This window comes from Gracilimonas tropica DSM 19535 (assembly GCF_000375425.1).
In the GTDB taxonomy this organism is placed as follows: domain Bacteria; phylum Bacteroidota; class Rhodothermia; order Balneolales; family Balneolaceae; genus Gracilimonas; species Gracilimonas tropica.
The window spans coordinates 576,713-634,383 of the sequence record NZ_AQXG01000002.1 but is presented as its reverse complement, the minus strand read 5'-3'; the positions used below and the strand labels follow the sequence as shown (position 1 = coordinate 634,383).

The following is a 57,671-nucleotide window of genomic DNA, read 5'->3' as shown; positions in this document are numbered from 1 at the left end:
CCATTGAAGCTGGTTTTGATGCACTCATGGAGAAAAACCCTGATCTGGAACGCGTATTCTTAATTCCATTGTATCCACAGTACGCGATGTCGACTACGGAAACCGTGATCGAGAAAGCCAAAGAAGTGTGGCGCGGAAAATATCCAAGTCTGGATGTACAATTCAAAGATGCATTTTATGATGATCCGCTTTACATCAAGGCGTTGGGGGAAAGTATGCGTTCTACTTTAGAAGAGCATGATGATATCGACCATTTGCTGTTCTCATACCATGGCGTGCCTGAGCGACACATCAAAAAGCGGGATATCACCGGCGATCATTGCCTGAAGTGTGAAGATTGCTGTAACGTGAATTCCCCGGCGCATACATTCTGCTATCGCCACCAGGATATCAAGACCACTCAAAATGTGGCGGAATATCTGGATCTGGATAACAAAGATTTCAACTATAGCGTGGCTTTTCAATCCAAATTGGGTATCGATCCCTGGCTGACTCCGGCCACCGATGCAGAGCTCGTACGCCTGGCTGAAGAAGGCGTGAAAAAAGTAGCGGTGGCTTGTCCGGCTTTTATCTCTGATTGTATAGAGACGCTGGAAGAGATCGGAATACGAGGAAAGGAAGATTTTGTGGAAGCCGGTGGCGAAGACCTGATTCTCATTCCTTGCGTCAACGACCATGATCTATGGATCGATGCCCTCGAGCACTGGTGCGCAGATATGCTGAAGCCGGAAGAAGCTGTTGCGTAAGTTCAATCAATAAAACTCAGTGTTGCTCAGTGAACTCTGTGGTAAAAGTTAGGGATTAAAGTGATGAAGGAAATATTGATTCTGGGTGGAGGAATTTCTGGATTGGCTACCGCCTGGAATCTCCATAAAGCCGGAATTCCCTTTAAGCTCATTGAAAAGCAATCTATGGTTGGGGGGGTGATATCCTCTGAAATTAGAGAAGAAAGCGTACTCGATTTTGGACCCAATTCTCTGCGCGACCGGGATGGTTCTATACGACAGTTGGCCAAAGAAGTCGGATTGGAAGATGAGATCGTGCAGATCTCTGAAGCGTTCAAAACACGCTACATTGTTCGCGACCGACAGCTTCAGGCGCTCACACCATCTCCTAAAACGCTATTTACAACTAAAGTAATTTCAGCAAAAGGAAAGCTGCGAGCGTTAGCCGAACCCTTCATCACCAAAGGAACATTCAATGATGAAAGCGTGGGTGCTTTTCTGGAACGGAGAATTGGAAAAGAAGCGGTTGAATATTTAGTAGACCCGGTTTTTTCGGGAATTTATGCCGGAGATATTTACCAAATCAGCAAAAAAGAAATTCTCCCAAAACTGGTCGAAAATGAGCAGCAATTTGGTTCTATCATGATGGGCGCACTTCGGTCTAAGAAAGAAGAATCCGAGATAAAACCGATGGTGCTGACCTTCAAAAAAGGCATTCAGCAGCTGACCAACGCCATAGCTGAAAAAATCTCTGACTACATTTTAAATGAGGAAGTGATTGGAGTTAAAAGATCCGGGAATATATTTGAAATACGAACTTCAGAGGGAGTCCACCGGGCTGAAAAGGTGATTTCATGTCTCCCTGCTTACAGTTTAGCCTCGGTGCTGGATGGATTTGTCCCCACACTTTCCAAAACTCTTCGAAGAATCGAGTATGCCCCGATGCTTTCTACACAGGTTATGTTCAAATCGGAGGATATCAGGTTACCCCGATCCGGATTTGGGTTTCTCATCCCAAGGAAAGAGAATATTCGTTTGCTGGGAGCTATCTGGAAATCCAGCATCTTTCCGGAACTTAGCAAGGATAGATATTTCCACTGTACGCTAATGACCGGTGGCGCTCACGATCGCGATATTTTATCCGATGATATTCAAAAGGTTGAGGAGCAGATCATGGCTGAATTTTCTGAGCTGATGGAAACTTCAGCGGAACCGGAATTTGTGAAATCCCGATTATGGAAGAAAGCCATTCCGCAATTTCATGTAGGGTATGAAACGGTTCACCAAAAAATGAAAGAAGCCGAGAAAGAATATCAGGGCTTATATATTGGAGGTAATTTTCGCTGGGGCGTTTCGGTGCCTGATTGTGTGAAAAGCGCGAAGAAAGTTGTTCAGGAAATACAAAACTAATTTTCTACGGGGATAATTTTGATGGTCATCGGTAAATGATCGGCTGCCTGATTCATAGAATCAGGTGAGAAATAATAATTTACTTTCACTGAGCCGTTTACCACTTCCTTTATCATATTGGTATTAGGAAGAATGTGATCAATCCTCCAAAAAGCAGAATCTGCAGGATGAGAAAAGATCTCAGTTTCAGCAAGTGGATCAATAAATTCTATGTCAGTTCCTTCACCAAGAAAAAGCTCCATTTCGGGACTTTCGGGCGTGCCGTTGAAGTCGCCTACGGCTAAAATATTAGCATCCGGGTTTTGTTTAAGAAGTTGATCGTAATGATAGCGAAGCAAATTCATTTGTCCCATTCGCCAGCTCTCATTGCGCTCTCCACGACCGGCTTTCAGGTGGACCCCGGTTAGGAAAAAGTGGTACTCCGGATTCACCAAAATCTCTGCAGTCCACATTCGGTTATTAATGAATGTTTGGGATTCAGGATTTCCCGCCTCATCCAATTGTCCCGGGATGGGAGTATTAGATGTAGCATAGCTGTGAAAAAGCCCAAGCGGAACGCGACTCATCATCACTACATTCATATACCAGTCGCTGCTTTCATGCCCGGAAAAAATTTGATAACCAAGTTCCGGAAAATACTCTTCTGCGAATTGCTGCGCATAGCTATCACTTTCAAACTCCTGAAGAACAACAACATCCGCATTCGCTCGCTTTATGACATCAGACACCAGTTCTCTTCTTTCATCCATGTTTTGAGGTGGATTATTTTCTCGGTCATTGTCGATATATGGATTGTCGAATTCATCTACGAAGTGCTCAACATTCCAGGAAAGTATAGTCAGGGTGTCAAACTTTGTATAGGTATACCAATTTGGTTGAGCAAATACATCAGAGTATGTTGCAGATGGATTTGATTGATCAGCAAGTTCAGTGGAAGAGGAACATCCTCCAAAAACTAAAAGAGACAGGAGAGAAAGTGAAAAAGTGAATTTCATGGTCAAATCTGGTTTTTTATCAAGTTACATTCAGAAAAATTAACAAACCGTTAAGCCCGGTTTATAGTGCTATCCATCATTTAATTTTGCTTTCCCGCCTTCAAAACCGATATTCGGGCACACTTTCATTAAATGAACCGAATGAGTAAAGAATCTTCAAGGGGCAATGGTTTATTCGCCTGGGCCATGTACGACTGGGCCAACTCTGCCTATTTTGTGATGATCCAAACCTTTGTGTTTGCCGCCTATTTTGCCCAATCTATCGCCGAAAATGAAACTACAGGCACGGCTCTCTGGGGAAACATGATCGGACTGGCAGGATTTATTTTGGCGATATCAGCTCCTTTTTTGGGCTCTATCGCAGATGAAGGGGGACGAAGAAAACCCTGGATCGGTTTTTTTACCATTATGTGTGTGTTTGGATGCAGCATGCTTTGGTTTGCCGAGCCGAGTACTGATTTCATTTGGTTTGCTTTGATTATGGCGTTCATAGCTACCCTTGGAGCTGAGCTCTCCTTTATTTTCTACAATGCGATGCTACCTGATCTTACAACTAGCCTGACGATAGGAAAATGGTCGGGCTGGGGCTGGGCAATGGGATACGCCGGGGGCCTCTTTTGCCTGATCATCGGTTATTTTGGCTTTGTTGAATATGGTGCCGAATGGTTTGGATTGAATGAGGAATCGTTACAAAACGTAAGGATCACTTTTCTTTTTACCGGGATTTGGTATGCTTTGTTCAGCCTTCCCTTGTTTTTAAAAACACCGGATGTGCCTTCTAAAAATAAGAAAATAGCCGAAGCGGTATCTGATGGTTTGAGAGAGTTAAAAAATGGGATCAGGCTTCTCAAAAAAGAACCAAATATCTGGAAGTTTCTGCTTGCCAGGATCTTTTATAATGATGGACTTGCTACCATTTTTGCCATGGGAGGTGTTTATGCAGCCGGAACGTTTGGATTTGATACAGGGCAGATCTTTATGTTTGGAATCGCGCTCAATATCACTGCAGGTATTGGTGCTTTTGGTTTTTCATGGGTGGATGATATCAGTGGGAGTAAAAAGACGATCATATGGTCGTTGACCGGTTTGGTCATCCCCGTTTTTGCAGTCCTCTTTGTGGAGTCTGAAACCTGGTTTTGGGTGTGGGGATTGCTGCTTGGAATCTTCGTGGGGCCGGTGCAAGCATCCAGCCGAACCTTTATGGGTAGAATATCCCCTCAAAACAAGCGAAATCAAATGTTTGGGTTGTTTGCATTATCCGGGAAACTTACCACTTTTGCCGGCCCATTGATGGTAGGATGGATCACCCTTCTAATGGACAGTCAGAGGTGGGGGATGGCATCCATTTTGTTACTGTTGATCGTTGGGCTTGGGCTGATGTTCAGCGTAGACGAAATACAGGGAACTTCGAAGGAAAAAGTGCCTTTAACACAGTGACAAAGAAAACCATACATTTAATTACTTATTTATTAAATTAACGCAGATTTTAATACTGTTTAGTAAATACAGTTCTCATTTAAAAGCGGGTGTTGAATTTAGTAGATGCCCTTAATCAAAACTAAATTTAGGAGTACAACATATGAGTAGAATGGACGATATCAACAACGTAGTAGAAGAATTACAAGTTGACATGCAGAAGTTTTATGAGAAAGGTAATAAAGCTGCCGGTACACGTGCCCGCAAGCATCTCATGACCCTGAAAAATCTTGCACACGAAATTCGTCAGGAAATTCAGGCCAAGAAGAACGCTATGTAATTTCCGCTTCTACAACGGATTTTAAAAAAGCCACCTTTGTGTGGCTTTTTTTATTTTTGAGTGTTTCCATTTTTAACGAATATTGAAATATGATCTCAGAACCGGCTAACAGAATTCACAATAATGCCATCAAAGCCTGGACCGTCAATGCATTACTTTACGGGATAGCTTGGTTTTTGCCTTCCGGTTTTTTTCTGGCGATCTCGATTGGACAAAACGCAGGTTCTGCACTCGCATGGTATCAGGGAGTAGATTGGATCTTGTTCTCCGTCCTTTTCCTTGCCGGTTTGTTTTTCTATCTGACCATAGCAATCGTGTTTCCAAAATTGAGGTGGAAGCGCTGGAAGTATGATATCTCCGAAAAGGAGATCGATATGTTGCGGGGCATATTCATCAAAAAAAGGACGCTGGTGCCCATCAACCGCGTTCAGCATGTAGATACCCGCCAAGGCCCGGTGTACAGGAAATTTGGGTTGTCCTCGGTGACGATTTCAACAGCTGCTACCACGCATGAAATTCCTGCCCTGGATGATGAAACCGCGGATAAAGTAAGAGATACGATCTCAAATCTGGTAAGAAAGGTAAAAGGGGATGTCTGAATTTAAGCGCCAACATCCGATCGCAGCGGTAAGCAAAGTTATTGACCTTATCCGGCAGAATTTCATAACCATTCTGATCCTGATATTTATCGGAACCTCGAATACTGAAGGCTATTTCCTTTATTTTCTTGGAGGGGGTTTTGCGGTAGCTCTTATCGGGGGGCTTTTTGGATGGTGGGTATTTCGTTACCGTGTTCATCAGGATGAGTTGCAGATCGAGAAAGGGGTGTTCGTAAAGAACAAGATATATATGTCCAAAGATCGCATTCAGGTGATTGACATTACCGAAGGGTTGCTGCAACGTATGTTTGGTTTGGTACAGCTGGAGGTTAAAACGGCAGGGGGAGGTACAGAATCGGCAACCATTAGTGCTATAACGAGGGAAGAAGCTGAAAATCTGCGTACTGAATTACGTAAGAAACATACGGGGGATCAAGACCATCCGGATCAAAATGGCGATCAACCGAACAGACAGGCCGGGGATAAAGAGGAAGAAATTTTAGCAAGTTGGAAACTATCCAAGAGAGACCTTGTGGCTGCAGCTTTTACGTCAGGTAACTTTGGATTGATTGCTTCTATTTTAGGGGCTATATCCGGGCAGTTAGATGAATTCATAAATGAGGAAAGCATAGAGTACATGTATGAAATGCTTCCGGGATACAGCAATGTAACAATGATCGTAGCAGTGGTTCTGGGAATTATCCTTATATCGTGGACCCTTTCCTTTTTGGGGGTCATCTTCAATTATTCTGATTTTAAATTAGAGAAGACTACCAAAGAACTCATCATTTCAACAGGCCTGATAGAAAGGAAACACATTACGGTTCCTTTTGACCGGATACAGGCGGTTCGATTTGTGGAAGGTATTTTTCGACAACCACTGGGGTATGGAATGATGTATCTTGAAAGTGCCGGATTTGATCAAAGCCAGAAGGGTAGATCTATTGTGATAGCCCCCTATATTTCCAAACATGATGTAACTGCTTTCTTAAAGGATTACATCGATATTGACCATGATCCTGAAGAAAAGATAAAGCCCCCTGCAAAAGCCCTGTTCCGGTATATCAGGCGGCCCAATTACTTATTATTGATAGCAATCCCGGTTTTATGGTTTTTGCTGGATTATGGCTGGTTAGCAGTTGTACTGATTCCGATGATGGGCTATCTGGGCTGGAAGAGATATAAGGATGCATTTATTTCGTTCGATCAAGAACTTCTGGAATTGCGTTACCGGGTAGTTTCAAGAACCACCGCTTTTATAAAAAGGAAACGCATTCAGCATATCAAGTTGACGCAAAATCCATTTCAGGTACGAAAAGAACTGTTAAACCTGCATGCTATGGTCGCTTCAGGTGCCGGAGGGTTAAACCTGGAAGTTGCTGACCTGGATGAGCACGATTGTTACAGGGTTTTCAATTGGATCACTTCCGGTGAGGTCACTAAACCTTTAAACGATGGGAGAACCAAAGAGAAAATAGAAGAGGCTTAGCTTAGGCTTTGCTTCGAATGGTTAGCTGTGGTCATCTGCCAAAGAAAAGCGGATGGTGAATCGGGTCCAAATATCATCCTGTTCCATTTCAATAGTGCCGTTTATTCTTTTAACAAGCAAATCAATGAGGGTCATTCCAAGAGAATCGTGTTGGGAGAAATCAAGGTTTTCATCCATTTTATTCCCATCACTTTTAATTTCCATTTGTATCTGATTGTTAACTTCACTGGCAGAAATGATCAGCCTGCCTGTTTCTTTACCTTTGAAAGAATGTTTGAAGGCATTATTGATGAGCTCGTTGAGCATTAAACCAATAGGTATCGCTTCGTTGATAGAAACAGAGACCGGAATGATGTCGTGTTGGATATCTATGGACTGTTTGTCTGAAGTGTAGGTGTTTTCAATTTCTTCTACCAGTTCCGATATATAGATATCCAGGGAGGTGTCTGCCAGGTTCTTGGATTTGTAAAGTTTCTCATGAACTTTAGCAATGGATTTGATCCGCAGCTGGCTTTCACTAAGCATTTCTTTTACCTCGTCAGCAACCCCATCTTTTTGAAGTTCCAGTAAACTGGAGATGATGGAAAGGTTGTTTTTTACTCGGTGATGGATCTCTTTGAGTAAAACTTCTTTTTCCTGAAGGGACTTACGGATCTTTTCCTCTTGTTCTTTTCGGTAAGAGATGTCTCTTACGGTTCCCACAATAGCTTCCGGTTCTCCATTTCCGTTTCTAACCATGGTGCGGGTATTACTCACCCACTTCCAATTGCCGTCACTGTCTTTTAGCCGATATTCAAGGGTTGACAGAAACTCACGGTCTTCAACCGATTCGTAGCGATCCACCACTTTCTGGATTCTCTCCTTATCCTCAGGGTGCATTTTGCTCATAATGAATTTTATCCCGCCTTCAGAGAATTCATTGGTGTCATATCCTAACATGGTTTCCAGGGCAGGACTTACATACTCATATTTTTGGGAATTAACATTCATCTTGAAAAGCACATCCCGCGAATTATCGAGGACGTTGCGGAACTTTTCTTCGGTTTCCTGAAGTGTTGCGGTCCAAATATTTGTGCTGTTATAGAAGCGGGTGGTAAGCCATACACCAATAGTTATGATGAACAATCCAAGTACAATTGTAGTCCATTTCACGACTTGATTTACTGATCGAGCCATACTGTCCATAGAATCTGAGAATCGAAGTTCCAAGTCAGTAAGTTCGTGATCGAGCCGGATCAATTCATCCAGCCATACTTCCTTTTGCTGCTGAGAAATGTCACCTTTTTGAATTTCCCGGTGGATGGTCTCACCGAAAGAGATCAGTTCATCGATCTTATCATCGCCGGTTTCCCATACTTCTATAGCTTGCTTTACAGGCCCGAAATTTTGAAAAAGGTTGAATATCCGGATCATGTGAGGGATGTCGTCCGGATGATTTAGTCCTTGCCGGTACGCTTCAAAGGCCACATCATAATCGTAATCCTGCTTTTTAAGCTCTTCTCTTCCCATACGATCCCCCATAATGACCCGAAAAACCCGTTTAAAATTATTAAAATCCTCCTCTTCTTCGGTAGAAATATAGTGACTTAAGTGTATAACGGATTCTTTCTGAGCTTTTGTCCAGTGGCCTTCACCCCCAACATATCCTCTTAGTCCGGAAGCAAAGCTAACGGCAAGAGTTACGGAAATAATGAGCAGTACAGCGCAAATAAAAGCAAAAATAAAAAGCGTTAGGATCTTGCGATCGACATCTACTCCATGCTGCTCAATTGAATTTTTCATAGATGATCTTTTGATAAGCGGGTCGCTTTCTAATTCAGGTATACCTCTTTATCACTAATTATTAAATTAGTAAAAATTTGTAATCATCGCATAAGCTTTTTGTATTTAATGCGATGGGGTTGGTCATCTGAAATTCCGAGACGTTCTTTTTTGTTTTCCTCATATTCCTGGAAGTTGCCCTCAAACCAGTAAACCTGGCTATTTCCTTCAAAGGCTAAAATATGGGTGGCAATACGGTCGAGGAACCAGCGATCGTGGGAGATAACAACGGCACAACCGGCAAAGTTGAGAAGCGCCTCTTCAAGTGCACGTAAAGTATTTACGTCAAGGTCGTTTGTAGGTTCATCTAAAAGTAATACATTGGCACCTTCCTTCAGCATTTTAGCTAAATGAACCCGGTTGCGTTCACCACCTGAGAGTTCAGTCACTTTCTTTTGCTGATCACTTCCGCTGAAGTTAAAACGGGCCACATAAGCGCGTGAGTTCACTTCACGATTGCCAAGCTTAACGATATCATGGCCGCCCGAAATCTCTTCCCAAATAGTTTTATCAGGATCCAGCGGTCGTTTCTGATCTATGTATCCAAGTTTTACGGTGTCTCCAAGGGAAAAAGTTCCTTTATCGGGTTGTTCCTCACCGGTAATCATCTTGAATAGAGTGGTTTTACCAGCTCCGTTAGGACCAATGATCCCCACAATTCCGCCGGGAGGCAGTTGGAAATTCATATCTTCGATCAGCAAACGATCTTCAAATCCTTTAGATACGTGATCGGCTACGATCACCTTGTCTCCCAAACGGGGCCCGGCAGGAATAAAGATCTCCATATCGTCTCTTCTTTTTTCGTGCTCCTCGGAAAGCATTTCTTCGTATTTATTGATCCGGGCTTTACTTTTTGCACGCCTGCCTTTAGGATTTTGGCGAATCCATTCAAGTTCCTGCTTCAAAGTTTTCTGTCGCTTGGATTCTTCTTTCTCTTCTTGAGCAAGTCGTTTCGATTTTTGATCCAGCCACGCACTATAGTTGCCTTCAAAAGGAATTCCTTCGCCTCGATCTAATTCCAGGATCCACCCGGCTACGTTATCCAGAAAGTACCGATCATGAGTTACAGCAATTACGGTCCCTTCATATCGTGCTAGGTGCTGTTCAAGCCAAAGCACCGATTCGGCATCGAGGTGGTTAGTAGGCTCATCCAGTAATAGTACGTCCGGTTTTTTGAGCAAAAGCCGGCATAGTGCAACCCGTCGGGCTTCTCCTCCTGAAAGTACATTTACAGGAGTATCACCGGGAGGGCAACGGAGAGCATCCATGGCTTGTTCCAGCTTACTGTCAATATCCCATGCATCGATCCGGTCGATCTTTTCCTGCAGCTTCGATTGTTTTTCAATGAGTTTATCAAAGTCAGCATCAGGATCGCTAAATGCAGCATTTACTGCTTCATATTCTTTGATCAGATCCATAGTCTCCTGAACACCTTCCTCTACGATCTCCTTCACGGTTTTAGAAGAATCAAGTTGAGGTTCCTGAGACAAGTATCCAAAGCTGATCCCTTTTTGTACACTAATATCGCCCTGGTAGTTTTGGTCTTCTCCGGCAATGATCTTAAGCAGGGTAGATTTTCCGGCACCATTCAACCCAAGCACCCCGATCTTGGCTCCATAGAAAAAGGACAGGTAGATATCTTTTAATACAGTTTTGTTGGGTTTATAGGTTTTGGAAACCCCAACCATGGAAAAAATAATTTTATTGTCGCTCACTGTAATTTGATTTTATTTAAAAATGAGATCAGTCAATAAAGTTACGAAATGGAAGCTGATATACAGAAAAGATTTTACGGAAATAAAAAAGGCATAAGTCTGAACACCCTATGCCTTTTTGTGATACCGTGATTTTGGAGAATTAGCCTAAAGCTACATCCAGAACCATCATAACTACAAATCCACCCATAACTCCCAGTGTAGCCAAGTCGGTATTTCCATGTTGTTGGCTTTCCGGAATTAGTTCTTCAACCACAACATAGATCATTGCACCAGCTGCAAAGGCAAGTGCATATGGTAAAATGGGAGTGATGTAAATAACGGCTGCAGCTCCAACAACAGCAGAAACCGGTTCCACAATTGCAGAAAGCTGTCCATAATTAAAGCTTTTTAGTCGGCTTACGCCATCTCGCCGCAAAGGCATGGAAATAGCAACTCCTTCCGGAAAGTTTTGAATCCCGATACCGATTGCCAAAGCAATAGCACCAACTACAGTAGCTCCGCCGGCAATGTCGGTTCCCAGGCTGGCAGCACCAAAAAGCACGCCTATGGCCAACCCTTCCGGAATGTTATGCAAGGTTATAGCTAAAACAAGCAGTGTTGCTCGTTTCCATTTTGTTTCCATTCCTTCTGCTTCATCTCTTGGCAAGCCAATATGTAAGTGGGGCAGGTAGGCGTCGCAGATCCTGAGGAATAAACCTCCGAGGAGGAACCCAATAGCAGCTGGTATCCATCCGATCATATCTTGTGCTTCAGCCAATTCTATTCCCGGAATGATCAAGGACCAGACACTGGCTGCTATCATGACACCTGCTGCAAAGCCCATCATGCCATCAAGCAGTTTGTAGTTGATCTGTTTGGTAAAGAAAACCAATGCAGCACCGGCTGCGGTCACTCCCCATGTAAATAAGCCTCCAAGCAGCGATTGCATTATGGGGCTAAGTTCAAAAAACCAATTAGGTATTAAATCCATTTTTCTTTTTAAGATAAGAAAGTTTATTAAAACTTATAAATAAATTAGTCAAAGCTAAAAATAATTTATCCATACTCAGAACTTCAAAATCCTTGGACTGATTAATCAAGTTTGAGGCTATGAAATGCTGATTATTAATATGTAAATAAGGGAATTTAAAATAGACCTGATTTTGCATACCTTAACGGGCTATTAGGTTAATCAGATATGGAAAATCAATCCAACGCTTTTAAGGAAAAAATTACGGAAGGCTTAGTCCGAATATTTTTAAATATTGGATCGATCACCTGCGAGTCAGAAAATGATGCTCCTGATTTTGTAGATCCTATTGCGGATAGGCCCAGGCTCAAAATCCTTCCGGAATCCAATCTTTCACATCTTACCAATGTTTTTAATAAAACATACCCGGTAGAGTTAGACCGCCGCAAATCCGATGAAGAACAATTGGTTTGGAAGATGAAAGAAGAGGGGGTTTGGTTTGATATTGAAATGGATAAGGTGAAAGAGGTGTGGCTTTCGGAATTTGATTTCTATCTGGAAAGTGAGAAACCGAGATATCTGACCTATTATGTCAGGGATGTGGAACATAAAGTGCAATGGCTGCAAGTGTCTCAAAATGGAAGCGGCATCTCATCACTGAGTGAGTTTAAAAAACAATTTAAGCCTCCCAAGATAACCGGAAAGCAAAAATTTGACGGCATTGAGGTACTCAAATGCGCAGATATGCTGGGAAGAGCTATCCAAAAAATAGATTTACCGTATAAATCCGCAATGGTGAAGTTTAATACTGAAAAGGGAAGGCTTGAGCCTTTGATCATAGGGATTGCGGAAAAGTTAGGCTACACTGTGGAACCTCTTGAAAAAGAAGTAATACTTCGGGAAGAGGAAAATGGAAAAAACGTCAGCCACCTCATCTCAATGAAATAAAAAAGCCGAAATCTTTGACTTCGGCTTTATAAATATTAAAGATTGAATGAATCAATTTTCCATTTTCCAAAAGATAATTCCACCGGCTTGTTTTGACGTTTCGATCACTTCAACCCGTTTCAGTGTTTCCAGGTTTATGACATCTACGGAGCCGGGTTCGCCTCCAATCCCTTCCATGGAAATAAAAGCGAATTTGTCATCGGGAGAAATACTGACGCCATGACTTACTTTCCGGCTGTTGGGGATTTTAGCCAATTCTTTTCCGGCTTCAAGATCCCAAACACCCGTTGCCCCTTCTCCTTTGTAGGAAGCCACCAGTAATTTTCCGTCATGCGATATTTCCAGGTTATAGGGAGCTTTGCCTGTTTTCCAGCGGTTAGTGATTTTCCAGTTGTTTGTGTTGATCTCGATGAGCTCATCGGAGCCGTTGCCTGCCACATAAACCAAAGGTTTTGAAGGATGAGGATCGGCCCAGGTTGGTTTCACAATGGGACTGTGCTTCATATTTTGATGATTCATTTCAGAATGATCCATCTCCGGTTTCCTGTCGTTCATTTTGGAAAGGTTGAGCCGTTTTGCAACCTCCAGGTTTTCCGTATCAATGACTACCAATTCGTCCGTCATCATGGAAACATGATATTGCCATCTGCCGTCATCACTGATGCGTGATCCATGCGGCATGATGCCGGTCTCAACATCCTGAAGGCGCATCATGGTATTCGGTTCAACCACAGAAACCGTGCTTGGCTCCATGTCTCCATGAAGGTTGAAGTTGACCACATACAAAAGTCCGGTACTTTTGGAGATATCCATAGTGGCGGGAAACATCCCCAGTTCGACCTTGTCCACGAATTCGTTGGTGCCGGTTTCGTATTTCCAGAGGGAACCATAGGGGTAGCCATGAGCAATACTCACAAACCAGTATTTGCCATCGGGAGAAACCGTTAAGCCGTGCGGCCCTTCATTTTCTTGCGGCCAGGTTCCCACTTCAATGGTTTCAGCGATCTCACCTTGCTCGCTTTGTCCATTAAAATGGATTAAATGGACATCATCATCCGATTCGGCGGCTACGTAGAGGTAATAGTCCTGGGCCTTAAGGTGAGAAGTATTAAGCCCAATTAAAAAGACAAAAATGGTTAGCAAGGGTTTCAAAAACTTCATAAGAGTGACTTGATGAAAAAATTATGATTGTAGATGTGGGTAAAATAATTCAACATCTTTGGGGTATAATTCAAAGATTCGTTTTCGCTCTGCATCATCTAAATTGATTTCTTTTTTAGGTGATTTATTGCGATGAATTAAATCTGATTCTTTGATGGGAAGATCAATTTCATTGGCAACTTTCAGAAAATCTTCTTCAAAATTTTCGAACCGGCCAACAAAATCAATGTTCTCCAAATCAACCAACTTGTGTTGAGGAACTAAGTGGATATCTGCCTTGCCGAAATCTTTATCCTCAACCCAGTCCAAAAAAGTCTTAAAATCCTGCATTTCCTGATATTTCTGTTTGGAGAAACCAAAATAATTTCTTTTTAAAACCATTCCCTTCCAAATTGAGATAAAACGGTCGAGTGGATTTCTGACAAAAGTAAATTTAAAAAAATCGTCATACCGCTCCGGTTGATAGGAAACGGGAGAACTGTAGAGATAACCCTTTTCGGGGCTCGCATCTTTCAGCAAATGGTGAATAGTGCGGCTGGCTACCTTGTAGGTTCTGAACCAAATTGCCTTGTAGTGATAACAGTAAGAAATCGGGTAGCGTTTTTGCTTGAATGGCGTTACAAGATATTTATTAAAGTAAAAATGCTTGAGATTATTTTTTGTAAGAGGTCTCATTTTGGATGAAATAGGTAACCATCAAAAAAATTGGTAGAACAGCAAAAATTACTGTTCTACCAATTGAATATTGAATATTAATTCGTTCCTTGTTGTGCCGGTTCCAACAGCTTCACCGACCACAATCCTGAATTCCAGTCGGAAATGAAGATGTAATCTTTATATGGTTGAGGTCCCCAGGTAAAAGGGGCATTTGGGACGATGGCATCGCCGTGAGTGGGCTCGAACTTTGCAATCTCCCGGCCTTGGTCATATAAATTCCCCATAAGCTCGCCTGAGATATCTACGATGCGAAGTCCGCCGTTATAGTAGGCTACATAAAGAGTATCTCCAACAACCCAAAAGTTGTGTGTTCCTGCTTCGGGAACCTGGTATCGGGCAACTTCTTTGGGATTATCCCAGCCATCAAATTTAACAAAGTGTATCCATCCGGCAGCTGCGGCAGGGTTATTTCGGGAAGGGAGTCCATTTGGGAAAGCTTCATCCCCTGCAATTACATAAAAATCGCCGGTAGATTCACTTTTGAATGGAAAGGCTGCATGATTCCAGCCGCTGGGGTAGGTGTAGCTTCCCAATTTAACAGGATTTTCGGGGGAACCTCCGGCATCTGCCAGCTCGCTGTTCTTACTGCCAATGTCTACGGCCACGACTCCATCTCTCCAGTTGGAGGAATAAGCAATACCGTCTTCGATCCAGACATCATGTATGGAGTGTCCCGGCGTATCGAGTTCAAAACGATTAACGGTGTAAGGATTTGCAGGATCTTCAATATTGATGATATCATAACGTGTGCCATTATTGACAGCATAAACATGATTTTCATAGATAAAGGCATTGTGAACACCACCGGTTAAACCGTCATTATATTCGGTGATGACCTCAACATTGTAAGGATCAGATACATCAAGGATCACAATTCCATTCTTACGGTTGGAAGCACCTTCGCGGGTTAAAACACCGATGGTTCCATCTTCAGAGATCTTCACATCATTTACCGTTCGGGCATCCACGCGAACCGTATCAATAGGAGTTAAATTTGCCGGGTCGGTGACATCCCAGAAATAGGCATCCCCGCTGGCTCCCCACGTTCCGGTGATGGCATAATCGCGGCCATCTGTTCCTTCCCAAACCCAAAGGTCAGAAGTGTGGACATCCAATACCTTTCCGTGTCCTACTACTTCAAGTTCCCGGGCTACATTCCGCTCGCGTACCTGAATCACCTGATCGGTTACAGCATCACCGGCACGGGCAGTCAGGATGAAGGTTCCCGGAACATTGGCTACAAATTTACCTTGCTGATTGATCTGACCTTCAGCTCCTTGTCCTAAATTGTCTTCGGGCTGAGCTACAAAAGAATAAGTGATAGGCACCTCAATTGAACGTCCGTTGCTTCCTTTTGCATTTGCATTTAAGGTGATCACATCGCCGGTTCGTACCGAGGTTTCTGTATTAGCGATCACAATTTCTGAAGCAGGATTTTTCTTGACAGTTACCGAAAGCTCCGTCGATTTTCCTTCTGAAGAAGCGGTTATCGTGGCTTTTCCGGGCTTCAAAGCTAAGAGTTTCCCATGACTTATCATGGCAACCGAGGGGTTGCTGCTCTTGAACGTTAAGCTTGGATTTTCCCGGATAAGATCCATTTCATCGATCACATCCACATTAAGATCATAAGTTGTCTTTGAGTAAAAGTTATCGGGAATGTTCTTGAACTCTAAACTGGCAATTGGTGGAAATGGAACCTGAACTTCAAATCGTTTCATGACTCGTTGATCTCTGGGACCCGACCGAAGTGCGAGCACAGAATACGTTCCGGGTTTATTGGCTTTGACGAATCCTTCGCGGCTAACTTCAAGATCGTAGCCATTTCTGGAATAGAAAAGAATGGTATCGGGCAGGACTTTTTCCCCATCCATTAAGGTGGCTTTAAGTTGAATTTCTTCACCGACCTTGACCGTGACCGGATCCGGTTCGATGCTAATAGTTAATGTACTTGTATTTTGTGCAAAGAGGTTGCCTGTGGCAAGTACAAAGACCACAGCCATTAATTTGACAGCTTTTCCCATGATGGTATTTTTGATTAGCGGATATAGGATTTTGTAAAGACCTGTAATAAATCAAAAAAATCTGAGAAACTGAATTATTTGTAGCCCTCATAACTCTCTTTTTGAGTTGATTTTTCCTTATTTTACAGATACAGTTTTCAAAGGATATCTTTCCGAAATGGACAGCCGGTATTCTGTGTTCCAATCCAAAAAGAAAAACCCTCATTTTCAGTCTTAAATGAACATTAATTTCGATCAAGAAGTATTTGCTCATCGCCACAACGGACCCAATTCTGAATCAATTAAAAAAATGCTGGAGGTTATCAAGGCCGACTCACTCGATAAACTGATCGATGAGACCATCCCGGAAGGTATCCGCCTTGAAAAACCGCTGGAACTTCCGGATTCACTAAGTGAAGCCGACTTTTTAGCTGAATTCAAAAAGCTGGCTTCCAGGAATAAGATCTTCAAATCCTTTATTGGAATGGGGTATTATGATACGCTGATGCCCAATGTCATCAAGCGGAATATCCTGGAAAATCCGGGTTGGTACACAGCATACACGCCATACCAGGCTGAAATCGCCCAGGGACGGCTTGAAGCGCTGATCAACTTTCAAACCGTTGTTTCTGATCTTACCGGCATGGAACTTGCGAATGCCTCTTTACTGGATGAGGGAACAGCTGCAGCTGAAGCAATGAGCATGTTGTACGGACAGCGAAAAGGCAAAAAGCGTAAAGAAGCGGATGTATTTTTTGTATCTGAATGGTGTCATCCGCAAACCATTGAAGTGCTGCAAACCCGGGCCGAACCCATTGGAGTAGAGATCCGGGTTGGAGATCATAAAGATCTGGATGTAACCGATCCCAACTTATTTGGAATGTTACTGCAATACCCTGCAACCGACGGAACGGTGGAAGACTATACCGATCTTATAGCAGCCGCTCATGAAAATGATGTGTTTGCTGTAGTGGCGGCAGATCTTTTAGCATTGACACTTTTGAAAGCACCTGGCGAAATGGGAGCCGATGTTGTGGTAGGATCATCACAACGATTCGGAGTGCCGATGGGGTATGGAGGACCGCATGCCGCTTTCTTTGCTACCCAAGAAAAATTCCAGCGTAAAATTCCCGGCCGCATCATTGGGGTAACGCAAGATGCTGAAGGCAAACCGGCGTACCGAATGGCGCTTCAAACACGTGAGCAGCATATTCGACGTGAGAAAGCGACTTCCAATATTTGTACAGCCCAGGTTTTATTGGCGGTGATCGCAGGAATGTATGCGGTTTATCATGGTCCGGAAGGATTAAAGAAAATTGCTTCTAAAGTACATGGCTTGACCAAGCTGACAAAAGCCGGTTTGGAAAAAATGGGTGTAGAAGTTGAGACCGATATATTCTTTGATACCATCACGGTGAAAGCTGATGCATCCAAAGTTCGGAAAGTGGCTGAGCAGCACGAAGTAAATTTCAGATATGCAGATGATAAAACTATTGGAATTTCTTTTGATGAAGCCAAAAACCTGGAAGATGCCGGGCTCATTCTGAATATTTTTGCGGAAGCACTTGGGAGTGAAAAAGAGTTTGATATTTCTGCCGAAGCAGAAAGTATACAGGTTGAATTCCCTGATAACCTGGCAAGAATGTCTGAGTACATGGATCACGAAGTATTTCATCTGTATCACTCAGAACATGAGATGCTTCGCTATATGAAGCGATTGGAGAACAAGGATCTTTCATTGGTGCACTCTATGATATCGCTGGGATCTTGTACTATGAAATTGAATGCCACAGCGGAGATGATTCCGGTAACGTGGCCTGAATTTGGGCAAATCCATCCCTTTGTTCCCCGAGAACAAGCTGAAGGGTACACCCAATTGTTTGATGAACTCAGCGATCAGCTTTGTGAGATCACCGGTTTTGCGGGAATGTCGCTGCAGCCGAATTCCGGAGCTCAAGGAGAATATGCCGGATTGATGACGATTCGTGCCTACCACAAAGCCAATGGTGATGATCACCGAAATGTAGCATTGATCCCATCCTCGGCTCACGGAACCAATCCCGCCAGTGCGGTCATGGCCGGTATGGATGTAGTGGTTGTGGATACCGATTCCCACGGAAATATTTCCAGTGATGATTTAGCCGCCAAAGCTGAAAAATACAGCGATCGCCTGGCTGCCTTGATGATCACCTATCCATCAACCCACGGTGTGTTTGAGCACAAAGTGAAGGCATTCTGCGAGATCATCCACAAGCATGGCGGACAAGTGTACATGGATGGTGCCAATATGAATGCTCAGGTTGGTCTTACAAGTCCCGGTGAAATTGGGGCGGATGTTTGTCACCTGAACCTTCATAAAACTTTCTGTATTCCTCATGGTGGCGGAGGTCCCGGAATGGGGCCTATCGGAGTTGCGGAACATTTAGTACCGTTTTTACCCTCTCATTCGGTTGTAAAAATGGGTGGTGAAAAAGGGGTGACTGCGATCTCGGCAGCGCCATGGGGAAGTGCAAGCATTCTCACCATCTCTTACGCTTACATTCGCATGATGGGAGGCAATGGGCTGACCGATGCGACGAAATATGCGATTCTGAATGCGAATTATCTCAAAGACCGGCTGAAAGATCATTATGAAATTCTGTACACCGGAAAAACCGGTCGTTCTGCACATGAGTTTATTGTGGATCTTCGTCCGTTTAAGCAATCTGCCGGCATTGAATCGGTTGATGTGGCCAAGCGACTGATGGATTATGGCTTCCATGCGCCTACTATGAGTTTCCCTGTGCCGGGTACATTAATGATCGAGCCAACGGAAAGTGAGTCCATCGAAGAACTCGATCGTTTTTGTGAGGCTATGATCTCTATCCGAAAAGAAATTCAGGAAATCGAAGACGGAAAAGCTGATAAAGAAGACAACGTGCTCAAAAACGCTCCTCACACCCAGCGTGTAATGGTAGCAGATGAGTGGACTCGCAGCTATTCCCGAGAAAAAGGCGCGTTTCCGCTGGAAGATCTTAAATTCAACAAATTCTGGCCGTCCGTTTCTCGTGTGGATGATGCTTATGGCGACCGAAATCTTGTTTGCTCCTGCATTCCCATGGAAGCGTATGAAGAAGGGATTGAAGCCGTTTAGAACATCGAACAAAGAGCATCGAATATCCAATGTAGAACGTTATTCCCTCGATGTTGGATATTCCTTGTTCGATGTTACCTCGCTCTGCGTTGGAGTGAAAAGGTTGAATGCGATTTTGAAACTCTAAAAAAATTGTACAAAATCCCGGTAAGAACGTTAAATGTTCGAAGTTCCTTGTTGGATGTTCATTCCTTCCATTCCGTCGGATCAAACCACCAGTATCCTTCGCGGGCATAATTTTTTCGGGTAAGGAAGTCGCGGAGTTCTGCATCCTGCAGATGCTCGTTGCGGGCAAGGGCTTTTCGGAATTCAGCCCACAATTCAGGATGGTCACCTAAAGACGGGCCATTGAACATAAGTTGGTAGAAGTCATTTTCAAGAGAATTTCGGGAGCGGCCGGGCTTCCATGTTTGAGCTTCAAAGATGGCATTATTCAAGATGCGCAGGGCTTCAGACTTCATAAGCGTGAGATTTGAGATCAGAAAATGATGTCGGAATATGAAGAACTCGATTGAAAATGGAAAATCGTTTATTCGGGCTATTCAATAATATGCAAAACGGATATCTACCTGTTGCTTAGGGAACTGCTTATGGAAATATCACTCTCCAATGTGCGGTGAACGGGACATTTTTTGGAAATATCCAACAGCTTATCTAACTGTTCTTGAGAAAGATCTCCTTTAATGATCAATTCCTTTTCGATATGATCGATCTTGCTTTTAGGGTCTTCGCACTCAGCGCAATCTTTGGCGTGACGTTTGTTATGGCGAAGCTCCAGGTACATATCCTCAATTACCCAGCCTTTTCTACGAGCATACATTTTAACGGTCATCAGGGTACAGGAACCGAGTCCCATTAACAGATAATCGTAAGGGTCGGGGCCGGAATCTTGTCCGCCTTGAACGCTTTCCGGTTCATCAGCAATCAATTCATGTTTACCGGCAGTTAAGGTTGTTTTGAAAACTTCATTTTCGGGCAGGTGTACGTGGACGATCTTTTGCTCACTCATGGAAATTCAAGATTTAAGATTTAAGATGGGGGATTTATAACTGTATAATAATTTTTCATTTTGAATCTTTCATTTTTAATTCTGGCAATAAGATTAGGCAGAATACTGATAATGAAATAGTAACAGTTCAGATATGCTTACATAACATCAGAAGGAGATCTTTAGCCAAAAATCATCTAAGGCTATGAAGCGACCTCTCGATACCGTTGTTTTATCTGATATCCATCTTGGAACGGTTGGATGCCATGCGGTTGAACTGGTACAATATCTCAATTCCATTGATCCAAAGCGAGTCATCCTGAATGGGGATTTCATCGACATGTGGAATTTTAAAAAATATTACTGGCCCGAAGCGCACATGCATGTCATCCGAACACTCATCACCATGATGACCAACGGCACCGATATTTACTACCTGACAGGCAATCATGACGAGACCTTACGGAAAATTTCCAGCCTGCAGCTCGGGCCGCTTTTCATCCGCGATAAACTGGTATTGGAGATGAACGGAGAAAAGGTATGGTTCTTTCACGGAGATATTTTCGACATCACCATGAAGCACAGCAAGTGGGTGGCCAAATTGGGAGGAAAAGGCTACGAACTTTTGATTTTGCTGAACCGTTGGATGAATGCCATCTCCGAAAAAATGGGATATGGAAAATTTTCCCTTTCCAAAAAGATCAAAGACAGCGTAAAGCAGGCCGTAAATTTCATTGATGATTTTGAGGTGACAGCCATGGAACTGGCCATCGAAGAGGGGTACGATTATGTGGTTTGCGGGCACATCCATCAACCCAAAATACGCGGATTTGAAAACGAAAAAGGCTCGGTAATATATCTTAACTCCGGCGACTGGGTAGAAAATCTAACCTGCCTGGAATATGACGGTCAAGAGTGGAATTTGTACCGCTACAGTGAGGATATGGTACTTCAGGAAAATCCCCGGATCAATACCCTCATGAAGAGCCACACCTTCGATCAAAAAGTAATGATCGGATGAAAATACTGTATGGCATACAGGGCACAGGTCATGGCCATATCAGCCGTGCGCGAGTGGTGTTGCCAAAGCTTAGGGAACATGCCGAAGTGGATGTGCTCATCAGCGGGTATAATTTTAAAATGAATATTGATGGCCCCGTTGATTTCAAAGCCCGTGGAATGAGCCTCGCTTACGATAATAAAGGCAGCATAGACTTTTTAGATACGGCTTTGAATCTACACCCGGTTGAGTTCATTCAAGATATTCAAAAGCTGCCTGTTGATGAGTACGATTTTGTTGTCAATGATTTTGAACCGGTTACGGCCTGGGCTGCAAAAGGAGCAGGAATTCCCTGTGTTGCCATTAGCCATCAGTGCTCCTTCTTATCTGAAAAAACACCTCGTCCGCCTAAAAGATCATTGCTTGCTGAATCGGTAATAAGGCATTTTGCTCCATGCACCACTGCTGTTGGTTCACACTATATGCGTTATGATGATTTCATTGAGCCACCGATCATCCGCCGGCAGATTCGGGAACTGAATCCTGTGAGTGGAGATCATGTGACTGTTTACCTGCCTGCTTTCGATCACGAAACGTTATGTTCAATCTTCAGTCAGGTTAAGAAAACAGAATGGCATATTTTTTCACCAACTTGTGATGAGGTTTATGTAAGAGGTAATGTTCGGGTACATCCGGTAGGGAAAGATACTTTTTTGGACAGCATTGAAAATTGTCTGGGTATTGTTTCTGCGTCGGGATTTGAGACTACCTCGGAAACCATGTTTTTAGGAAAGAAGTTACTTACGATCCCAATCAAAAATCAGTATGAACAGCTTTGTAATGCAGCTGCTTTGGAAGTCCTTGGGGGAGAAGTTGTCTACAAAATTGATCCTGATTTCATCCATATCCTTTCGAGATGGATAGACGAAGGAAAGGAGCTGGAACTACCGGAAATTTCAGATGAGGATGTGTTGGCACATAAAATAATGAATGCAGGTTTGGGAAAGTCGGATCCGGTTAAAGACGGTGTTCCAGCGTAGCTGACGCACATCCCTCTGTTTTGATGCTGAGGCAACCAAGCGGTCTCCCTTCAAAGGGAGATGTGAGATGCCTGAATCAAGACTCAAAGCCTTCTTACAAATATTTCTCCCGAATAACCTGCATGTGGTGCAGCTCATGCCCGGCAATGATGAAGGGGAGCGAGCGAACGGTAAACTCTGCATTGCTGGCAATCCCTTTTAATGAAACCATTTCTTTAGTCATATTCTGGAACAAGTGGGTAGTAGCGATGCGTACTGCCAGGTATTCATTTGCGAGGTTGCTGATCGTCCGGCTGTTGTAATTGGAATATTTTACATAGTCATCTTGCTCCATGGGCGGAAGCGGATTGGGATCCCGCCGGGAAAAGGCAAGTGCCCGGTAAGAAAATACACGTTCGGTTTCGATCAGGTGACCGATGATCTGCTTGATCGTCCATTTTCCTTTTTCGTAAGAATGATAAGCTTTATCCCCGGGAATAGAATTGATGAAGGTGTAAGTGTCGTGCATCTGTTCCTTCAGTGTTTCAATGATATTCGCTTTAGGCACATTGGCCACATATCCTGCATAATAATGCGCATACTCTGAACTTGATGGATACTCATTGTCCCAAACCGACATCACTGACCTCCTTAATGATTATTCGTTCACGGTAAGTTCTTTGGTGATCCCGGTGCTCGCTTTTTGCCCGTTGGCATACGAGTCTACTTTGAAGGCATAGGTAACACCGGAAACTGTTTGCCAGTCACTGTACTGCACTTCAACATCAATTTCCTGTCCGGTCTGTTGGTTAAACTGTGCATAAGTGATCTTCGCAGGTAGCCCGCTTTGGGTATTGATATAATAAGTAACCGGAACCGTGAGGCCGATCTTGATTTTAGCATGTTCTGCATCATCAATAGTCTCGGTTCCTGAATATTCTGCATCCAGAGAATCCTTATTTAAGGCGATATACAGATAATTTCTCTGGGTTTCGGTACGTATTTGTGCCATTTGAGCATCTGAGAGGGGGATTTCTTGTCCACCCATTTTATTCACCCCTTTACCGTCTTCTATCACCACCTCAACAGTACCCTGTGGAGTTTGTAATTTTGCCCGCTGGTCTCCGGTCTCGAAATTCACCGTGGTGGTTCCGGAAATCTTAACTTCTCCCATGGGAGACATGATGGTTTGTTCGACCTCTGCTGTGATCTGTTCTACATTAGTGCCTTCCTCAATAATGGCATTTTTCATTTTGTTGAGCCATTTGTCTGCATTCTCCTGGGCCAGAATTTGAGACGGCAAGGCAAAACAGAATCCAAATAACAAAAGTGTAAAGAGTTGGCGTAAGTAACTTGATTTCCCCATAATAATATTTGTTGTATTCATGTAAATTGAAGGCAAGATGATGCTTTTATGTCTATTTCACAAACTCAGGTATGAATTCTTTTAGTGGCAATCCTTCTTTGGATGAGGCTTCCTCTGAATCTTCATTTCGGGATAATTCGATCACATAAGAAACATGATCGGGGTTATAATACCTCTTTTGGAAATACACTTTTTTATCCCCGGTTGTCCGGGAGCAACGATCGATCTCCAGCAAGGCATCTCCTTTCTCCATCTGCAAATGTCCGGCCAGGTACTCATCGGCATTGATGGCAGTAAGCCGATAACTTCCGGCAAGTATCGGGATCTCATACTTTTCTTCAATGATATCATAAATGGTTTGCGTAGTCAGGTTCTCATCAAATAATAATTGTCCGTAACCCGGAGGCAGCCAGGTGATATCAAATGCAACCGGTGTACCGCTTCCCAATCGAACCCGGTCAACTCGAATGAGCTTCATATCGGGTCGGATCCCAAGGATCTCGTTGACCTCTTTTATCGGGTCTACCTTTTGTAAGGATATGAGCCTGGAACTGCTTTTTAAACCCGCAAGCCGCATATCTTCGGAGAAATCTGTAAGGTGTACCAGATTACTTTTATATGTTTGATCACTTACAAAAGCTCCGACACCCTGTTTTCGGTAGATCAATCCGTCATTCTCCAGGTTTTGTAAAGCATGCCTTACGGTGACACGGCTTACCTTGAAGTAGTCACACAATCTTTTTTCGGAAGGAAGTTTTTCTCCTGATTCGTAATATCCGCCGGTGATCTCTTTGCGTAAATGCTTCTCTACTTTTTCGTGTTTTGATACGTGTTGTTCCATGATTCAGAATCTATACTTTGCAAAATGATCGTTTGTAAATAACAACTTCATTTTTGCTAATTATTTAGGTCAATGCCAAAATCTTTATAAAAGCAGGTTTTAATATACTTGTTATAACATGTTGTTACAAATTAAAAAACTCTGGTATCATTGAACCGAAGAAAAAATAAGAACGAAAACTATTCATAAAGATGGACATACTTTCACAACCTATGCCCTGGTACATTGCGGGTCCGATTATTGGACTTACCGTTCCGGTGCTTTTGCTGCTTGGCGGTAAGATGTTTGGTGTATCTGCAAACCTTCGACATACTTGTGCTGCCTGTAATTTTGGAAACATTGAGTTTTTCAATTACGACTGGAAAAAAGCCGGTTCCTGGAACCTGGTCTTTTTAGTGGGTTCTATTATAGGAGGATTCTTAGGCGGATATATATTCGCAAATCCGGAACCCATAAACCTGGCTTCTTCAACAATAACAGATCTGAAAGCATTAGGGATCAATGATTTTAGCGGAATGGTTCCGACCGACCTCATTTCTTGGGATGTGATCGGAACACCGGCCGGTCTTACAGTGATGGTTCTGGGAGGATTCTTGGTGGGTTTTGGTGCTCGTTATGCCGGTGGATGTACGTCCGGACATGCGATCTCTGGCCTGTCTGATTTGCAGCTCGCCTCACTGGTGGCCGTGATCGGCTTCTTTATCGGTGGCCTGCTGATGACGTATCTCATTTATCCTCTCATTCTTTAATTAAATAAGGCAGAACAATGAAATTTTTAGAATATCTCAAATATTTATTGATAGGAACTGCTTTCGGATTCATTTTGGTGAAATCCGAGGTCGTGTCCTGGTTTCGAATTCAGGAAATGTTTCGGTTTGATTCATTTCATATGTACGGAATTATCGGGCTTGCTGTAGTGGTAGGCATTATTTCCGTTCAGATCATTAAGAGAAATAACATTACGGACACAAAAGGAAATCCCATCACCATCCCGCCAAAAGATGCTACTCAATGGAAGCGTTATATAATAGGCGGAAGCATGTTCGGACTTGGCTGGGCGCTTTTAGGTGCTTGCCCCGGCCCAATGTTTGCGCTGCTTGGAAGCGGAATTACGGTGATGATCATCCCTATTTTGTCAGCAATAGCAGGAACGTACGTCTATGGTATGCTTAGAGACTCTTTACCTCATTAATGAAGAAAGACTCAGAATTCAGGACTCAGAACTCAGAAAGGAGCATTCTGAATCCTGATTTCAGATTTTTGAATTCCAAGAATATTTAAACAAAACAACACAGGAGAAACACCATGTATTTCAAACAATTCTTTGACGAGCGATTAGCACAATATGCTTACATGATCGGTTGCCAGGCAAATGGCACGGCCATCGTGATTGACCCGATGCGAGACATCGATCAATATATAGAGCATGCAGCCAGCCAAAATCTCACGATCGTAGGCGCGGCCGATACTCACATTCACGCTGATTACATTTCCGGTCTGCGGGAATTTGCCGAGCGCGGAGTAAAAGTCTATGCCTCAGACGAAGGTGACAAAGACTGGAAGTACGAATGGCTGATGAACAGCGATTACGACTACGAATTATTAAACGATGGCGATGAATTTAGCATCGGTAATATCACCATTAAAGCGTGGCATACCCCGGGACATACCCCCGAGCATTTGAGTTACTTCATCACAGATGGAGCCGCCGCGGATGAGCCGATCGGTATTGCCACCGGCGACTTTGTTTTCGTGGGAGATGTTGGACGGCCTGATTTGCTGGAATCAGCTGCAGGACAAGCCAATGTGATGGAGCCTTCTGCCCGAACACTTTTCAAATCAGTAGAAGATTTCAAAAAAGTGCCTGAATTCATGCAAGTATGGCCGGGTCATGGAGCAGGAAGTGCTTGCGGAAAAGCTTTGGGAGCTATTCCCGAAACTACCGTTGGATATGAGCTGCGATACAATAACTCCATCAAATCAGCGACTTCTGAGGATGACTTTGTGAAGTTTATTCTGGAAGGTCAGCCAGAGCCCCCGCTTTATTTCGCACGTATGAAACGCGACAACAAGCTCGGGCCTAAAGTGCTGAAAGGACTTCCACAACCAAAACACCTCAACCTGAATGAGCTGAAAAAATTAGCCGGAAATACCGATGTAGCTCTGCTTGATACCCGTGAACGAGATGAGTTTTCCGAAGGACACATTCCCGGATCATTGCTCTCTCCACTAAACAAGCAGTTCAACACCGTAGCAGGTTCGTACATCACCGAAGAGGAAGAGATCTACTTGATCGTGGAAGAGCACCGTGTGAAAGAAGCCGTTCGTGATTTATACAGAATTGGCCTGGATAACATCGTTGGATTCGTAACCCCAACCGATCTGGACCATTATAAAGAGCAAGGCGGCGAGTTGGAAACCATCACCGTACAGAAATTCGATGAGATCGATCAGTATGTAGGAAATGATGATTACCAGATCCTGGATGTTCGCAAAGCTTCTGAATTTGAGGAAGGCAATATCGAAGGCGCACAAAACATCGCGCACACCCGATTGCTCCCAAGAATGGAAGAAGTGCCGAGTGAGCGAAAGGTTGTAGTTCACTGTCAGGCCGGCGGGCGTTCTGCCGTAGCCGCAGCCTTGCTGCAACGCAACGGTTATGAAGTTGTTCTCATTGACGATGCTTGGGAAAATTACAAATCCAAAGCAGCCGCCACGGCTTAATTGAACGAAGTGGAACCGGTGGTTCCAGCTTGCATTCAGAACGAGCGCTAATATAGGTCGGGCAGCTAGCCCGGCCAAATAACCGGGGCCGGTTAAAAGAGAGTCACCATTTTTGTACCCCGAAAACCCAACCCGCCGGAAGATGAAATGTCTGTCGGGTTCTATAAAAAATGAAAACATTGACATACTGAATAGGTAGTTGGAGAGGCTATTTGACTTGTAAACCAACACCCCTCACAATTCAAGAAGGAACAGTTTTTTGAATTGATCTCCGCTTGAGGAGAGACTTTCCAAGATTGTTGAAAGTTTCTGAGACTAATAAGGTTTTAGATATCTGAAACAGTTAAGGAAATTCCTCCCTTGAGGGAGGTTCAGAATTTTAGCTCGCTAAAATATGCGGAGGGTGTCTGTAGCCAAGGCCATATTGCATTCCCAACCCCATTCCAAAAACCAAAATCATGAAATCCAAATCATCCATTACTAAATACATCCCTATTCTGGATTGGATCAAATCCTATTCTGGAAAAGATGCCAAAGGCGATCTGAACGCAGGTATTACCGTGGGAATCATGCTTATCCCACAGGGAATGGCGTACGCTATGCTTGCGGGACTTCCACCTATCTATGGACTTTATGCTTCCATTGTACCGCTCATTCTTTATGCGATTTTTGGAACCTCGAGGCAGTTAGCTGTGGGGCCGGTTGCGATGGTATCGCTACTTGTGTTAGCAGGCGTTGGTGAAATAGCCGAAGTCGGCAGTGACCGATTTATACAGCTCGCTATCATGACGGCCATGGGAGTGGGGCTTTTCCAGCTCTTCATGGGCGTGTTCAGAATGGGCTTTTTGGTGAATTTTTTATCGCATCCCGTTTTAAGCGGGTTTACCTCAGCTGCGGCGTTGATCATTGGCGGAAGTCAGGTTAAAAGCATTTTAGGGATCGACATCCCCCGCACTAATTATGTGCACGAGATTGTGATGAATACGATCCAGAAAGCAAGTGAAATCGACCCATTCACAGCATTGATCGGTTTCGGTTCCGTAGCAACCATCATCCTCCTCAGAAAATGGAAGAAAACCTTTCCATCAGCTTTAGTAGTCGTTGGATTGGGAACGTTGGTCACCTATTTCTTTAGTCTGCATGAAGCAGGGGTGGCTATTGTAGGACAAGTTCCGGAAGGACTACCAAGTTTTAAACTTACTTCATTCAGCTGGTCCGATTTTGAAGTTATATTTCCGACTATTCTGGTGATTTCGCTGGTGGGATATATGGAGTCTATTGCGGTCGCCAAAGCCATTGCGAACAAGCGAGGTTACAAAGTTGATCCTAACCAGGAGTTGATCGGGTTGGGAGTAGCAAATATTGGAGGTGCCTTATTTCAGAGTTATCCAACTACGGGTGGATTTTCCAGAACAGCGGTGAACGATCAGGCTGGAGCTAGTACAGGCATGGCATCTATCATTAGCGCCGTAATCATTTCATTGACTGTGCTTTTCTTGACTCCACTGTTCTATTATCTCCCCAAAGCTGTGCTGGGGGCAATCATTATAGTTGCCGTAGCCGGGTTGTTTGATTCTCACGAAATGAAGCACCTCTGGAAGACTGACAAAAAGGACCTTGCCATGCTGATGGCAACCTTCATCGCTACACTGGCTTTAGGTATTGAAGAAGGTATTGCGATCGGAGTGCTGTTATCGCTGGGAATGGTGATCTACAACAGCACCAAACCACACAGCACGGAATTGGGTCGATTGGGCGAAACGAAAAATTTCCGAAACATTAACCGCTACAAAGATGCAAAAACGGAAAGAGAGATCCTGGTCTACCGATTCGATTCAGAATTATATTTTGCTAACGTGGAGCATTTTAGGTCAACCATAGATGAATTGATTGACAGAAAAGGGGATAAACTGAAGCTGGTAGTTTTAGACGCATCGGCCATCAACAGCGTGGACTCGACCGGAGTACATGCCCTGGAAGAACTCATCAAGGACCTGGCCGAAAGAAAAGTTGAACTGTATTTTGCCGGCGCCATTGGTCCTGTTAGAGATAAGCTTAAGATTGCAGGCATTACAGATGGCCTCAGTATCACCAATTTCTACTTTGATGTGGCGGAAGCCATTGATGCATACAAATCAGAAGGAAAGATCGAACGGGAATTTTCCCCGGTTCAAACAAATGTTTAAGCGCATGAACAAGATTCAATGAAGCCGCTCGGACTCAAACATAACTGGAAGCAATTCTCGCTGCTGGTGCTCATCAACGCTTTTGTGGGCGGCATGGTGGGACTGGAGCGAACCATTCTTCCAGAGATTGCCGAGAGTGAATTTGGGATTGCCGCACGCTCGGCTATTTTCTCGTTCATCATTGTGTTTGGGATCACTAAGGCGGCTTCGAATTATTTTGCCGGTCGTTTTGCCCAACAGTACGGCCGTAAGAGAATGCTGATCGTTGGGTGGCTGTTCGGCCTGCCCGTGCCTTTTATATTGATGATGGCAGACAGCTGGAACTGGGTGGTATTCGCAAATATGCTGTTAGGTGTGAACCAGGGATTAGCCTGGTCTGCAAATGTGATTATGAAAATTGATCTGGCCGGCAAGAAAGATCGCGGACTTGCTATGGGACTCAATGAATTTGCAGGTTATCTGGCTGTGGCCATTGTAGCATTTTTGACCGGTTGGATTGCTTCAGAATTTGGATTACGTCCCTACCCATTTTATTTGGGGATTGGAATTGCCGGCATTGGTTTATTGCTATCTATTCTTTTTGTGATCGATACAGCCTCCTGGGTTGAAGCCGAGGCCCAGGAAGACGGTAATGAAGAGCGAAGTAAAGAACACTTGTTCAGGAAAGTGTCTTTTGGAGATCGAAACCTGTTTGCGGTTTCCCAATCCGGGATGGCAACGAACTTGAAAGATGGAATGGCTTGGGGAATCTTTCCGCTGTATCTCACTGCTGCCGGACTGGATCTGTATCAGGTTGGAATTGTTACCGGCATTTACCCTGCTTTCTGGGGGATTTTACAGGTAGCGACTGGCAAGCTTTCGGATCATACAGGAAGAAAAAGAATGCTATTTTGGGGATTGATGGTGCAGGCCGGAAGTTTATTGGTTTTCCCCTTATTGAATGAGTTTTATGAATTTGTGATCGCTGCATCATTCCTTGGGATAGGAACAGCAATGGTATATCCCACTTTTTTAGCTTCGGTTGCAGATTTGGTTCATCCCAAAGACCGGGCTGAAAGTATTGGAGTCTTCAGATTGTGGCGTGATGGAGGATATGCCGTGGGCGCCCTCCTTGCTGGTTTTTTTGCAGATTTGTTCGACCTCGGCTTTGCCATCACCATTTCCGGATTCATTGTGATGATATCAGCGGTTACCTTATTATTAAGTATGAACAAACTAAAAGAACCGGTTCACCAAAAATGCTGAAAACATGTGGAAAACGATTTTAACAATAGCGACAATCTTAATTTTAGGAATTATCATGTTCAACATATTCAACAAATCAAATACCGAAACGAAATCAACTATGAGTATTGATATCAGTACCGAAGAATTCAAAGAAAAGAGAGCCGAGACTAAGGGCGTGATCATTGACGTTCGCACCCAGGGTGAATACGAGGAAGGACATCTTGCCGAAGCTGACTATCAGTATGACCTGATGAACGGCGAATTTCAATCGCAGCTGGATAGCCTCAACAAAGAAGAAACCTACTATCTTTACTGCAGAAGTGGAAACCGAAGCGGTCAGGCCGCCCGAATTATGAAAAAAGCAGGCTTCGAGAACGTATATAATGTAGGTGGCTTTGGTGAACTGGTGGATGCCGGTTTTGAGGCGAAGTAGATAGTGTCATTGACTATCCTCCGGAGATATATAGGTTCCTGCCCTCAATAAAAAAGTTGTAGAAAAGTAAAATTACAGGCAATGGCATGAACCTACAAGCTCATTGCCAAGCTCCGGCTTGGCAATGCAGTTCCGGAAGACTGCCTTTGCCGGCAGGCAGGTTCCAGTTTTCATTAGTCAAGCAAAAGTTGCCTAAATCCTTACGGCTATCGCCCGAATCACCATAGCCTTCCCAACGTGATATTTACCTTCACTGAGATCAATTTCCTTTTCCTCCATCCACTCGATCTCTGTTCCGGAAAGCAGATCCCGAAGTTTTTCTTCCGTATATAAAACCCGTTCATCTTTTGGTCCGCCGGAATCACGTCCCAGCTGATTTACGGAATAGACTTCCACCATAATTTTAGCGCCCGGCTTAAGACTTTTGATCACATTGGCGTAAACATCTTTAATGATCGACCGCGGTAAATGCACATAGATGAAAGCCGCAGCATCATAAATCTCCGATCCGAAATCATATTCTGCGAGATCGCTAAGATCATAGCTGATTTCGATCCCTTTCTCTTTGGCTAACTCCAGCGCTTTTTCTCGAGCAGATGAACTGTAATCCACCGCTTGTACCTCCCAACCTTTTTGAGCCGCGTACACTGCATTCCGCCCTTCGCCATCTGCAGGGAGGATGAGTTTTCCGGGTTTCAATTGATCTAACTGCTCAGAAAAAAAGTGATTGGGTTCGGTTCCATATACAAATTCAGGTTCTGAATAGCGTTCATTCCAAAAATCTTTCATAATGGTTTTCGATGGAGTTAAGATGTGGTATTTTCTTCCGGCTCATAAAAACGTAAAATAACACAAACCCATTCATGTTTTTTCAGCAGATCTTTGAGGAGAAATTAGCTCAGTATGCATATCTGATCGGTTGTCAGGCTACCGGAGAGGCGATCATCGTAGATCCCATGCGGGATGTAAATCGCTATATCAGTATTGCCGGGAAGAATAATCTGAAGATCGTAGCTGCTACGGAAACGCATATTCATGCTGACTATCTATCCGGATTGCGGGAGTTTGCAGAAAATGGAGTGAAGGTGTTGGTTTCGGATGAAGGCGATGCCGACTGGAAATACGAGTGGGTGATTGGAAGTGATTACGAGCATCAGTTGCTGAAAGATGGGGATGAATTTGACATTGGCAACATCAAATTCACGGCAAAACATACGCCGGGGCATACGCCTGAGCACCTCTGCTTTTTGGTGACAGATGGTGCAGCTACGGATGAACCGATGGGCATTCTGTCAGGTGATTTCATTTTTGTGGGAGATGTGGGCCGACCCGATCTGCTGGAAACCGCAGCAGGACAACAAGGTGCGATGAAAGAATCAGCCAAAGTGATGTACCATTCCATACTACAGTTCAAACAAATGCCGGAGTATTGGCAGGTTTGGCCGGGTCACGGAGCCGGAAGTGCTTGCGGAAAAGCGCTGGGAGCTATACCGGAATCTACTGTGGGGTACGAACAGCGATTTAACGACTCAATCAAGGCAGCCATCACTGAACAGAGTTTTGTGGATTACATTTTGGATGGTCAGCCTGAACCGCCCTTGTATTTTACCCGCATGAAGCGTGACAACAAACAAGGCCCGGCTGTTTTAGATGAAGTTCCCAAGCCCAAAAACATGACGGTGGAGCAAATCATTGGCCAGGTAAGATTGTCGCAATCAGTTATTTTGGATACCAGAGATCGGCATGCGTTTATGGACGGACATATTCAGGGATCGTTGCTGTCGCCGTTGAATAAGGCATTCAATACCGTGGCCGGATCTTACATTAAAGAAGAGGAGCAGATCTTTTTGATTGTTGAGGAAGACAAAGTAGAAGAAGCCAAACTGGATCTCATCCGCATTGGATTAGATAATATCTCAGGATACGCTACTCCAGCTCAACTTGAAGAATTTGCTGAAAGGGGCGGAGAGTTATTCTCCACAGAAACCATCGACTTCGAAAGAACGGAAGAATACCTGCAATCCGGAGAAGCCTATTTGCTGGATGTCCGGAAACAATCAGAATTTGAAGAAGGCCACATTCCCGGCGCATTAAATATTGCTCATACCCGGTTGTTAGATAGGATGGATGAAGTCCCCAAAGACAAACCGGTGATGGTTTCCTGCCGCTCCGGTGCCAGATCTGCAGTAGCCTCTGCCATGCTTGAGAGAGCTGATTTTGCTGTAAAATACGTGGATGATTTGATCGAGCAGTGGCTCGGGAAGAATATCGAACATTGAACACCGAACATCGAAGGCAGAATTTTTTTCCTCGTTGCCAAGCCGGAGCTTCCGGGACCTCGTTACGAAGGAGGACCTGCGTAACGAGGGGTTGATAAGAATTAGGTAGTTCAATGTTGAGTGTTGGATGTTCCTTGTTCGATATTCAATTCTTCATATCTAAAACAATCCACCGTATGATCCATCACCAAGCCACAGGCTTGCATGTGGGCGTACATGATGGTGCTTCCGGTGAATTTGAATCCGCGCTTTTTGAGGTCTTTGCTGAGGGCATCTGATTCTTTGGTGCTGGCGGGGACTTCCTTCATGTTTTCCCAGTGATTGATAATCGGCTCGCCCCCAACAAACTGCCAGATGTATGCATCAAAACTGCCGAATTCTTCCTGAATTTCCAGAAATAGCTGAGCGTTGGTTACAGCGGACCTGACTTTGAGCTTATTGCGAATAATGCCTTCATATTGAAGCAATTCCTGAACCTTAGCTTCATCAAACCGGGCAACCTTCTCAGGATCGAAATTCGCAAAGGCTTTTCGGTAACCATCGCGCCGTTTAAGGATGGTTGACCAGCTCAAGCCGGCTTGAGCTCCTTCAAGTATCAAAAATTCAAAATGAGTTTGGTCGTCATGTACAGGAACTCCCCATTCTTTGTCGTGATATTGGATGTATTCAGGAAAGGTATCGTCAGCCCAGTTGCAGCGTTTTTTCATGGTGTATCTTAAATTAAATTGGTTCAGATTCCGAAAATACCCAATACTTTATTAGTTTCTAAGTCTCATCACACTCACTTACTCATTAACTAAATTTTATTGTATGTATTGGAAAGAAACCGTCCAAAAACTGGCCGAGAGCAGTGGAATTAGCCAAAATCTGTCAAAGCGTGTTATTAGTTTAACGGAGATCCTGGAAGAGTTGGTAACTGAAAAACACGGGGAGGAGCTGCTAAAAAAATTAGGCCGGCTGCCTGTGGAGAGCATGGAAGCACTTGATAAAGGAAACGAGAAAGTGTTGGCTCGGCTTCAACGGGAAATGAGCGATCTTTCGCTGACTGAGATTAAAAGTGTACTTCAAATGTACACTACGTTTTTTCATTTGGTGAACTCGCTGGAGCAGCATGAAATTAGTCGGGTGAACCGAAGCAGGGAGTTTGAAGAAACCCCGGAATCTCCCCGAAAAGAAAGTATTGCAGAAGCCGTTTACCGAATGAAAGAGGCCGGGTACAGCTACGAAGAAGCGCTGGATGTGTTCCGCCAGATGGACATTCAGCCAACGATCACGGCTCACCCCACCGAAGCTCGCCGAAGAAGTGTATTGCTGAAGCAACAGGAATTGGCATCCATGATCTCCCGCCTGGGCGACAGTGATATCACCCCGGATGAAAAAATTGATCTTCGCCGGGAGATCCATAACCAATTGAATTTGTTGTTACTGACCGATGAAGTGCGAGCTGAACGACTTTCGGTGGAGGATGAAGTGGAAAACGGGTTATTCTATTTCACGCACTCTATCTGGGATTCCATTCCGGTTCTTTATCGTGATATTCGTCAGGCTTTTGATACCTATTATAATAAACGGCCCGAAGTACCCATCGTGCTGAAATATCGTTCGTGGATCGGGAGTGACCGGGATGGAAATCCAAATGTAACTTCCAGTGTAACCTGGGATACCGTAGTTCAGCAGCGTAAAACGGTGCTGAGTATGTACCTGGATGAGTTGAATGAGCTTCGAAGGTATTTGAGTGTTTCAGATAAACAAACGGCTGTTTCTGAAGCTCTTAGCAAATCGTTGAAAGAAGATGAGAAGAACTTTCCGATCGATAACCGGATAAAAAAACGATACAAGCATGAATTGTATCGCCGAAAAGTGGCGCACATCATGGAAAAGGTGCAGTTTCTGCTTGATGCACTGGATGGCGATAAGAAAGAGATCCTTGAAAAATCTGTGAAGTATACTGCACAGGAATTTATTGCGGATCTGCAGCTAATCCGTGACAGCTTGGCTGAAAATGGATTGCCGGGTTTGAATGAGCAGGGCAAGCTTCAGGATCTGATCATTCGTGCCAAAACCTTTGGCTTTCACCTGAGTGCGCTGGACATCCGTCAGCATAGCCGTTTGCATGAAGAAACGGTACAGGAATTACTTCATAAAGCAAAAGTAGTTGATAATTACAGCGAGCTTAGTGAGGAGGAGAAGATCGAGCTGTTGGTGAATGAGCTTTCAAATCCGCGCCCGCTTAGTCCGGTTCAAAGCAAACGTTCTGAAGTGGCTTCCAAAGTGATGACCGTGTTTGAAGAGATCCGGGATATGCTGCAATTGAATCCGGATATCTTTGGAAGTTATATCATCAGTATGACGCACGGCATTAGCGATATGCTGGAAGTGATGCTCATCGCCAAGGAAGTGGGATTATGGCGTTCCGAAAATGGCGAAGTGGAAAGTCAGCTCGATGTAGTGCCTCTTTTTGAAACCATCGAAGATCTTGAAAAAAGTGCAGACCTGATGGGACAAATGTACGAGCACAAACTGTACGCCAATCATCTAAAATCCCGTAACGGATTCCAGGAAATCATGCTCGGCTACTCCGATTCCAACAAAGACGGTGGTTATTGGATGGCCAATTGGGCGCTCAATAAGGCACAGTATGAACTTGGGACTGTTTGCCGGGAACATAATGTCGATTTCAGGTTATTCCATGGCCGGGGTGGAACCGTGGGACGTGGAGGAGGGCAGTCGAATCAGGCTATTGTAGCGATGCCGGCTGTGGCCAACAATGGACGTATTCGTTTTACGGAACAGGGAGAAGTGATCTCATTCCGTTATATGCTGTCGTCAATCACCCACCGCCACCTCGAACAAATTGTAAACGCGATGGCTCGTGTAACTATGGCTCAATATTCTGAATCTCCCGGCTATCTTTCCGGAAAAGAAGGAGAACGTGCCATCATTGAGGAACTGGCGGAAACTTCCATGAAAGCCTATCGTGACCTGATCGATGACCCCGATTTTTGGGATTGGTATTCGGCCATCACCCCAATTGAGCATATTGGGAAACTGCCGATCGCTTCCCGGCCTGTTTCTCGGGGTTCTTCCGATGAAATGACTTTCGACACCTTAAGAGCAATTCCCTGGGTATTTGCATGGACACAGGTTCGGTATAATGCACCGGGCTGGTATGGTTTTTCAGAAGGCCTCGATGCCGTTCAAAAGGAGCACAGCAATGCGCTCGAGATCCTCAAGAAATGGAATAAAGAGTGGACGTTCTTCAAAACTGTATTAAACAATTCCCAACGCGAGATGGCCCGGACTCACCTTGCAACATCTGCGCTTTACAATCGTGAAGGAGAGCCGTTTCATCAAAAACTGACAGATCAGTTTAATCAGACCGAAAAATGGGTTACATCTATTACCGGTTATGAGCATATTTTGGATCACAACAAAGTGATACAGAACTCGATCTCGTTTCGTAATCCGTTTACCTATCCGCTGAATTTTATTCAGGCTGAATTGTTGAAACGATGGAAAAAAGCAGAATCAAATAAACAAAAAGAGGAACTTACTGAAGTACTGTTCCTGAATATCAATGGAATAGCAGCTGCCATGCAGAGTACAGGATGATCTCCTTTTAACCATTATTAATGAGGCCGGCACTGTTATTTAATCCGAAACGTGTTATTTTAAAAGTATGATGAATGAGATTATTTCCAATACCGATATAAACATAAAACCCGTCGAAAAAAGCCGCATTCATGAGGTTGATTTTAATAACCTTGTGTTTGGCCGAAAATTCTCAGACCACATGTTTGAAATGCACCATGTGGACGGTAATTGGGGAAAGCCGGTCATAAAACCTTACGGTCCTTTTGAGATCACTCCGGCCATGAATGTACTGCATTACGGGCAGGCTGTATTTGAAGGAATGAAAGCCTACTATGTGGATGAGCAAACGGTTCATATCTTCAGGCCGAAGACCCACCATGAACGTTTCAATAATTCCTGCCGCAGAATGTGCATCCCTGAAACCGAATACGAGATGTTCATTGATGCACTGGAATCACTCATAAAATTAGATCATCAGTGGATCCCGAAAAAGGCCGGAACGGCATTATACATTCGTCCATTTATATTTGCTTCGGATGATCTGCTGGCTGCCCGCTCTTCTGATAAATTTACCTACCAAATTATTACTTCCCCGGTAGGAGCATACTATGCTGAGGGCTTTAATCCCGTCTCATTAACTACCACGGATGAATATGTTCGGGCAGTTAAGGGTGGAACCGGGGAAGCCAAAGCAGCCGGAAATTATGCCGGAAGTTTTCTCCCGGCTAAAAAAGCTAAAGAAGACGGCTACACACAAGTACTGTGGCTGGATGCAAAAGAGCATAAATATATTGAGGAAGTGGGAACCATGAACATTCATTTCCTAATTGGTGATACCCTGGTAACACCGGCGCTTACCGGATCCATACTTCCGGGGGTAACCCGTCGTTCTGTGATCGCTCTCGCTAAGGAATGGGGGCTGAATGTGGAAGAACGCCGCATCACGATCGATGAATTGTTTGAGGCGCATGCAGATGGAACGCTTAAAGAAGTGTTTGGGTCGGGTACCGCAGCCGTGGTCTCTCCGGTAGGGTTAATTCATCACAAAGGAAAAACCATAACTCTGGATCGGGAGAAACCCGGTAAGTTTGCTCAAAAGTGCTTTGATGCCATCACGGATATTCAATATGGTCGTTCGGAAGACAAATTCGGCTGGGTGCATAAAGTGAGCATCTGAGCATGAATGTTGACCTCATCAAAATAATAGCAGTCGGCTCCGGTGGTTTTATCGGAGCCGTTTTTCGTTATTTGATCTCGCTCTTTGCCCTGTCTCAATTTCCGGATACCAAATTTCCGGTTGGAACCATTACAGCAAACTTGTTGGGCTGCCTCATCATCGGTTTTTTAGCCGGATTTTTTGAGATCAAATCATGGGGCCATCCCGAATTACGCTTGTTTATTTTTGTAGGGATCCTGGGCGGATTTACTACCTTCTCGACCTTCTCTCATGAAACCTTTTTACTTTTCGAAAATGGCAAACTATTGATGAGTCTCGCTAACCTTGGAATACAAGTGGTGTTTGGATTGATATTTGTATGGCTTGGATATCAGGCAGTGAGGTTGTTTGGGTGATTAACTATTAGCCGTCAGTCTTTAGCTTTCAGTGCTATCTAACTGTTTTAGATAGTACGGTCTTATTTAAGATTTCCGTTGTTTTTATTCTAAGTAAAACTGATCGCTGAGGTATGAAAGCTGATAGCTAAGAATCAATACCCTCTTTCTCTATCTACTTCATACAACAATTCCATTCCAGACATAGCTCGTTTATAGTTTTCAACCAACAATTCAGCAGCTTCCTTTGCAGGAGTAATAGCAGCTACATGAGGGGTGATCATAATTTGCTTCCTATTCCAGAAGGAATGGTTTTTGGGCAGGGGTTCTTCCTCAAAAACATCCAGGCAAGCACCCTGCAGATACCCCATGTCAAAAGCATAGATAAGGTCTTCTTCCACGAGATGATCTCCACGGCCCACGTTGATCAGATAGCCTGGCTTTTTTAGTTTTTTAAAAAGTTCAAGATCCAGAATTCCATCGGTTTCCGGTGTGAGGGGAAGCAGGTTTATAAGAATGTTAGTTGCGTTCAGAAAAGGATCGAGTTCTTCTTTGCCGGCAAAAGAGTCCATACCTTTAAGCTCTTTTTTTGAGCGGCTCCAGCCGGAAACTTTGTATCCTTGTTGCTCCAATAATGTTGCAACATGTTTTCCCATTTCCCCTAAACCCATGATGCCCACTGAGGTGTTATCTTTTGGAATGATGCCTTTCTGTTCCCAAGATCCCTTCTTTTTCAATTCCACATAATCATAAAAATTATGGCGGTAATTCAGGATCGCATTCAACACATACTCGGCCATCTGCTCTTGTAATGAACCGGTGATGAGCCGGCAGATTGGAACGTCGTCATCCAGGCTTTTATCATCCAATAAATGATTGACACCGGCTCCCAAAGAGGAAACGGCCCGCAAATTGGGGTAGTTACCTAATACTTTTTCGGGGTGATCCCAGCATACCGCAAAAGTCACACGTTCTTTCTTGTCAACCCGAGGCCAGATTTCTACATCTAAGTTTGGATCTTTTTCAAGCAGTGCATTCTCAAGGGAACTGAAATCACGTTTTTTTGCTACGAGTAACAGGGACATAAATGGCTTTGTTTTAAGTGAGTCAAGAAGATAAGAATTACAGGTTTTGATTTTTGCAATCAGCCCGAATTTCATTTCAAAAAAAGATAGGCATATAACTGAAGCTTGAAAGCTGACAGCTATTCTGTAAAAAAATCACGGGTAATCTCCACAAACTCACTCATCATCATGGCTGTGGCACCCCAAAGTGGAACGTGGTGTATATCCCAAAAAGGAACTTTGTAAGGAACATCGCGCAGTTTCCATTCTTCAGTGATCAAGAGTTGGTTAGAGATAAAATCCCGAAGCGGAACCGTGATGATCTCATCCACTTCGTTAGGGTTACGGGTGAATTCCTGCTTTTCGGTCAATAAAGCCACTACAGGGGTTACCATATTGTCGGAATGACCGACATAAAGCGGAGTCAGCCTTCCAAGTACCTCTGCAAATTGGGGGTGCAAGCCAATTTCTTCCTGCGCTTCCCTGAGTGCGGTCTCTTCGATGGTTTCATCTCCTTCTTTGCCGCCACCCGGAAAACTAAGTTGTCCGCCGTGATTGATAGTCTTGGTTCGCAGCGTGAAAAGTACTTCCAGTTCTTCTTTCCAGGTAATGACAGGTACCAAAACACTGCTGTTTCGAAAATCGTCATTGGCCGGTTCATAATTTCGGGGGCTATTGTTTCCATTGATGGGAAAGGGGGCCATTTTTCTTTGCGCCTTTCTTCCTGGGAGAGAGTGATTTAACCGTTTTTGTAAATATTTGTGAAAATTATTTTGTAACAAAATGCCTCTTTATCACTGTTATTAACAGATAATGCTAAAAAATCAGCAGAAAATACCGCCAAGTTACATCCATTTCTTTAGGGTAAAGGTCGGTATTCTGCTTCAAGCTTATCTCGCCTCATTCATCTGGGTATAATAGAAACAAAAACACAATCATTCATATTTATGAAAAGTATAATTACAAAATTGACTACCGGAACATTAGTGCTAATGTTGGCAGTTGTAGGATGTCAAAACGTAAACGACATTTCACAAGACGAACCGGTTAATCAGAATAAGACCATTGAGGGACAGTACACCGTGGTGATGAAAGACAGCCCTACCGGTAAATTTAAAGTTGGTAATAAGATGCAGATCGCCCAGGTAAGGGCAGAAGTGTTGGAAAGAGCTGAGGTATCAGAAGAGAATGTGCTGAATACCTACAACAATACCATTGCCGGTTTTACCGCCAAGCTTAATGACGGGCAGTTGGAAAAGCTCAAAAACGATGAAAATGTTTCCTATATAGAGGAAGACAGAATTGTGATCTTTGCGCCCCCATGTGGAACTCCAAATGGAGGTGCCTGTGAAGATCCCGGTGATGGTGGAGGAGGATCTCAGTCTACTCCCTATGGAATTACCCGTGTGAATGGAGGTGTAAGCTACACCGGAAGTAATGTTGCCTGGGTTATCGATACCGGAATTGATCTGGATCATCCGGACCTGAATGTTGATGCTTCCAGAGGATTCAATGCCTTTACAAGCGGAAGAGATGGAAAAAGCCTTGATGATGGCAATGGACATGGTACTCACGTAGCCGGAACGATTGCTGCTCTCGATAATAGCGAAGGCGTAATTGGTGTGGCTGCCGGCGCAACGGTGATTCCGGTAAAAGTGCTGGATAGCCGTGGCAGCGGATCTTACTCAGGGGTTATTGCCGGAGTGGATCATGTGGGAGCCAACGGTTCGAATGGCGATGTTGCTAACATGAGTTTGGGTGGTCCAACCTCGCAAGCTCTGGATGATGCCGTATTAGCAGCTGCATCCAATGGAATTAAATTTGCGCTTGCAGCAGGAAATGAAGGTGAAGATGCCAACAACTCATCACCTGCACGTGTAAACGGGTCCAATATCTACACTATTTCTGCGATGGACAGCAACGACGACTGGGCTTATTTCTCAAATTATGGAAATCCTCCGGTTGATTATGCTGCACCGGGTGTAAGTGTGAGTTCAACATGGAAAGATGGTGGTTACAATACCATTAGCGGAACTTCCATGGCTTCTCCGCATGCCGCAGGGGTGCTGTTGCTTGGTAATGCAAGCACGGATGGCACCGTGAATGGCGATCCTGACGGAGATGCAGATCCGATCATCGTTCACTAAAGTTTTTGTACCCCAAACCAAAGCCGTTACTCTGAATAGGGTAACGGCTTTTTTTATGTATGCTCAGAAATTCTTCAACAAAAAAGTTAAGCTGGTTGGATGGTTTTTAAAGAAGACGGTATGTCCGTACTTTTAGGCCGCTAATTTCAAAAAAAAGAAATGAATGAACTTGCATGCCGCAAAGCGATGTAAGTGACAGAACGATATATGACAAAAAAATATAATGTGTACGGCATCGGTAATGCCCTGGTAGATCTTGAATTCCGGGTGGATCCCGATTTTTTGGCAAAGCATGAAGTTAAAAAAGGCCTGATGACACTGGTGGATGAAGAAACCCAGCATAGGCTTATCTCTGCGATCGATCACAACAATACAAACAAGAAATCGGGAGGGTCGGCTGCAAATACGGTGATCGCTGTTTCCCAATTTGGCGGAAAGGCGTTCTATTCCTGCAAAGTGGCCAACGATGAATTCGGGGACTTTTACCTGAAGGATATGGAAGAAGCAGGTATCCCGACTAACTTTGACCGTCAGGATAGGGAAGAAGGTATCACCGGAAAATGCCTGGTAATGATCACCGAAGATGCCGACCGCACCATGAATACGTTTTTAGGGATCTCATCCGGACTTTCAGTGAATGAAGTAGACGAACGCGCCATTAAGGATTCCGAATTTGTGTACCTGGAAGGTTATCTGGTTGCCGCTGAAGATGGACTGGAAGCCATGAAACACGCTAAAAAAGTGGCTGAAGAAAATAATGTGAACACGGCAATCACACTTTCGGATCCTTCCATTGTTGAAATCTTTAAGAATAATTTTAGAGAAGTGATCGGCGCTTCGGTGGATCTCTTGTTCTGTAACGAACAGGAAGCGAAAGCCTTCACCGGAAAAGACGACCTGATGGAAGCACGGGAAGAACTGAAGCAAGAGGCAAAAAGATTTGTGATCACCCAGGGAAAGAACGGAGCTATGATTTTTGACGGAGATACTTTCATCGACATTGAGCCTTATGAGGTGAAAGCCGTAGATACCAACGGTGCCGGCGATATGTTTGCCGGTGCTTTTTTGTATGGGATCACCAATGGATTAGGCTTTGCCAACTCCGGAAAATTGGCCAGCCTGGCGGGGTCTAAGATCGTATCTCAATATGGACCCCGGTTAAAATGGCACGAAGTTCAGGAATTATTACACCAATTGAAGTAAAGGATCTATGACAGGAATTGAATTTTTAGGATGGGCAGGTTTCGGAATTTTAGTTGCCGCCTGGATTCCCCAAACATTGGATACATTAAAAGCCGGGAAGACGGAGATGAACATAGCTTTCATCATTATGTATTTTTCTTCCAGTTTGTTGCTGACCATTTATTCAGTGATCACGGAAGATCCGGTTTTCACGGCATTGAATGCACTCCTGACGATCGGAAGTGGCATAAACATGTACTATAAGTTATTTCCAAGAAAGCGCTTATGAAACTGAAGAAACTGGTTATAGCATCTCAAAATCCCCATAAAATTGAGGAAATGCAGCAGATCCTGAAACCATTGGGGATTCAGGTATTGTCTACACATGATTTTCCGGATCTTGAAGAAGTAGAAGAAGATCGGGAAACCCTGCAGGGAAATGCACTTAAAAAAGCCCGATATGTGTCAGCTGAAACGGGGCTTCCTGCTCTTTCCGATGATACCGGACTGGAAGTGGATGCCCTTGATGGAGCCCCCGGTGTTTTTTCGGCCCGCTATGCCGGCGAAGATGCAAGCTATAAGGATAATCTCGAAAAACTGCTTTCCGAGATGGAGGGGAAAACCGTCCGCTCTGCTCAGTTTCGAACCGTGGTTGCATTAGTAAAGGGCACCGAAGAATTTACCTTTGAAGGAGTATGCAAGGGGGAGATCCTAACATCAAAAAAAGGGGAAAAAGGATTTGGTTACGATCCGGTTTTTCGTCCGCAAGGATATGAACTTACATTCGCGGAATTAGACAGTTCCACTAAAAACAAGATCTCCCACCGGGGCAGAGCGGTTCAAAAATTTGTAGAATTCCTGGAAAAATGAAGACATCATCAAATCTTGCAGGCCTAAAGTCCTCATCCGGTAAATTGATGTGGTCTGCTTTGATGATGATGTTTCTTGCAGGTTGTTCCAATTTCCAAAATCCGAACAACTTCGTGGATGTGTTCATTGGAACCGGCGGGCACGGACATACACATCCCTCGGCAACGGTTCCTTTCGGGATGATCCAACCCGGCCCCGTAAACGGGACAAACGGCTGGGACTGGGTATCCGGTTATCACTATTCGGACAGTGTCATCAGCGGTTTTACACAAACCCATCTCAGCGGAACCGGTATAGGGGATCTAAACGATATCCTCATTCAACCGGTAAATGGTGAAATAGATCTTTCAGCATCCAGAAGAAAAGATGGGAGAAGGTTTTACGCTTCTGCTTTCAGTCATGATCTGGAAAAAGCTGTTCCGGGATATTACAGCGTATTGCTCAATGCTTATGATATTAATGCTGAGATGACAGCTACAGAACGGGTGGCAATGTATCGCTTTACCTATCCTGATTTTGAAGACCGATCCCTGCTCATTGATCTGGGTTTTTCGGTGAACTGGGACCACCCTGATTCGACCCTCATTCGAAGGGTTGATGCAAACACACTCTCAGGATATCGAATGTCATCGGGTTGGGCAGCTGATCAGTATCTTTATTTTGCGATGCAATTCTCAGAACCTTTTGATTTTGAGGGAGCAGTGGTTGATTCCGTGCTAAAATCCATAGGAGATCAAGCAAAAGCCAATGAGATCTTGGTAAAACTGCATTTTAAAAATCGTGGGGAAAAAATATTGGCTAAAGTAGCTATTTCGGCTGTAAGTGAGGAAGGGGCTCTGCTTAATCTTTCAACTTTAGAAGGCTGGAATTTTGAAGAAACACGTTATGCTGCGGAGATCAAATGGCAAAAGGAGCTGGACAAGATTACGATTAAAGCAGACCGGGAAACAAAGACGAAGTTTTATACGGCACTATATCATACTAAGTTGGCTCCCGTCCTTTATTCGGATGCAGACGGTTCATACCGGGGCGGTGACCAGAAGATCTATAATAATCCCGAAAGCAACCGATATTCTGTTTTTTCATTGTGGGATACTTTCAGAGCGCAGCATCCTCTGCTAACTATCACTGATGCAGATCGAGTTAATGACCTGATCAAGACCATGCTGGACTTTTATAAGGAAACCGGATTTTTGCCTGTTTGGGAACTGCATGGAAACGAGACCAATACAATGACGGGCTATCATGCCATTCCTGTGATTCTGGATGCCTATCAAAAAGGATTTCGCGGTTCTGATGCCGAACTTGCCTTCGAAGCTATGAAAGCAAGTGCGATGCAAGACCAAAGGGACAGTGACTTGTACAGACAATATGGGTATATCCCGTCCGAATTGGGGGTAGAATCGGTGACTAAAACACTTGAATATGCCTACGATGACTGGTGTATTGCTGAGATGGCCCGCTTGCTGGGCAAAGATGAGGATCATAAGTATTTTGAAAGACGATCGAATTACTGGAAAGCACTATACGATCCCGATACAAAGTTTATGCGGGGTAAAACAAAAGATGGGAAATGGACAGAACCCTTCGATCCGTTGCGTTCAACCCATCGTCACTCCACGGATTATACTGAGGGAAATGCCTGGCAACACAGTTGGTTCGTACCCCACAATGTGGATGCTTTGATAGACCGTATGGGAGGTGATGCTTCTTTTGTCGCCCGACTCGACTCCATGTTTGAGATGCCATCCCGGATCACCGGAGAAGATATCTCACCAGATATCTCGGGAATGATAGGGCAGTATGCACATGGTAACGAGCCCAGTCATCATATTGCTTATCTATACAACTATGCCGGCACACCCTGGAAAACACAATACCGGGTACGGCAAATTTTGGATAGCCTGTATACTACGGAGCCGGATGGACTGAGCGGAAACGAAGATGCGGGTCAGATGTCAGCTTGGTACGTGTTCAGTGCGTTGGGCCTGTATCCTGTGAATCCTGCCAATGGGATCTATGTGGTCGGTACACCGATAATTGAAAAAGCCGTGATCTCGCTTCCGCGCAATAAAGCTTTCACTATAGAGGCCCAAAATCTTTCCAAAGAAAATATCTACATTCAGTCCGCAGAGCTGAACGGAAAACCCCTTTCCAAAAGCTATATAACACATAAAAAAATTATGAATGGTGGGGCATTGGTTTTCAAAATGGGAAATAGCCCAAACAAAAACTGGGCAATTGGCAGTAACAGCCGACCTCCAAAAAGATAGCATCATGAAAACGTATATCGGAGTAATTTTTCTTTCTCTGTTGATCTTTGGTTGTGAGAAGAATCATAAATCGGAAAAGGAAGCGATGGCAGAGCAGGTAAAAGCCGAATTCCGGCATACCTGGAATGGATATAAGCAATATGCCTGGGGTGAAGATGAGCTTTTACCGCTTTCGGGCTCTTACAGAAATTGGTACGACACTTCATTTGTGATGACACCCGTAGATGCTTTTGATACCATGCTGCTTATGGGAATGGAAGAAGAAGCAGAAGAAACCAAAGAACTAATATTTGAAAGCTTAAATTTCGATCAGGATATATTCGTGCAGGTTTTTGAGGTCAATATTCGTCTTTTGGGCGGGTTACTTTCTGCCTACCAAATGGATGGAGACGAACGGTTCTTAACCCTTGCCGAGGACTTGGGCAACAGGCTGCTTCCCGCCTTCGATTCTCCCACGGGAATGCCTTATGTGCGTGTTAACCTGCGTACCGGCGAAACAGAATGGCCGGTAAATAATCCTGCAGAGATCGGAACTTTGATGCTTGAATTTGGCTCCCTCAGTAAACTTACCGGGAACCCGGAATTCTACACGAAAGCCAAAAATGCTGTTCAGGCTCTTTTCAATAAACGATCTGAGATCGGGCTTGTGGGAACTACCATTGACGTTGAAACGGGTGAATGGCAAAACACGGAATCGCATATCAGCGGTCGGATCGACTCCTACTATGAATACCTGCTCAAGTCCTGGCTGCTGTTTGAAGACAAAGACTTTTTGACCATGTGGGAAGCTTCCATTCCTGCGGTCAATACCTATTTGCTGGATCGGGTAGAGTCGGGGACATGGTATGGATACGCCGATATGTACACCGGTGAACGAACCAGAACACACTACGGTGCTTTGGATGCATTTATGCCGGGACTTTTGGTGTTGGCTGACCAAATTGAGTTGGCCAAAGAACTTCAGGAATCCAATTTCAAGATGTGGCAGCTCACCGGCATTGAACCGGAAGCGATAGACTACGTCAATATGGAAATATTATCCGATGCATACTTTCTTCGGCCTGAGAACCTGGAATCTGCCTATTATCTGTATGGTGCTACAGGAGATGCAAAATATCTTGAAATGGGAAAAGTAATGTTCCAAAGCCTGATCGAATATTGTAAAACCGATATCGGTTATGCCGAACTGGAAGATGTGCGAACCAAAGAACAAAAAGATGCTATGCAAAGCTTCTTTTTGGCGGAAACATTGAAATATGCATATCTGCTTTTTGCTGAGGAAAATGTTCTCGATCCCGATAAATATGTACTCAATACTGAAGCACATCCACTAACTAAAACCTGGCCTTAATATGGAGTTTTCTCCGGTCGATTACATTGTCATTGTCGTTTATTTGATAAGCGTTGCCTTCTTAGGTTTGCGGGCTTCAGGCAAACAGACCTCCACAAAGGATTATTTTTTAGGAGGAGAAGGCATTCCCTGGTGGGCCGTACTTTTTTCTATTGTGGCTACCGAAACAAGTACCTTAACTTTTATCAGCATTCCCTCTGTGGCCTATGGGGGAAACCTTACTTTTCTGCAGATCACCATTGGGTATATCATCGGGCGGACGGTAGTAGCCCTGTACTTTCTGCCGAAGTACTATGAAGGGGATCTCCATACCGCCTATACCTTTCTTGAGCACCGCTTTGGAGATTCCATGCGAAATGTAGCCAGTACCACATTCATGGTAACGCGCTTGCTGGCAGACGGCGTGCGTTTATTTGCAACAGCGATCCCACTTGCCATTATTTTACGGCTGGGAGGCGCCTTTGCCGGCTGGGGCGATCTGGAAGTATATGTTTTCTCCATTATCCTGATTTCCGCGATCACCTTGATCTATACCTTTTTTGGAGGGATAAAGGCGGTGGTTTGGATGGATTTTGTACAAATGATCGTCTACATAGGAGGGGCTTTTATTGCCATCGGGGTTTTGATCGGAAACATGCCCGGCGGATTTGAGCTGCCGGCCGAAAAATTACAACACATTGACCTCGGTTTCGATCACAGTTTCAAAGACTTCATTGCACAACCCTACACGCTGATCACAGCTGTAGTTGGCGGGGCGGTATTTTCGCTGGCATCCCACGGCACCGATCAATTATTGGTGCAGCGCGTATTAGCCACCCGTAATTTAAAAGCCGGCCAAAAGGCCATGATCTGGAGCGGTATCATTGTGATGTTTCAGTTTGGGCTGTTCCTGGCCATCGGATTGTTGTTATACATGTTTTACCAGGGACTTTCTGCAGAAGCTCTCGGATTAGCCACCACAGACGAGATCTTCGCCAAATTCATCGTACAAGAACTGCCTGTTGGGATATCGGGACTGATCGTAGCCGCCCTGTTTGCAGCCGCAATGAGCAGCCTGAGTTCCTCGTTGAATTCCCTGGCCTCATCCACCACTTACGATCTTTATAAACCCTATTTCGGTAAAGGAAACTCTGAGGCAGATGATCTCGCCATGTCTCGAAAATTTACCTTGGGCTGGGGCATCATTCTAAGCGTGTCGGCCGTATTTTTTGCCGTGCTGCAGCTGGAGGGAGGCGAACGGCCTGCCATTGTAGAACTGGGGCTGGGCATTGCCTCCTACACGTACGGCGGTTTACTGGGGACTTTTCTACTGGGAATGTTCTTTTCAAAGCCCAACAAAACCGATGCAGTCATCGGCTTTTTCTGTGGATTGATTTCCTTGCTTTTTATGGTGCAAGGGCCCATCCAAAACATCCTGCCCGGAGAAGGACTTGCCATTGCCTGGCCATTGTACACCTTAGTGGGAAGCCTGGTGGTGATTGGTGCGGGACTGCTAAGTTTTTGGGTTAGGAAATTGTTGGATAGAACTAATTAAGCACATTCTGACAGCCTCACAGATACAAAAAGAGAATTGATAGTTCTTGGTGAAACTTTGTGGCGATAATAAATTGATGTAGACATCTAATTTTAAATAATTCCTGGCTTATGCATCAAAATAAAAAAAGCATCCAAAAACTTTACACCGGTCTCCAAAATTTGGATGCGGAAATGATGCTGAGTTGCTATCACCCCGAAGCTACTTTCGAGGATCCGATTTTTAAGCTTGATTCCAAAGATGAAATTGCAGGAATGTGGGGCATGTTGTGTAACGGGGCACGTGAGTTTGAGATGAGTTTTAAGGTACTTGAGGCTGATGATAAGTCCGGTTCAGCCCAAATAGAAGCATACTATCTTTTCTCAAGTACCGGAAGAAAAGTTCATAATGTAATCAACGCGAATTTTTTGTTTAAAGATGGATTGATCATCCGCCATCACGACCGGTTTGATTTTTACCGCTGGTGCAGGCAAGCGCTTGGTTTTTCAGGAATTGTTTTGGGATGGTCCCCTTTTTTACAGAAAAAAGTACAGCAGCAGGCTCGTAAAAACCTGGAAGGGTATCGATCAAAAAGCATTTCAAAGTAATAGTTATTGAATGCTTTTACGGTGATTTTTGTATGTATGATAGAAGATCAAATAAGATAAAATTATGGCACATACACTGAAAATCACAGACATTGAAGAAGTAACACACGACGTACGCAAGATCACATTCGAAAAACCGGAAGGATTTGAATTTGAACCGGGTCAGGCTACAGAAGTCGCTATCGATAAAGAGGGCTGGCGGGATGAAAAACGTCCTTTCACATTCACTTCTTTGAACGATGAAGACCATTTGCAATTTGTGATCAAAGTGTACCCCGATCACGACGGTGTGACCGAGCAGATCGGTAAGCTGAAAGTCGGAGATTCCCTTATTATTGATGAGCCCTGGGGAACCATTCAATATAAGGGAGAAGGAGTCTTTTTGGCCGGTGGAGCCGGTGTCACGCCTTTCATCGCTATACTGCGCGATCTTTATAAGAAAGGTAAGATCAGTGGGAATAAGCTCATTTTTTCCAACAAGACGGAGAAAGACATAATTCTGAAGGATGAGTTTGAAACAATGCTTGGGGATCAATTTGTAAATGTGATCACCGATGAGAAACCCAAGGGGGATCATATATTCCTGGACGGTTTCATTGACAAGGACTTTCTCGCATCACAGATCGATGATTTCGATCAGCCCTTTTATGTGTGTGGGCCTATGCCATTCAACGAGTCAGTTATGGGGTACCTGAAAGAACTTGGAGCCGATCCGGAAGCGCTGGTCTTTGAGGAGTAGTAACCTGCTATTAACGGGTAAAACCCTTTCTCAAAGCCGCTAAACAAAGAAATTCGCAACCGTGTCGTAATTTTCTTTTATTTGGGTGCAATCATCACAAATAAATTTATGACGCACGGCACACATAATGCGGTGGAAGACCCGCGAAATGAAGACGTTCTGATCTACGTGAACGGTGAACTGCTTCCCCGGAATGAGGCGAAAATATCAGTATTCGACAGCGGCTATTTGGTCGGAGATGGCGTTTGGGAAGGTTTTCGCCTTCACAACGGTGTATTAGTGTTTCTGAAGGAACATTACGACCGGCTATTTCAGGGAGCGAAGGCGATTGGTATGGATCTTGGCATGACCCGCGAAGAAATCACCGCAAAGATTTGGGAAACTCTTAAGGCGAACGACATGCAAGATGGAGTTCACGTCCGGTTGATGTTTACCAGAGGCATTAAGAAAACGCCTTCGCAAGATCCAAGGCTGACGATCAGCGGGCCTAATTTAGTGATCATCGCAGAATACAAAAAAGCCGACCCGGAAAGCAGGGATCGTGGTGTCAGTTTGTTTACCAGTACCATTCGTCGGGGCTCACCCGATTACCTGGATCCCCGGTTGAACTGCCACAGTAAGCTGCACGAAGTTCAGGCACTTATTCAGGCGCTGGAAGCAGGAGCCGATGAGGCTTTGATGCTGGACATCAACGGATTTGTCTCAACCTGTAACGCCACCAACTTTTTTATGGTGAAAAATGGAGAAGTATGGACTTCTACAGGGCAATACTGTATGAATGGGATCACTCGTGCCAAAGTGATAGAGGTATGTGATAATGCGGGGATTCCGTGTTATCAAAAGAATTTCTCTTTATTTGATGTCTATGATGCGGATGAAGCTTTTGTAACCGGTAGTTTTGGCGGTTTAACTCCGGTAACCCGGGTAGATGGCAGGGTTCTTGCTGAAAAAGTACCGGGCATCATGACCCGAAGATTGCAATCATTATACGATCAGGCTATTGAAGCTGAAGTTATCAGGGCAAAAGCTTGATTGTTTCATTAAGAATATAAATCTCGTTTCGACCGGCTGATAAGTTTAATGAAATGAAGGTGAAGCCATCGAGACGTTCATCAATCATAAAGAATAAATACATGTTAAAGACAAAACGAATTTGTTTGTGGAGCGGTCCACGTAATATTTCAACGGCGCTGATGTATGCCTTTGCACAACGGGAGGATACCACGGTTGTGGATGAACCTTTGTATGCTCATTATCTGGCAAATACAGATGCTAAAGACTATCACCCTGGCGCCGATGAAGTAATGGAAAGCCAGGAGAATGACGGGCAAAAGGTAGTGGAAGACGTTATTCTCGGCGACTACGACACCCCTATAGCTTTTTTTAAGAACATGACACACCACCTGGTGAATTTGGATTGGTCGTTCATGGAAGACACGGTCAATATCATACTTACGCGGCCGCCCAAAGATATGCTTCCGTCTTATGCTAAACAGGTCCCGAATCCAACCATGCAGGATGTAGGCTACGAAAAACACCTGGAAGTTGTGCAATACCTTAGGTCCATTGATAAAAAACCGATCATAGTTGATTCCAAGGATATACTTCAATATCCGCAATCCCGGCTGCGTGAACTTTGCGGAACACTTGGGATTCCATTTGATGAATCTATGTTGAGATGGCCGGCCGGGCCCCGAAAAGAAGATGGCGTTTGGGCAAAATACTGGTACCATAACGTCCACCGTTCTACCGGGTTTCGAGCATATAAATCTAAAAACGAACCTTTTCCTGAAGAGTTGGAAGACCTGCTGGAACGTTCTCAGGAAGCCTACGACCAGCTTATGAAAATGGCCGGCGATTAGAACATCAAAGATCCATCACCGAACCTCGAAGGAAGAAGTATAAGAAGCGGCTCATTGAGTCGCTTTTTTTAGGTCTTTAAATTTCTAAGAAAAGGGTTTATAAAAAAACAAAAGGGTGTATTTTAGGAATCCTGACAAATCAATGATAATAATGGAATGGACATAAGATCACCTATCGTCAAATTTGTTCTAAAGGCACTGTTGATATTTGCGGGCTGGTACATGCTTTATGAGCTGTGGCTGCTTCCTGATGGCTCACTCGATCGCTGGCTATCCCTGAATATCATAGGAACCAGCGCGGGTATCCTTGAGTGGCTTGGGTTCGAGGTTTTTGCGGTAAACCGTATCATCGGAATCGGTGAATACCCCGGTGTGGAGATCGTGAATGGGTGTAACGGTATTGCCGCAATGGGACTTTTCCTTGGTTTTATCTTGTCGTATCCCGGAGATTTTAAAAATCGTCTCAGTTTTTGTGTGGTGGGCATTGGGGTGATCTACCTGGTTAATATCGCCCGTATAATGACTTTGGTGGTAACCCAGGCCATGTGGCCAGAATTCTTTGATTTTACACATGACTATTCCACGACAGCAATATTCTATATCGTCATTTTTCTGTTGTGGATGATATGGGTGAACTTTGCAGACACCAACTTTACCCCTAAAAGAACAGCTGCACATGCGTGATTACGGATTGCGTTTTGCATTGATAATAATAGTTATAACCGGTTATTTCTTTATTCTTCGTCCCGCCCGGGGAGTGATCAACGAGAGGATTTTTCATCCGGCCGCAGAAACGGTAGTAAGTCAGCACCCGGAATTAAATTTTAAAGGGGATGGAAATTCGGTTACCAATCATATCCTCATAAGTCAGGGCAATCAGCTCGATGAGATATATTTCACGGTACCTTTTGGGCTGCACTTTTTATTGTCCCTGACAGGCCTGCTGGCTATACAGGCTAAATCCAGATACTTTTACATTTTGATCCTTATTCAATTTGCAACCGGGGCGTTGTCACTTTTATTTTTTATGATGACCAACCTGATCGGCTTGCAGATGATCTCACTTACCGATTTCTTGATTAGATATATGAACCCGCTTTGTTCATTGGGATTGGTTCCGTTGGCATTCACCTTAAAAAAACAAGCTGCAGATGAGCGCAGAACTTGATAAACAGCATCAAATTTTAGAAGAACTGGTTGAAGAGATTCAGGCAGGGTACCTGTTTGACCTGAACCTGAAACCGGTGCTCGCAAAACTTGAAACGGCCGGAGATATATGGATCCTGGGGGCAGGGAAGGCATCGGTGGAGATGGCTTTACAGGCAGAGCGTTTTTTCGGGGATCGGGTGAAGGATGGGATGATCATCAGCAATGAAGTATCTGATGAGACTGATCGGGTACAGGTGTTCAAAGGAAGTCATCCTTATCCGGATGAAGATTCGTTGTCCGCTTCATATGAATTATGGCAGCTTGCTTCAAATATCCCCAAAGAAGACACCGTGATTTTTTGTCTCTCAGGAGGAGCTTCGTCCCTGTTTTGCATTCTGCCTGCAGGAATAGAACTTGAGGAAATGAGTACCGCCTACGAAACCCTGTTAAATTCGGGAGCATCCATTGAAGAGATCAATACCGTTCGAAAGCACATTTCCGATGTAGGCGGCGGTAAGCTTGGGGCTCTCCTTTCCGGGCATAAACTGATTTCCGTTCTTCTTTCTGATGTACCCGGGAATATCCCGGAAGTGATAGGCAGCGGTCCTACCGTTCCGGACAATTCATCGTACAGAGATGCCTTTCATATCCTTAAGAAGTATCAGCTATGGGATAAAGTACCGCATGCTGTTCGAATTCATATATCAAAGGGACTGCACGGAGATATTCCTGAGAATCCACAAAAAGAGGATACTGATTGGAAACATCATCAACATCATCTGGTCTCCGGAGCTAAAACACTGGCAGATAATACAGGGGAATGGCTCAGTCAAAAAGGGTTTAATGTTGAGGTTGAGGATCAGGCTTATGACATGGAAGTGACCGCAATTTCTAAGAAGATATGTGGTGATGCTATTTCAATATTGGGAAAAAAGGGGAGCCGTAAGTCCCCGGCCGCTTCTGTTTATTTTGGGGAAAGTACGGTGAATGTAAAGTCCACAAAGGGAAAAGGCGGGCGAAATCAACATTTGGCGTTAACAGCGGCCATATCGTTGGAAGGGCAACATCCGGTGTCCTTGCTTAGTCTTGCAACCGATGGAGTGGACGGCCCAACCGATGCTGCCGGTGCTATTGTGAACTCTCAAACCACTCTTTCAGCACGTAAGAAGAAGCTTGAGCCGGAAGATTATCTTCAAAACTTTGATTCGTACGCTTTTCACAAACAAATGAAGACGCTCATCAAAACGGGGCCAACCGGAAATAATTTAATGGATCTGCAAGTTCTTTTAGCCGGTAAATAAGTTTAAGGGAACAGGGCATATCTCTCAGTCAGAAACCCATTATCAGGTTCCGGTTAAAAGTATAGGGCTCAAAATATTAAAGGCTTCTCATAAAGGTTAGGCTTTCTTATAAATCTATTATTTCATAGAAAGTAAGCCTAATAAATGCGACTTTTGTTCGCTTTAGAAAAAATCTGCTCTCCAGGTGGTTTAAGCAAAAAACATTACTTGGTGCCAAACCGGATGATGGATGAATATCAGAGCAGGTTATTCAGTGGATGTTGATCAGCGATTGATTAAAAATATTTCATTAAAAAAACTAAAGATACGTTGGCCCATTATAATGGGCTGAATAGGAAGGGTTTGGTATCATTGGCGCGGGTTAATACGAAAAACGTTGGCTTTTAATACATACATGTGAGGTTACTTACTACTTTTATTTTGGTTCTGATATGTACCAATGGGCAGGTTCATGCCCAAAAGTTTAAGGAGATGTTCCTGGATAAACCGGGACTCCAAATTGGTATGCATCAGGGATATACGCAATTCAATGACACCGGACTGAATTATTACTTCAGGCTTTATAATAAGCACAGCTTCCGGCCAGACCGTTTTGGAGAGTTCAGTATTTCATCGGGTATCATATCCGGTTTGGGGTACAGAAGTCAGCTTACGCCGGTTGAGTATCGTTTTGGGGAGCATTTATCAAGGCTGTTCAATTCTCCGGAACCCTCACTTTTTGGAAAACGAAGCAATTTATTTGTGTACGTGGGTGCAGGTGTTTTGTACAGCAAGCCCTTAGAAGTTGTAGCCCCGGAAGATCCGCTGACTCAAGAGATGGGAAATGCGTTGCCAACCTCCTCATTTTGGGATTTTAAAGGAGGATTGGCTCCGTTTATCCCTATTGGTTTTGGAATTGAACTTCCTTTGGAAGCGGGTGCCAGTTTGAACCTGAGTGCCGGATACAATCAAACACTGTCGATGCTCAAGTTCAACAGTTATGATGTGCCTAAAAGTTACTGGGGGCTTTCGATAGGGATTGATTTCGAACGCAGCAAGCCGGAACCGAAGCCCTATATCCCTCCAACCATGTATTCCATTCAAAGCGTACCCTTGCCGCCTGCTCAGTTGAAACCTCAGGAAACCAATAATATGGTGATCGCAAAATTGAATAACCGCAATGTTCAATTCGATCTGCTTTCATCCAATATCTCTTCAGAAGACCGGGAATGGATCGGACTGGTTTCCCAGGTATTTGAATTCAGCGCAGATGCGCCTTTGATGATGTACGGTCATGCCAGTGCTACCGGAACCGACGCAGTTAACCAAATGATCTCGGAAAGTCGCGCACGGGCCGTATGGCTGGCTTTTGTGGAAGCCGGGGTAGATTACAGAAGCATGGATTACTCCTGGTATGGAGATAGCCGTCCGGTTGCAGAAAATGAAACCGATGAAGGCCGTGCCAAAAACCGAAGAGTGCTATTCACCCAGCGGGATTCAGCCATCACCGTTCAAAGCATGGAACCGGTTGATGCTGAAATTCCCTTTGAAATTGCAAAACCCCTTTATTTAACACGCTATTTCTCATTTGATTGGTTGAAATTTCAGAACCCGGAAGTCAGCTACCACCGGTTAAAAGAGACGGCCAGTTTGCTCGAACAAAATGAAGGACTAAGCTTATACATTGCGACCATAAATGCCGAGGGGTACGAACGGCCCATCTATCGTGAACTTGATAAGGCACGCGCGGAGAAGATCAAGGCAGACCTTATTCATTTTGGAATTACCCCTGACCGCATTGAGACTTTTAATCCTTATACAGAGTCGCTGCCTATTTTTGTGGAAAAAGAGCTGAATCCAAACTACTCACAGCGAACAGCCTTGGTTCCTCACTATGGCTTTAGGGTGCAACTGGGGATACTCAAAAACAAAGAAAAAGCAAGGGTATTTGAGGATCGTGTTAGCAAACAGTTAGATATAAAACTCACTATTGAGTCGGGCAGTGAGGGCAATGGTTACACGATTTTGACTCCGGTCTACCACAAGGTAGAAAATGCTATGAGTAAGCTAAAAGAAATTCAAAAGATCCGGGGATTAGAAGATGCATTCCTGGTACCGGCAACAAAAAATTCAAATAACGAATAGTCGATTTTACATGCAGTTGGAATACAATCAACACCTTATTGGCTTTTTTCTAAATAAATTCAAAGGAAAGTATGCCTTTGTTTCGGTCTGTGCATTCCTACTATTAGTGTTGGGTGGATGCTTTAGGGCAGACTTCGGGGTTGATATTTAAATCTGCAGAGGGTAGTGGAAGATTGGTATTGGATCCAAACGGAGATGGGTTTGTTTCAGAAACGAGTTCTGGGTTTCAATTCAATGATGTAGGGGAAAGTGAGATTTCTTATTTCGGTTTGCCAGTTTTGCAATTAGAACCCGTTAAAGATGTGCGAACAGGAGCAGGGGGAGGACATACTGATTTAGTTGGCTCTGATAATACCAATCAAGCTGCCGCTTTTATGTCATATGATGGGTCCAATTTATTATTCAGAGTCAGAATAGGAGATCAGTCAACCGCTTCTAAAGGATATAGTTTCTTCTTCAACACTGATTTTAACGCATTTGGCCCAAAAGGTGCGAATTTTACAAGTTCAAATCCCGGGTTTCAATTTGAAATAGTTTTGGAAACCGGCAAAGGCATCTCGATCTATTCATTAAATGGAGGGATATCTACTTTAGAAACGACACTCTCAGAAGGACAACATTTTCAGAAATCGATTTCATACACTTCAGTAACAGGGTCAAATGGTTACTTCTATGATTTTTATGTTCCCATTTCAGAAATAGAAAGTGCTATCAGTGGTTTTACTTTTAATCCAAGCAGCACAGAATTCAGGGCTGCTATGGCTACCATTACCAGAGCACAAAGTGGAATTACGGGAACCCTGTCTGATATAAACGGAGTAAATGATTCAAACTTCAGAGACCCGGTTCAGGCATTGGT

General features: G+C 44.1%; 52 protein-coding genes (2 of these 52 running past the window's edge). 36 read left to right on the top strand and 16 right to left on the bottom strand.

The window, feature by feature from the left end; translation table 11 throughout:
* Both hemH and hemG read left to right on the top strand, forming a co-directional pair.
* Positions 1 to 746 carry the 3' portion of a ferrochelatase gene (gene hemH, locus B151_RS0106350; protein WP_020402775.1) on the top strand. It extends 319 nt beyond the left edge of the window, so the window shows 746 of its 1,065 coding nt (coding positions 320-1,065); its start codon lies beyond the left edge, outside the window; it ends in the stop codon at positions 744 to 746.
* A 63-nt stretch (positions 747 to 809) separates the two neighbouring features.
* Entirely contained in the window at positions 810 to 2,135 is a 1,326-nt protein-coding gene (gene hemG / locus B151_RS0106345; protein WP_020402774.1) for a protoporphyrinogen oxidase, read from the top strand.
* Here hemG and B151_RS18120 read toward each other — a convergent pair.
* Positions 2,132 to 3,130, bottom strand: a complete 999-nt coding sequence (locus tag B151_RS18120; protein WP_020402773.1) for an endonuclease/exonuclease/phosphatase family protein — start codon at positions 3,128 to 3,130, stop codon at positions 2,132 to 2,134. The genes hemG and B151_RS18120 overlap by 4 nt on opposite strands.
* Positions 3,131 to 3,271: 141 nt before the next feature.
* On the opposite strand from B151_RS18120, the gene B151_RS0106335 reads away from it, so the two are divergent.
* The 4 genes from B151_RS0106335 to B151_RS0106320 all read left to right on the top strand — a co-directional run bounded on the left by B151_RS0106335 (position 3,272) and on the right by B151_RS0106320 (position 6,974).
* Entirely contained in the window at positions 3,272 to 4,567 is a 1,296-nt protein-coding gene (locus B151_RS0106335) for an MFS transporter (protein WP_157470706.1), read from the top strand.
* Positions 4,568 to 4,709: 142 nt separating this feature from the next.
* Positions 4,710 to 4,886, top strand: coding sequence for a hypothetical protein (locus B151_RS0106330; protein ID WP_020402771.1), 177 nt, complete (start codon positions 4,710 to 4,712; stop codon positions 4,884 to 4,886).
* A gap of 89 nt (positions 4,887 to 4,975) precedes the next feature.
* Positions 4,976 to 5,485: a PH domain-containing protein gene (locus tag B151_RS0106325; RefSeq protein WP_020402770.1), complete on the top strand. Its 510-nt coding sequence runs from the start codon at positions 4,976 to 4,978 to the stop codon at positions 5,483 to 5,485.
* The gene (locus B151_RS0106320; RefSeq protein ID WP_020402769.1) at positions 5,478 to 6,974 is read left to right on the top strand and encodes a PH domain-containing protein; all 1,497 of its coding nucleotides are present in this window, start codon (positions 5,478 to 5,480) and stop codon (positions 6,972 to 6,974) included. Before B151_RS0106325 ends, B151_RS0106320 begins: the two co-directional genes overlap by 8 nt.
* 21 nt (positions 6,975 to 6,995) lie before the next feature.
* On the opposite strand, the gene B151_RS0106315 is transcribed toward B151_RS0106320, so the two are convergent.
* The 3 genes from B151_RS0106315 to B151_RS0106305 form a co-directional block, all read right to left on the bottom strand.
* Entirely contained in the window at positions 6,996 to 8,756 is a 1,761-nt protein-coding gene (locus tag B151_RS0106315) for a sensor histidine kinase (protein ID WP_020402768.1), read from the bottom strand.
* Positions 8,757 to 8,839: 83 nt separating this feature from the next.
* A complete protein-coding gene (gene ettA / locus B151_RS0106310) occupies positions 8,840 to 10,516 on the bottom strand; it encodes an energy-dependent translational throttle protein EttA (protein ID WP_026166524.1) in 1,677 nt (558 codons plus the stop codon).
* A gap of 136 nt (positions 10,517 to 10,652) precedes the next feature.
* Entirely contained in the window at positions 10,653 to 11,483 is an 831-nt protein-coding gene (locus B151_RS0106305) for a ZIP family metal transporter (protein ID WP_020402766.1), read from the bottom strand.
* A gap of 207 nt (positions 11,484 to 11,690) precedes the next feature.
* On the opposite strand from B151_RS0106305, the gene B151_RS0106295 reads away from it, so the two are divergent.
* Positions 11,691 to 12,410, top strand: coding sequence for a hypothetical protein (locus B151_RS0106295; RefSeq protein WP_020402764.1), 720 nt, complete (start codon positions 11,691 to 11,693; stop codon positions 12,408 to 12,410).
* Positions 12,411 to 12,461: 51 nt separating this feature from the next.
* Here B151_RS0106295 and B151_RS0106290 read toward each other — a convergent pair whose 3' ends face one another.
* The 3 genes from B151_RS0106290 to B151_RS0106280 all read right to left on the bottom strand — a co-directional run bounded on the left by B151_RS0106290 (position 12,462) and on the right by B151_RS0106280 (position 16,309).
* The gene (locus B151_RS0106290; RefSeq protein ID WP_020402763.1) at positions 12,462 to 13,571 is read right to left on the bottom strand and encodes a YncE family protein; all 1,110 of its coding nucleotides are present in this window, start codon (positions 13,569 to 13,571) and stop codon (positions 12,462 to 12,464) included.
* A gap of 21 nt (positions 13,572 to 13,592) precedes the next feature.
* Positions 13,593 to 14,246, bottom strand: coding sequence for a sulfotransferase family 2 domain-containing protein (locus B151_RS0106285; protein ID WP_020402762.1), 654 nt, complete (start codon positions 14,244 to 14,246; stop codon positions 13,593 to 13,595).
* 77 nt (positions 14,247 to 14,323) lie between these two features.
* On the bottom strand, positions 14,324 to 16,309 hold the full coding sequence (locus B151_RS0106280; RefSeq protein ID WP_020402761.1) for an LVIVD repeat-containing protein: 1,986 nt from the start codon (positions 16,307 to 16,309) through the stop codon (positions 14,324 to 14,326).
* A gap of 217 nt (positions 16,310 to 16,526) precedes the next feature.
* Between B151_RS0106280 and gcvP the strand changes: the two genes are divergently transcribed.
* Positions 16,527 to 19,421, top strand: a complete 2,895-nt coding sequence (gcvP, locus tag B151_RS0106275; protein ID WP_020402760.1) for an aminomethyl-transferring glycine dehydrogenase — start codon at positions 16,527 to 16,529, stop codon at positions 19,419 to 19,421.
* 185 nt (positions 19,422 to 19,606) lie between these two features.
* Here the strand turns inward: gcvP and B151_RS0106270 are convergent, their stop codons facing one another.
* Both B151_RS0106270 and B151_RS0106265 read right to left on the bottom strand, forming a co-directional pair.
* Complete coding sequence (locus B151_RS0106270; protein WP_020402759.1) at positions 19,607 to 19,882, bottom strand: hypothetical protein; 276 nt, start codon at positions 19,880 to 19,882, stop codon at positions 19,607 to 19,609.
* A gap of 104 nt (positions 19,883 to 19,986) precedes the next feature.
* Positions 19,987 to 20,430, bottom strand: coding sequence for an OsmC family protein (locus B151_RS0106265; protein ID WP_020402758.1), 444 nt, complete (start codon positions 20,428 to 20,430; stop codon positions 19,987 to 19,989).
* Between the two features lie 184 nt (positions 20,431 to 20,614).
* Here B151_RS0106265 and B151_RS0106260 point away from each other — a divergent pair, with 184 nt between their 5' ends.
* Both B151_RS0106260 and B151_RS0106255 read left to right on the top strand, forming a co-directional pair.
* The gene (locus B151_RS0106260; RefSeq protein WP_020402757.1) at positions 20,615 to 21,430 is read left to right on the top strand and encodes a UDP-2,3-diacylglucosamine diphosphatase; all 816 of its coding nucleotides are present in this window, start codon (positions 20,615 to 20,617) and stop codon (positions 21,428 to 21,430) included.
* Entirely contained in the window at positions 21,427 to 22,449 is a 1,023-nt protein-coding gene (locus B151_RS0106255; protein WP_020402756.1) for a glycosyltransferase family protein, read from the top strand. The genes B151_RS0106260 and B151_RS0106255 overlap by 4 nt, the downstream gene beginning before the upstream one ends.
* A gap of 94 nt (positions 22,450 to 22,543) precedes the next feature.
* Here B151_RS0106255 and B151_RS0106250 read toward each other — a convergent pair whose 3' ends face one another.
* The 3 genes from B151_RS0106250 to B151_RS0106240 are packed head-to-tail and all read right to left on the bottom strand — an operon-like array spanning position 22,544 to position 24,635.
* A complete protein-coding gene (locus B151_RS0106250; RefSeq protein ID WP_020402755.1) occupies positions 22,544 to 23,068 on the bottom strand; it encodes a DinB family protein in 525 nt (174 codons plus the stop codon).
* An 18-nt stretch (positions 23,069 to 23,086) separates the two neighbouring features.
* The gene (locus tag B151_RS0106245; protein ID WP_020402754.1) at positions 23,087 to 23,794 is read right to left on the bottom strand and encodes a hypothetical protein; all 708 of its coding nucleotides are present in this window, start codon (positions 23,792 to 23,794) and stop codon (positions 23,087 to 23,089) included.
* A 52-nt stretch (positions 23,795 to 23,846) separates the two neighbouring features.
* Positions 23,847 to 24,635, bottom strand: coding sequence for a GntR family transcriptional regulator (locus tag B151_RS0106240; protein ID WP_020402753.1), 789 nt, complete (start codon positions 24,633 to 24,635; stop codon positions 23,847 to 23,849).
* 191 nt (positions 24,636 to 24,826) lie between these two features.
* Between B151_RS0106240 and B151_RS0106235 the strand changes: the two genes are divergently transcribed.
* The 6 genes from B151_RS0106235 to B151_RS0106210 all read left to right on the top strand — a co-directional run bounded on the left by B151_RS0106235 (position 24,827) and on the right by B151_RS0106210 (position 31,205).
* Positions 24,827 to 25,384, top strand: coding sequence for a YeeE/YedE family protein (locus tag B151_RS0106235; protein ID WP_020402752.1), 558 nt, complete (start codon positions 24,827 to 24,829; stop codon positions 25,382 to 25,384).
* Between the two features lie 17 nt (positions 25,385 to 25,401).
* A complete protein-coding gene (locus tag B151_RS0106230) occupies positions 25,402 to 25,827 on the top strand; it encodes a DUF6691 family protein (protein WP_020402751.1) in 426 nt (141 codons plus the stop codon).
* A 113-nt stretch (positions 25,828 to 25,940) separates the two neighbouring features.
* A complete protein-coding gene (locus B151_RS0106225) occupies positions 25,941 to 27,359 on the top strand; it encodes an MBL fold metallo-hydrolase (RefSeq protein WP_020402750.1) in 1,419 nt (472 codons plus the stop codon).
* A gap of 458 nt (positions 27,360 to 27,817) precedes the next feature.
* Positions 27,818 to 29,545, top strand: coding sequence for a SulP family inorganic anion transporter (locus B151_RS0106220; protein WP_020402749.1), 1,728 nt, complete (start codon positions 27,818 to 27,820; stop codon positions 29,543 to 29,545).
* 18 nt (positions 29,546 to 29,563) lie between these two features.
* Positions 29,564 to 30,790 carry an MFS transporter gene (locus B151_RS0106215; protein ID WP_020402748.1) on the top strand — a complete coding sequence of 409 codons (1,227 nt, stop codon included), beginning with the start codon at positions 29,564 to 29,566 and terminating at the stop codon, positions 30,788 to 30,790.
* A gap of 100 nt (positions 30,791 to 30,890) precedes the next feature.
* Complete coding sequence (locus B151_RS0106210) at positions 30,891 to 31,205, top strand: rhodanese-like domain-containing protein (protein WP_083909875.1); 315 nt, start codon at positions 30,891 to 30,893, stop codon at positions 31,203 to 31,205.
* A 192-nt stretch (positions 31,206 to 31,397) separates the two neighbouring features.
* Here B151_RS0106210 and B151_RS0106205 read toward each other — a convergent pair whose 3' ends face one another.
* Positions 31,398 to 31,994 (bottom strand): class I SAM-dependent methyltransferase, encoded by a 597-nt coding sequence (locus tag B151_RS0106205; protein WP_020402746.1) that lies wholly within the window; start codon positions 31,992 to 31,994, stop codon positions 31,398 to 31,400.
* Positions 31,995 to 32,068: 74 nt separating this feature from the next.
* On the opposite strand from B151_RS0106205, the gene B151_RS0106200 reads away from it, so the two are divergent.
* Positions 32,069 to 33,484: an MBL fold metallo-hydrolase gene (locus B151_RS0106200; protein WP_020402745.1), complete on the top strand. Its 1,416-nt coding sequence runs from the start codon at positions 32,069 to 32,071 to the stop codon at positions 33,482 to 33,484.
* A gap of 110 nt (positions 33,485 to 33,594) precedes the next feature.
* On the opposite strand, the gene B151_RS0106195 is transcribed toward B151_RS0106200, so the two are convergent.
* A complete protein-coding gene (locus tag B151_RS0106195; RefSeq protein WP_020402744.1) occupies positions 33,595 to 34,191 on the bottom strand; it encodes a DNA-3-methyladenine glycosylase I in 597 nt (198 codons plus the stop codon).
* Between the two features lie 103 nt (positions 34,192 to 34,294).
* On the opposite strand from B151_RS0106195, the gene ppc reads away from it, so the two are divergent.
* The 3 genes from ppc (at position 34,295) to crcB (ending at position 38,650) form a co-directional block, all read left to right on the top strand.
* Positions 34,295 to 37,096 carry a phosphoenolpyruvate carboxylase gene (ppc, locus tag B151_RS0106190; RefSeq protein WP_020402743.1) on the top strand — a complete coding sequence of 934 codons (2,802 nt, stop codon included), beginning with the start codon at positions 34,295 to 34,297 and terminating at the stop codon, positions 37,094 to 37,096.
* A 67-nt stretch (positions 37,097 to 37,163) separates the two neighbouring features.
* Positions 37,164 to 38,255 (top strand): branched-chain amino acid aminotransferase, encoded by a 1,092-nt coding sequence (locus B151_RS0106185; RefSeq protein ID WP_020402742.1) that lies wholly within the window; start codon positions 37,164 to 37,166, stop codon positions 38,253 to 38,255.
* Positions 38,256 to 38,257: 2 nt separating this feature from the next.
* Positions 38,258 to 38,650, top strand: a complete 393-nt coding sequence (gene crcB, locus B151_RS0106180) for a fluoride efflux transporter CrcB (protein WP_020402741.1) — start codon at positions 38,258 to 38,260, stop codon at positions 38,648 to 38,650.
* A 134-nt stretch (positions 38,651 to 38,784) separates the two neighbouring features.
* On the opposite strand, the gene B151_RS0106175 is transcribed toward crcB, so the two are convergent.
* The gene (locus B151_RS0106175; protein WP_026166520.1) at positions 38,785 to 39,714 is read right to left on the bottom strand and encodes a 2-hydroxyacid dehydrogenase; all 930 of its coding nucleotides are present in this window, start codon (positions 39,712 to 39,714) and stop codon (positions 38,785 to 38,787) included.
* A gap of 119 nt (positions 39,715 to 39,833) precedes the next feature.
* Positions 39,834 to 40,397 (bottom strand): NUDIX hydrolase, encoded by a 564-nt coding sequence (locus tag B151_RS0106170; RefSeq protein WP_020402739.1) that lies wholly within the window; start codon positions 40,395 to 40,397, stop codon positions 39,834 to 39,836.
* Positions 40,398 to 40,640: 243 nt separating this feature from the next.
* Here B151_RS0106170 and B151_RS0106165 point away from each other — a divergent pair, with 243 nt between their 5' ends.
* The 16 genes from B151_RS0106165 to B151_RS0106080 all read left to right on the top strand — a co-directional run.
* Positions 40,641 to 41,840 carry a S8 family serine peptidase gene (locus B151_RS0106165; protein ID WP_020402738.1) on the top strand — a complete coding sequence of 400 codons (1,200 nt, stop codon included), beginning with the start codon at positions 40,641 to 40,643 and terminating at the stop codon, positions 41,838 to 41,840.
* Positions 41,841 to 42,047: 207 nt separating this feature from the next.
* Positions 42,048 to 43,043 carry an adenosine kinase gene (locus B151_RS0106160; RefSeq protein WP_020402737.1) on the top strand — a complete coding sequence of 332 codons (996 nt, stop codon included), beginning with the start codon at positions 42,048 to 42,050 and terminating at the stop codon, positions 43,041 to 43,043.
* Positions 43,044 to 43,050: 7 nt separating this feature from the next.
* Positions 43,051 to 43,311: a PQ-loop domain-containing transporter gene (locus B151_RS0106155; protein ID WP_020402736.1), complete on the top strand. Its 261-nt coding sequence runs from the start codon at positions 43,051 to 43,053 to the stop codon at positions 43,309 to 43,311.
* Positions 43,308 to 43,892, top strand: a complete 585-nt coding sequence (gene rdgB / locus B151_RS0106150) for an RdgB/HAM1 family non-canonical purine NTP pyrophosphatase (RefSeq protein ID WP_020402735.1) — start codon at positions 43,308 to 43,310, stop codon at positions 43,890 to 43,892. The genes B151_RS0106155 and rdgB overlap by 4 nt, the downstream gene beginning before the upstream one ends.
* Entirely contained in the window at positions 43,889 to 46,165 is a 2,277-nt protein-coding gene (locus B151_RS0106145; RefSeq protein WP_020402734.1) for a GH92 family glycosyl hydrolase, read from the top strand. The genes rdgB and B151_RS0106145 overlap by 4 nt, the downstream gene beginning before the upstream one ends.
* Positions 46,166 to 46,169: 4 nt before the next feature.
* Positions 46,170 to 47,516, top strand: coding sequence for a glycoside hydrolase family 47 protein (locus B151_RS0106140; protein ID WP_020402733.1), 1,347 nt, complete (start codon positions 46,170 to 46,172; stop codon positions 47,514 to 47,516).
* Position 47,517: 1 nt separating this feature from the next.
* Entirely contained in the window at positions 47,518 to 49,050 is a 1,533-nt protein-coding gene (locus tag B151_RS0106135) for a sodium:solute symporter (protein ID WP_020402732.1), read from the top strand.
* A 110-nt stretch (positions 49,051 to 49,160) separates the two neighbouring features.
* Positions 49,161 to 49,637 carry a nuclear transport factor 2 family protein gene (locus tag B151_RS0106130; protein ID WP_020402731.1) on the top strand — a complete coding sequence of 159 codons (477 nt, stop codon included), beginning with the start codon at positions 49,161 to 49,163 and terminating at the stop codon, positions 49,635 to 49,637.
* 64 nt (positions 49,638 to 49,701) lie between these two features.
* A complete protein-coding gene (locus B151_RS0106125; RefSeq protein WP_020402730.1) occupies positions 49,702 to 50,376 on the top strand; it encodes an FAD-binding oxidoreductase in 675 nt (224 codons plus the stop codon).
* A gap of 108 nt (positions 50,377 to 50,484) precedes the next feature.
* The gene (locus B151_RS0106120; protein ID WP_020402729.1) at positions 50,485 to 51,408 is read left to right on the top strand and encodes an aminotransferase class IV; all 924 of its coding nucleotides are present in this window, start codon (positions 50,485 to 50,487) and stop codon (positions 51,406 to 51,408) included.
* Between the two features lie 101 nt (positions 51,409 to 51,509).
* Positions 51,510 to 52,238 (top strand): sulfotransferase-like domain-containing protein, encoded by a 729-nt coding sequence (locus B151_RS0106110; protein WP_020402727.1) that lies wholly within the window; start codon positions 51,510 to 51,512, stop codon positions 52,236 to 52,238.
* A 156-nt stretch (positions 52,239 to 52,394) separates the two neighbouring features.
* Positions 52,395 to 52,922 (top strand): exosortase X, encoded by a 528-nt coding sequence (xrtX, locus tag B151_RS0106105; protein WP_020402726.1) that lies wholly within the window; start codon positions 52,395 to 52,397, stop codon positions 52,920 to 52,922.
* Positions 52,915 to 53,406: a hypothetical protein gene (locus B151_RS0106100; RefSeq protein WP_020402725.1), complete on the top strand. Its 492-nt coding sequence runs from the start codon at positions 52,915 to 52,917 to the stop codon at positions 53,404 to 53,406. Before xrtX ends, B151_RS0106100 begins: the two co-directional genes overlap by 8 nt.
* Entirely contained in the window at positions 53,390 to 54,688 is a 1,299-nt protein-coding gene (locus B151_RS0106095) for a glycerate kinase type-2 family protein (RefSeq protein WP_020402724.1), read from the top strand. Before B151_RS0106100 ends, B151_RS0106095 begins: the two co-directional genes overlap by 17 nt.
* Before the next feature lie 396 nt (positions 54,689 to 55,084).
* Positions 55,085 to 56,812, top strand: a complete 1,728-nt coding sequence (locus B151_RS0106090) for an OmpA family protein (RefSeq protein ID WP_157470704.1) — start codon at positions 55,085 to 55,087, stop codon at positions 56,810 to 56,812.
* A 140-nt stretch (positions 56,813 to 56,952) separates the two neighbouring features.
* Positions 56,953 to 57,671: the 5' end (the start) of a YDG domain-containing protein gene (locus tag B151_RS0106080; RefSeq protein ID WP_020402721.1), read on the top strand. It continues 26,557 nt past the right edge of the window; 719 of the gene's 27,276 nt are visible here — the first part of the coding sequence; it begins with the start codon at positions 56,953 to 56,955; the stop codon falls past the right edge of the window.

Bases quoted from the DNA above. Each gene is read 5' to 3' on its own strand.
- hemG (WP_020402774.1), top strand. From the start codon at position 810: ATGAAGGAAATATTGATTCTGGGTGGAGGAATTTCTGGATTGGCTACC.
- B151_RS18120 (WP_020402773.1), bottom strand. From the start codon at position 3,130: ATGAAATTCACTTTTTCACTTTCTCTCCTGTCTCTTTTAGTTTTTGGA.
- B151_RS0106335 (WP_157470706.1), top strand. From the start codon at position 3,272: ATGAGTAAAGAATCTTCAAGGGGCAATGGTTTATTCGCCTGGGCCATG.
- B151_RS0106330 (WP_020402771.1), top strand. From the start codon at position 4,710: ATGAGTAGAATGGACGATATCAACAACGTAGTAGAAGAATTACAAGTT.
- B151_RS0106325 (WP_020402770.1), top strand. From the start codon at position 4,976: ATGATCTCAGAACCGGCTAACAGAATTCACAATAATGCCATCAAAGCC.
- B151_RS0106320 (WP_020402769.1), top strand. From the start codon at position 5,478: ATGTCTGAATTTAAGCGCCAACATCCGATCGCAGCGGTAAGCAAAGTT.
- B151_RS0106315 (WP_020402768.1), bottom strand. From the start codon at position 8,756: ATGAAAAATTCAATTGAGCAGCATGGAGTAGATGTCGATCGCAAGATC.
- B151_RS0106305 (WP_020402766.1), bottom strand. From the start codon at position 11,483: ATGGATTTAATACCTAATTGGTTTTTTGAACTTAGCCCCATAATGCAA.
- B151_RS0106295 (WP_020402764.1), top strand. From the start codon at position 11,691: ATGGAAAATCAATCCAACGCTTTTAAGGAAAAAATTACGGAAGGCTTA.
- B151_RS0106290 (WP_020402763.1), bottom strand. From the start codon at position 13,571: ATGAAGTTTTTGAAACCCTTGCTAACCATTTTTGTCTTTTTAATTGGG.
- B151_RS0106285 (WP_020402762.1), bottom strand. From the start codon at position 14,246: ATGAGACCTCTTACAAAAAATAATCTCAAGCATTTTTACTTTAATAAA.
- B151_RS0106280 (WP_020402761.1), bottom strand. From the start codon at position 16,309: ATGGGAAAAGCTGTCAAATTAATGGCTGTGGTCTTTGTACTTGCCACA.
- gcvP (WP_020402760.1), top strand. From the start codon at position 16,527: ATGAACATTAATTTCGATCAAGAAGTATTTGCTCATCGCCACAACGGA.
- B151_RS0106270 (WP_020402759.1), bottom strand. From the start codon at position 19,882: ATGAAGTCTGAAGCCCTGCGCATCTTGAATAATGCCATCTTTGAAGCT.
- B151_RS0106265 (WP_020402758.1), bottom strand. From the start codon at position 20,430: ATGAGTGAGCAAAAGATCGTCCACGTACACCTGCCCGAAAATGAAGTT.
- B151_RS0106260 (WP_020402757.1), top strand. From the start codon at position 20,615: ATGAAGCGACCTCTCGATACCGTTGTTTTATCTGATATCCATCTTGGA.
- B151_RS0106255 (WP_020402756.1), top strand. From the start codon at position 21,427: ATGAAAATACTGTATGGCATACAGGGCACAGGTCATGGCCATATCAGC.
- B151_RS0106250 (WP_020402755.1), bottom strand. From the start codon at position 23,068: ATGTCGGTTTGGGACAATGAGTATCCATCAAGTTCAGAGTATGCGCAT.
- B151_RS0106245 (WP_020402754.1), bottom strand. From the start codon at position 23,794: ATGGGGAAATCAAGTTACTTACGCCAACTCTTTACACTTTTGTTATTT.
- B151_RS0106240 (WP_020402753.1), bottom strand. From the start codon at position 24,635: ATGGAACAACACGTATCAAAACACGAAAAAGTAGAGAAGCATTTACGC.
- B151_RS0106235 (WP_020402752.1), top strand. From the start codon at position 24,827: ATGGACATACTTTCACAACCTATGCCCTGGTACATTGCGGGTCCGATT.
- B151_RS0106230 (WP_020402751.1), top strand. From the start codon at position 25,402: ATGAAATTTTTAGAATATCTCAAATATTTATTGATAGGAACTGCTTTC.
- B151_RS0106225 (WP_020402750.1), top strand. From the start codon at position 25,941: ATGTATTTCAAACAATTCTTTGACGAGCGATTAGCACAATATGCTTAC.
- B151_RS0106220 (WP_020402749.1), top strand. From the start codon at position 27,818: ATGAAATCCAAATCATCCATTACTAAATACATCCCTATTCTGGATTGG.
- B151_RS0106215 (WP_020402748.1), top strand. From the start codon at position 29,564: ATGAAGCCGCTCGGACTCAAACATAACTGGAAGCAATTCTCGCTGCTG.
- B151_RS0106210 (WP_083909875.1), top strand. From the start codon at position 30,891: ATGAGTATTGATATCAGTACCGAAGAATTCAAAGAAAAGAGAGCCGAG.
- B151_RS0106205 (WP_020402746.1), bottom strand. From the start codon at position 31,994: ATGAAAGATTTTTGGAATGAACGCTATTCAGAACCTGAATTTGTATAT.
- B151_RS0106200 (WP_020402745.1), top strand. From the start codon at position 32,069: ATGTTTTTTCAGCAGATCTTTGAGGAGAAATTAGCTCAGTATGCATAT.
- B151_RS0106195 (WP_020402744.1), bottom strand. From the start codon at position 34,191: ATGAAAAAACGCTGCAACTGGGCTGACGATACCTTTCCTGAATACATC.
- ppc (WP_020402743.1), top strand. From the start codon at position 34,295: ATGTATTGGAAAGAAACCGTCCAAAAACTGGCCGAGAGCAGTGGAATT.
- B151_RS0106185 (WP_020402742.1), top strand. From the start codon at position 37,164: ATGATGAATGAGATTATTTCCAATACCGATATAAACATAAAACCCGTC.
- crcB (WP_020402741.1), top strand. From the start codon at position 38,258: ATGAATGTTGACCTCATCAAAATAATAGCAGTCGGCTCCGGTGGTTTT.
- B151_RS0106175 (WP_026166520.1), bottom strand. From the start codon at position 39,714: ATGTCCCTGTTACTCGTAGCAAAAAAACGTGATTTCAGTTCCCTTGAG.
- B151_RS0106170 (WP_020402739.1), bottom strand. From the start codon at position 40,397: ATGGCCCCCTTTCCCATCAATGGAAACAATAGCCCCCGAAATTATGAA.
- B151_RS0106165 (WP_020402738.1), top strand. From the start codon at position 40,641: ATGAAAAGTATAATTACAAAATTGACTACCGGAACATTAGTGCTAATG.
- B151_RS0106160 (WP_020402737.1), top strand. From the start codon at position 42,048: ATGACAAAAAAATATAATGTGTACGGCATCGGTAATGCCCTGGTAGAT.
- B151_RS0106155 (WP_020402736.1), top strand. From the start codon at position 43,051: ATGACAGGAATTGAATTTTTAGGATGGGCAGGTTTCGGAATTTTAGTT.
- rdgB (WP_020402735.1), top strand. From the start codon at position 43,308: ATGAAACTGAAGAAACTGGTTATAGCATCTCAAAATCCCCATAAAATT.
- B151_RS0106145 (WP_020402734.1), top strand. From the start codon at position 43,889: ATGAAGACATCATCAAATCTTGCAGGCCTAAAGTCCTCATCCGGTAAA.
- B151_RS0106140 (WP_020402733.1), top strand. From the start codon at position 46,170: ATGAAAACGTATATCGGAGTAATTTTTCTTTCTCTGTTGATCTTTGGT.
- B151_RS0106135 (WP_020402732.1), top strand. From the start codon at position 47,518: ATGGAGTTTTCTCCGGTCGATTACATTGTCATTGTCGTTTATTTGATA.
- B151_RS0106130 (WP_020402731.1), top strand. From the start codon at position 49,161: ATGCATCAAAATAAAAAAAGCATCCAAAAACTTTACACCGGTCTCCAA.
- B151_RS0106125 (WP_020402730.1), top strand. From the start codon at position 49,702: ATGGCACATACACTGAAAATCACAGACATTGAAGAAGTAACACACGAC.
- B151_RS0106120 (WP_020402729.1), top strand. From the start codon at position 50,485: ATGACGCACGGCACACATAATGCGGTGGAAGACCCGCGAAATGAAGAC.
- B151_RS0106110 (WP_020402727.1), top strand. From the start codon at position 51,510: ATGTTAAAGACAAAACGAATTTGTTTGTGGAGCGGTCCACGTAATATT.
- xrtX (WP_020402726.1), top strand. From the start codon at position 52,395: ATGGACATAAGATCACCTATCGTCAAATTTGTTCTAAAGGCACTGTTG.
- B151_RS0106100 (WP_020402725.1), top strand. From the start codon at position 52,915: ATGCGTGATTACGGATTGCGTTTTGCATTGATAATAATAGTTATAACC.
- B151_RS0106095 (WP_020402724.1), top strand. From the start codon at position 53,390: ATGAGCGCAGAACTTGATAAACAGCATCAAATTTTAGAAGAACTGGTT.